The organism is Micromonospora eburnea, assembly GCF_900090225.1.
In the GTDB taxonomy this organism is placed as follows: Bacteria; Actinomycetota; Actinomycetes; order Mycobacteriales; family Micromonosporaceae; genus Micromonospora; species Micromonospora eburnea.
Map to the genome: position 1 here is coordinate 1481405 of NZ_FMHY01000002.1, position 57259 is coordinate 1538663.

50 protein-coding genes and 1 riboswitch (2 of these 51 cut by a window edge) are annotated in these 57259 nt (G+C 74.1%); of the genes, 34 read left to right on the forward strand and 16 right to left on the reverse strand.

The window, feature by feature from the left end:
- The 4 genes from GA0070604_RS07050 to GA0070604_RS07065 form a co-directional block, all read left to right on the forward strand.
- On the forward strand, positions 1-911 hold the 3' portion of the coding sequence (locus GA0070604_RS07050; RefSeq protein WP_091116066.1) for a LacI family DNA-binding transcriptional regulator. The gene continues 79 nt to the left of window position 1, outside the view; the window shows 911 of its 990 coding nt (coding positions 80-990); its start codon lies off the left edge, out of view; its stop codon occupies positions 909-911.
- Positions 912-936: 25 nt separating this feature from the next.
- Entirely contained in the window at positions 937-2184 is a 1248-nt protein-coding gene (locus GA0070604_RS07055) for a sugar ABC transporter substrate-binding protein (RefSeq protein WP_091116068.1), read from the forward strand.
- An 81-nt stretch (positions 2185-2265) separates the two neighbouring features.
- Positions 2266-3387 carry a carbohydrate ABC transporter permease gene (locus tag GA0070604_RS07060; protein WP_091116070.1) on the forward strand — a complete coding sequence of 374 codons (1122 nt, stop codon included), beginning with the start codon at positions 2266-2268 and terminating at the stop codon, positions 3385-3387.
- A gap of 1 nt (position 3388) precedes the next feature.
- Entirely contained in the window at positions 3389-4273 is an 885-nt protein-coding gene (locus GA0070604_RS07065; RefSeq protein WP_091116073.1) for a carbohydrate ABC transporter permease, read from the forward strand.
- Between the two features lie 49 nt (positions 4274-4322).
- Here GA0070604_RS07065 and GA0070604_RS07070 read toward each other — a convergent pair whose 3' ends face one another.
- Complete coding sequence (locus tag GA0070604_RS07070; protein WP_091116077.1) at positions 4323-4895, reverse strand: GNAT family N-acetyltransferase; 573 nt, start codon at positions 4893-4895, stop codon at positions 4323-4325.
- A gap of 35 nt (positions 4896-4930) precedes the next feature.
- Between GA0070604_RS07070 and GA0070604_RS07075 the strand changes: the two genes are divergently transcribed.
- On the forward strand, positions 4931-6232 hold the full coding sequence (locus GA0070604_RS07075; RefSeq protein ID WP_091116081.1) for a glycosyltransferase 87 family protein: 1302 nt from the start codon (positions 4931-4933) through the stop codon (positions 6230-6232).
- On the opposite strand, the gene GA0070604_RS07080 is transcribed toward GA0070604_RS07075, so the two are convergent.
- Positions 6131-6682, reverse strand: a complete 552-nt coding sequence (locus GA0070604_RS07080; protein ID WP_091116085.1) for a GNAT family N-acetyltransferase — start codon at positions 6680-6682, stop codon at positions 6131-6133. The two genes, GA0070604_RS07075 and GA0070604_RS07080, sit on opposite strands and share 102 nt — an antisense overlap.
- A gap of 113 nt (positions 6683-6795) precedes the next feature.
- Between GA0070604_RS07080 and GA0070604_RS07085 the strand changes: the two genes are divergently transcribed.
- From GA0070604_RS07085 to GA0070604_RS07105, 5 genes are all read left to right on the forward strand, one after another.
- Complete coding sequence (locus GA0070604_RS07085) at positions 6796-8025, forward strand: winged helix-turn-helix domain-containing protein (RefSeq protein ID WP_091116088.1); 1230 nt, start codon at positions 6796-6798, stop codon at positions 8023-8025.
- Positions 8026-8029: 4 nt separating this feature from the next.
- Complete coding sequence (locus GA0070604_RS07090) at positions 8030-8632, forward strand: DUF2752 domain-containing protein (protein ID WP_377592727.1); 603 nt, start codon at positions 8030-8032, stop codon at positions 8630-8632.
- 108 nt (positions 8633-8740) lie between these two features.
- The gene (thyX, locus tag GA0070604_RS07095) at positions 8741-9478 is read left to right on the forward strand and encodes an FAD-dependent thymidylate synthase (protein ID WP_091116096.1); all 738 of its coding nucleotides are present in this window, start codon (positions 8741-8743) and stop codon (positions 9476-9478) included.
- A gap of 53 nt (positions 9479-9531) precedes the next feature.
- On the forward strand, positions 9532-10458 hold the full coding sequence (gene dapA, locus GA0070604_RS07100; protein ID WP_091116099.1) for a 4-hydroxy-tetrahydrodipicolinate synthase: 927 nt from the start codon (positions 9532-9534) through the stop codon (positions 10456-10458).
- A gap of 52 nt (positions 10459-10510) precedes the next feature.
- Complete coding sequence (locus GA0070604_RS07105; protein ID WP_091116103.1) at positions 10511-12199, forward strand: ribonuclease J; 1689 nt, start codon at positions 10511-10513, stop codon at positions 12197-12199.
- Between the two features lie 72 nt (positions 12200-12271).
- Here GA0070604_RS07105 and GA0070604_RS07110 read toward each other — a convergent pair whose 3' ends face one another.
- Together GA0070604_RS07110 and GA0070604_RS07115 are read right to left on the reverse strand one after the other, a co-directional pair.
- Positions 12272-13972, reverse strand: a complete 1701-nt coding sequence (locus GA0070604_RS07110; protein ID WP_452312071.1) for a type III secretion system chaperone family protein — start codon at positions 13970-13972, stop codon at positions 12272-12274.
- An 80-nt stretch (positions 13973-14052) separates the two neighbouring features.
- Entirely contained in the window at positions 14053-14532 is a 480-nt protein-coding gene (locus tag GA0070604_RS07115) for a type III secretion system chaperone family protein (RefSeq protein ID WP_091116109.1), read from the reverse strand.
- 113 nt (positions 14533-14645) lie between these two features.
- On the opposite strand from GA0070604_RS07115, the gene GA0070604_RS07120 reads away from it, so the two are divergent.
- Complete coding sequence (locus tag GA0070604_RS07120) at positions 14646-17105, forward strand: FtsK/SpoIIIE family DNA translocase (protein ID WP_091116113.1); 2460 nt, start codon at positions 14646-14648, stop codon at positions 17103-17105.
- 24 nt (positions 17106-17129) lie between these two features.
- On the opposite strand, the gene GA0070604_RS07125 is transcribed toward GA0070604_RS07120, so the two are convergent.
- On the reverse strand, positions 17130-17726 hold the full coding sequence (locus tag GA0070604_RS07125) for a TetR/AcrR family transcriptional regulator (RefSeq protein ID WP_244161778.1): 597 nt from the start codon (positions 17724-17726) through the stop codon (positions 17130-17132).
- A 130-nt stretch (positions 17727-17856) separates the two neighbouring features.
- Between GA0070604_RS07125 and GA0070604_RS07130 the strand changes: the two genes are divergently transcribed.
- Positions 17857-19284, forward strand: a complete 1428-nt coding sequence (locus GA0070604_RS07130; protein ID WP_091116120.1) for an MFS transporter — start codon at positions 17857-17859, stop codon at positions 19282-19284.
- 98 nt (positions 19285-19382) lie between these two features.
- Here the strand turns inward: GA0070604_RS07130 and GA0070604_RS07135 are convergent, their stop codons facing one another.
- Both GA0070604_RS07135 and GA0070604_RS07140 read right to left on the reverse strand, forming a co-directional pair.
- Positions 19383-19625, reverse strand: a complete 243-nt coding sequence (locus tag GA0070604_RS07135) for a hypothetical protein (RefSeq protein ID WP_091116123.1) — start codon at positions 19623-19625, stop codon at positions 19383-19385.
- A gap of 257 nt (positions 19626-19882) precedes the next feature.
- Positions 19883-20197, reverse strand: a complete 315-nt coding sequence (locus tag GA0070604_RS07140) for a DMT family transporter (RefSeq protein ID WP_091116129.1) — start codon at positions 20195-20197, stop codon at positions 19883-19885.
- 58 nt (positions 20198-20255) lie between these two features.
- A riboswitch (guanidine-III (ykkC-III) riboswitch) is annotated at positions 20256-20320 on the reverse strand.
- Between the two features lie 90 nt (positions 20321-20410).
- Between GA0070604_RS07140 and GA0070604_RS07145 the strand changes: the two genes are divergently transcribed.
- The 7 genes from GA0070604_RS07145 to pspM all read left to right on the forward strand — a co-directional run bounded on the left by GA0070604_RS07145 (position 20411) and on the right by pspM (position 26926).
- Positions 20411-21331: an ornithine cyclodeaminase family protein gene (locus GA0070604_RS07145; protein WP_167363406.1), complete on the forward strand. Its 921-nt coding sequence runs from the start codon at positions 20411-20413 to the stop codon at positions 21329-21331.
- A 245-nt stretch (positions 21332-21576) separates the two neighbouring features.
- On the forward strand, positions 21577-23076 hold the full coding sequence (gene rimO / locus GA0070604_RS07150; RefSeq protein ID WP_091116136.1) for a 30S ribosomal protein S12 methylthiotransferase RimO: 1500 nt from the start codon (positions 21577-21579) through the stop codon (positions 23074-23076).
- Between the two features lie 77 nt (positions 23077-23153).
- Entirely contained in the window at positions 23154-23735 is a 582-nt protein-coding gene (gene pgsA / locus GA0070604_RS07155) for a CDP-diacylglycerol--glycerol-3-phosphate 3-phosphatidyltransferase (protein ID WP_091116139.1), read from the forward strand.
- Between the two features lie 74 nt (positions 23736-23809).
- On the forward strand, positions 23810-24415 hold the full coding sequence (locus tag GA0070604_RS07160) for a CinA family protein (RefSeq protein ID WP_091116142.1): 606 nt from the start codon (positions 23810-23812) through the stop codon (positions 24413-24415).
- 231 nt (positions 24416-24646) lie between these two features.
- Complete coding sequence (locus GA0070604_RS07165) at positions 24647-25096, forward strand: helix-turn-helix domain-containing protein (protein ID WP_091116146.1); 450 nt, start codon at positions 24647-24649, stop codon at positions 25094-25096.
- Between the two features lie 174 nt (positions 25097-25270).
- Entirely contained in the window at positions 25271-26131 is an 861-nt protein-coding gene (locus tag GA0070604_RS07170) for a PspA/IM30 family protein (protein ID WP_091116150.1), read from the forward strand.
- 15 nt (positions 26132-26146) lie between these two features.
- Complete coding sequence (pspM, locus tag GA0070604_RS07175) at positions 26147-26926, forward strand: phage shock envelope stress response protein PspM (RefSeq protein WP_091116155.1); 780 nt, start codon at positions 26147-26149, stop codon at positions 26924-26926.
- Between the two features lie 50 nt (positions 26927-26976).
- Here pspM and GA0070604_RS07180 read toward each other — a convergent pair whose 3' ends face one another.
- From GA0070604_RS07180 to GA0070604_RS07200, 5 genes are all read right to left on the reverse strand, one after another.
- Positions 26977-30744 carry a multicopper oxidase domain-containing protein gene (locus GA0070604_RS07180; RefSeq protein ID WP_091116160.1) on the reverse strand — a complete coding sequence of 1256 codons (3768 nt, stop codon included), beginning with the start codon at positions 30742-30744 and terminating at the stop codon, positions 26977-26979.
- Positions 30745-30929: 185 nt separating this feature from the next.
- On the reverse strand, positions 30930-31544 hold the full coding sequence (locus GA0070604_RS07185) for an OmpA family protein (RefSeq protein ID WP_091116163.1): 615 nt from the start codon (positions 31542-31544) through the stop codon (positions 30930-30932).
- The gene (locus GA0070604_RS07190; RefSeq protein WP_091116166.1) at positions 31528-32121 is read right to left on the reverse strand and encodes a hypothetical protein; all 594 of its coding nucleotides are present in this window, start codon (positions 32119-32121) and stop codon (positions 31528-31530) included. Before GA0070604_RS07190 ends, GA0070604_RS07185 begins: the two co-directional genes overlap by 17 nt.
- 220 nt (positions 32122-32341) lie before the next feature.
- The gene (locus tag GA0070604_RS07195) at positions 32342-33148 is read right to left on the reverse strand and encodes a zinc finger domain-containing protein (protein WP_091116170.1); all 807 of its coding nucleotides are present in this window, start codon (positions 33146-33148) and stop codon (positions 32342-32344) included.
- Between the two features lie 37 nt (positions 33149-33185).
- A complete protein-coding gene (locus GA0070604_RS07200) occupies positions 33186-34106 on the reverse strand; it encodes an SAM hydrolase/SAM-dependent halogenase family protein (RefSeq protein ID WP_091116172.1) in 921 nt (306 codons plus the stop codon).
- Positions 34107-34377: 271 nt separating this feature from the next.
- On the opposite strand from GA0070604_RS07200, the gene GA0070604_RS07205 reads away from it, so the two are divergent.
- Positions 34378-35475: a TIGR03118 family protein gene (locus tag GA0070604_RS07205; protein WP_167363407.1), complete on the forward strand. Its 1098-nt coding sequence runs from the start codon at positions 34378-34380 to the stop codon at positions 35473-35475.
- Positions 35476-35554: 79 nt separating this feature from the next.
- On the opposite strand, the gene GA0070604_RS07210 is transcribed toward GA0070604_RS07205, so the two are convergent.
- Together GA0070604_RS07210 and GA0070604_RS07215 are read right to left on the reverse strand one after the other, a co-directional pair.
- Positions 35555-36106, reverse strand: a complete 552-nt coding sequence (locus tag GA0070604_RS07210; RefSeq protein WP_208601982.1) for a GNAT family N-acetyltransferase — start codon at positions 36104-36106, stop codon at positions 35555-35557.
- A 163-nt stretch (positions 36107-36269) separates the two neighbouring features.
- On the reverse strand, positions 36270-40985 hold the full coding sequence (locus GA0070604_RS07215; protein ID WP_377592741.1) for an Lhr family helicase: 4716 nt from the start codon (positions 40983-40985) through the stop codon (positions 36270-36272).
- A gap of 149 nt (positions 40986-41134) precedes the next feature.
- On the opposite strand from GA0070604_RS07215, the gene GA0070604_RS07220 reads away from it, so the two are divergent.
- The 10 genes from GA0070604_RS07220 to GA0070604_RS07265 all read left to right on the forward strand — a co-directional run bounded on the left by GA0070604_RS07220 (position 41135) and on the right by GA0070604_RS07265 (position 51484).
- Positions 41135-41518 (forward strand): hypothetical protein, encoded by a 384-nt coding sequence (locus GA0070604_RS07220; protein ID WP_091116183.1) that lies wholly within the window; start codon positions 41135-41137, stop codon positions 41516-41518.
- Between the two features lie 224 nt (positions 41519-41742).
- On the forward strand, positions 41743-44568 hold the full coding sequence (locus GA0070604_RS07225; protein WP_091116185.1) for a Na+/H+ antiporter subunit A: 2826 nt from the start codon (positions 41743-41745) through the stop codon (positions 44566-44568).
- Positions 44565-45035, forward strand: a complete 471-nt coding sequence (locus tag GA0070604_RS07230; RefSeq protein WP_091116189.1) for a Na(+)/H(+) antiporter subunit C — start codon at positions 44565-44567, stop codon at positions 45033-45035. Before GA0070604_RS07225 ends, GA0070604_RS07230 begins: the two co-directional genes overlap by 4 nt.
- A complete protein-coding gene (locus GA0070604_RS07235) occupies positions 45032-46543 on the forward strand; it encodes a Na+/H+ antiporter subunit D (RefSeq protein WP_091116193.1) in 1512 nt (503 codons plus the stop codon). The genes GA0070604_RS07230 and GA0070604_RS07235 overlap by 4 nt, the downstream gene beginning before the upstream one ends.
- Entirely contained in the window at positions 46540-47163 is a 624-nt protein-coding gene (locus GA0070604_RS07240) for a Na+/H+ antiporter subunit E (RefSeq protein WP_091116198.1), read from the forward strand. The genes GA0070604_RS07235 and GA0070604_RS07240 overlap by 4 nt, the downstream gene beginning before the upstream one ends.
- Complete coding sequence (locus GA0070604_RS07245; protein ID WP_091116200.1) at positions 47160-47426, forward strand: MrpF/PhaF family protein; 267 nt, start codon at positions 47160-47162, stop codon at positions 47424-47426. Before GA0070604_RS07240 ends, GA0070604_RS07245 begins: the two co-directional genes overlap by 4 nt.
- The gene (mnhG, locus tag GA0070604_RS07250) at positions 47423-47752 is read left to right on the forward strand and encodes a monovalent cation/H(+) antiporter subunit G (RefSeq protein WP_091116203.1); all 330 of its coding nucleotides are present in this window, start codon (positions 47423-47425) and stop codon (positions 47750-47752) included. The genes GA0070604_RS07245 and mnhG overlap by 4 nt, the downstream gene beginning before the upstream one ends.
- Positions 47753-47914: 162 nt before the next feature.
- Positions 47915-49270 (forward strand): hemolysin family protein, encoded by a 1356-nt coding sequence (locus GA0070604_RS07255; RefSeq protein ID WP_091116206.1) that lies wholly within the window; start codon positions 47915-47917, stop codon positions 49268-49270.
- A gap of 67 nt (positions 49271-49337) precedes the next feature.
- Positions 49338-50402: a hemolysin family protein gene (locus GA0070604_RS07260; RefSeq protein WP_091116210.1), complete on the forward strand. Its 1065-nt coding sequence runs from the start codon at positions 49338-49340 to the stop codon at positions 50400-50402.
- A gap of 155 nt (positions 50403-50557) precedes the next feature.
- Positions 50558-51484, forward strand: coding sequence for a sporulation protein (locus GA0070604_RS07265; protein WP_091116214.1), 927 nt, complete (start codon positions 50558-50560; stop codon positions 51482-51484).
- A 109-nt stretch (positions 51485-51593) separates the two neighbouring features.
- Here GA0070604_RS07265 and leuE read toward each other — a convergent pair whose 3' ends face one another.
- Positions 51594-52262, reverse strand: a complete 669-nt coding sequence (gene leuE, locus GA0070604_RS07270; RefSeq protein ID WP_091116218.1) for a leucine efflux protein LeuE — start codon at positions 52260-52262, stop codon at positions 51594-51596.
- The gene (locus GA0070604_RS07275) at positions 52259-53506 is read right to left on the reverse strand and encodes a bifunctional pyridoxamine 5'-phosphate oxidase family protein/GNAT family N-acetyltransferase (RefSeq protein ID WP_091116222.1); all 1248 of its coding nucleotides are present in this window, start codon (positions 53504-53506) and stop codon (positions 52259-52261) included. Before GA0070604_RS07275 ends, leuE begins: the two co-directional genes overlap by 4 nt.
- Positions 53507-53544: 38 nt before the next feature.
- Between GA0070604_RS07275 and GA0070604_RS07280 the strand changes: the two genes are divergently transcribed.
- From GA0070604_RS07280 to GA0070604_RS07295, 4 genes are all read left to right on the forward strand, one after another.
- Complete coding sequence (locus tag GA0070604_RS07280; RefSeq protein ID WP_091116225.1) at positions 53545-54885, forward strand: aminotransferase class I/II-fold pyridoxal phosphate-dependent enzyme; 1341 nt, start codon at positions 53545-53547, stop codon at positions 54883-54885.
- Positions 54886-55108: 223 nt separating this feature from the next.
- The gene (locus tag GA0070604_RS07285) at positions 55109-55807 is read left to right on the forward strand and encodes a UdgX family uracil-DNA binding protein (RefSeq protein WP_091116228.1); all 699 of its coding nucleotides are present in this window, start codon (positions 55109-55111) and stop codon (positions 55805-55807) included.
- A gap of 117 nt (positions 55808-55924) precedes the next feature.
- Complete coding sequence (locus GA0070604_RS07290) at positions 55925-57067, forward strand: acyl-CoA dehydrogenase family protein (RefSeq protein WP_091116232.1); 1143 nt, start codon at positions 55925-55927, stop codon at positions 57065-57067.
- Between the two features lie 71 nt (positions 57068-57138).
- Positions 57139-57259, forward strand: partial view of an MFS transporter gene (locus tag GA0070604_RS07295; RefSeq protein ID WP_091116236.1) — the 5' end (the start) only. Its footprint extends 1178 nt past the window's final position; 121 of the gene's 1299 nt are visible here — the first part of the coding sequence; the start codon lies at positions 57139-57141; its stop codon lies beyond the right edge, outside the window.

Genomic DNA, 57259 nt, shown 5'->3' on the forward strand with positions numbered 1-57259 from the left:
CGCCGCACATCGTCCGCGAGGAGACCCGCCGGCGGGTGCAGGAGGCGATCGCCACCCTCGGCTACCGCGCGAACCAGGCCGCCCGGCAGATGCGGACCGGCCGCTCCCGACTCATCGCGGTCCGGATCGAGCCCACCCGGGACGGGATCAACGGCTCGGTGCTCGACCGGTTCCTGCACGGGCTCACCGAGACCGCCGACGCCGCCGGCTACCGGGTCCTGCTCTACTCCGCCACCGGCGACGACCACGAGATCGCCACCTACGACGACCTGCTCGGCGCGTACGACCTGGACGGGTTCGTGCTCACCGGCACCGACCACGGTGATCCGCGTACCGCCTGGCTGGCCGAACGGGGCGTGCCGTTCGTCACCTTCGGCCGGCCCTGGGACGCCCCGGACGCCCACCCCTGGGTCGACGTCGACGGCGCCGCCGGCACCGCGCAGGCCACCCGGCGGTTCCTCGACACCGGCCACCGCCGGGTTGCCTTCATCGGCTGGCCGGAAGGCTCCGGCGTCGGCGACGACCGGCGCGCCGGCTGGCGTACCGCGATGGCGGCGGCGGGCCTCGACGGCGCCGCGCCGCACCGCGCGACGGAGGACGGCATCGACCAGGGTGAGCGGGAGATGCGCGAGCTGCTCGCCGCCGACGCACCGCCGACGGCGGTGGTCTGCGTCAGCGACTCCCTCGCCCTCGGAGCCCTCCGGGCCGTCCGCGACACGCAGGTCCCGGTCGCGGTCACCGGATTCGACGACACCCCGGTGGCCGCCGCGGTCGGGCTGACCAGCGTCAGCCAGCCGCTCGCGGCCGCCGCCGCCCGCTGCGTCGAGCTGCTCACCGGCGTGCTCGACGGCCAGCCCACCGCCCCGCATGTGCTGCTCAGTCCCACGCTCGTGCTCCGGCACACCGCGTGACCACATCCCCCACCAGGAGAATCAGATGACACCTCGGATCCTCACCCGGGCAACGGTGGCCGGCCTCGCCGCCGTCGCCCTCCTGGGCTCCGCCGCCTGCGGCAGCGGCTTCGACGACTCCGGCAAGGACGCCAAGCAGTCCACCGGCCCGGCCAACCTCCAGATCATGATCGGCTCCTCGGGTGAGGCCGAGACCAAGGCGGTGCAGGACGCCGCCGCCAAGTGGGCCGCCGCCTCCGGCAACAGCGCGAGCGTCACCCCGGCCCAGGACCTCACCCAGCAGCTCGGCCAGGCGCTCGCCGGCGGCACCCCACCGGACGTCTTCTACGTCGACGCGACCCGGTTCGCCGACTACGCCAGCGTCGGCGCGCTGGAGCCGTACGGCGACCAGGTCAGTAACAAGGACGACTTCTACGAGAGCCTGCGCAGCACCTTCACCTACGACGGCAAGCTCTACTGCGCGCCGAAGGACTTCTCCACCCTCGCCCTGGAGATCAACACTGACCTGTGGGCGAAGGCCGGCCTGACCGACGCCGACGTGCCGACCACCTGGGACCAGCTCACCGCCGCCAGCCAGAAGATCAAGGCGAAGGGCATGGTGGCGCTCGCCCTCGGCGACACCCGGGACCGGATCGGCGCGTTCATGGTGCAGAACGGCGGCTGGCTGATGAGCAAGGACGGCAAGCAGCCCACCGCGGACACCCCGGAGAACGTCCAGGCGCTGGAGTACGTGAAGTCCCTGCTCGCAGGCGGCTACGCGAAGTTCCCGAAGCAGCTCGACGCCGGTTGGTCCGGTGAGGCGTTCGGCCGGGGCAAGGCCGTGATGACCATCGAGGGCAACTGGATCAAGGGCGCCCTGCAGAACGACTTCCCGAACGTGAAGTACAAGGTCGTCCCGCTGCCGGCCGGCCCGAAGGGACAGGGCACCCTCTCCTTCACCCAGTGCTGGGGCGTCGCGGCCAAGTCGAAGTACAAGGAGCAGGCGATCAAGTTCGTCGAGGCGATGACTGCCGGCGACCAGCAGATCGCCTTCGCCAAGGCGTTCGGCGTAATGCCGTCCCGGCAGTCCGTCCGGGACCAGTACACCAGCGAGTTCCCGGCGGACAAGCCGTTCATCGAGGGCGCCGCGTACGCCCAGGGCCCGGTGAACGCCCCGAAGATGGACAGCGTGCTGCGGGACCTTGAGGCCGGCCTGCAGGGCCTGGCCAACGGCGACCCAAAGACGATCCTCGGCAACTTCGACAAGAACGCCAAGGCGGCGCTCGGCGGCTGAGGTGTAAGGAGGGGTCCCTTGTTAACCCTATGCGTTAATAGGGGGCCCCTCCTTACACCTCCCCCCGAAGAGGGAGGGGAGATGGCAACGGAGGTGCTCGCCGCCCCGGCCACCACACCGGCCGGCCCGGCGCGCCGCCGTCCTGGCGGCGGCATCCGCGGTAACGAGAGCGTCGCCGGCTGGCTGTTCGTCGCGCCGGTGATCGTGATTCTCGGGCTCTTCCTGCTGCTGCCGATCCTGATGGCGCTCTGGGTGAGCCTCACCGACTGGAACGGCCAGGGCAGCCCGTTCACCGCCGACGTGCCGTTCGTCGGCACCGAGAACTACACCCGGCTGTTCGCCGAGGACGGGCTCGCCCGCCGGGACCTGATGACCAGCATCCGCAACAACATGTACTACGTCGGGATCGTGGTGCCGGTGCAGACCGCGCTCGCCCTCGGTCTCGCGTTGATCGTGAACAACCGGATGCTCAGGGGGAAGGGCTTCTTCCGCAGCGCCTTCTACTTCCCCTCGGTCACCAGTTCGGTGGCGATCAGCGTGGTGTTCCTGTTCCTGTTCGCCAACTCCGGCGCGGTCAACAACCTGCTCGGCCTGTTCGGCGTCGACGGGCCGGAGTGGTTCGCCGACTCCCGTGGCGTGCTGCACCTGCTGCTCGGCGCCGTCGGGGTGGACTCCCCGCCGGCCGCGCTCACCTCCGGCGGCCCGCTCGGGCTGACCTGGTGGGACTGGCTCTCCGGGCCGAGCGTCGCCATGACCTCGATCATCTGCCTGGTGATCTGGACCACCTCGGGCACCTTCATGCTGATGTTCCTTGCCGCGCTGCAGAACGTGCCGGTGGCGCTGGACGAGGCCAGCACCCTCGACGGGGCGGGTCGCTGGCAGCGGTTCCGCCACGTCACCCTGCCGATGATCAAGCCGACCACCTTCCTGGTGCTCACCCTCGGCCTGATCGGCTCCTGGCAGGTCTTCGACCAGGTGTACGTGATGAGCCAGGGCGACCCGGCCAAGACCACGCTCACCCCGGCGTACCTGTCGTACCGCACCGCCTTCGTGGACTTCAACTACGGGCCCGGCGCGGCGATCTCGTTCGTGCTGTTCCTGATCATCATCGTGCTCACCCTGTTCCAACGCCGGGTGCTGGCCGAGCGGGACGAACCCCGTCGCGGCCGGTGGTGGCGGCGACGCGTACCGGAGGGGTCCTGACATGGCCGTGCTGACCGACCGGCCGGCGCCCGTCGCGCGCCGCGCCGGCAGCGCGCCGCACGCCCTGGTCAACCGCATCCTGGGGTACGCGGTCCTGGTCTTCTTCGGGTTGGTCTTCCTCTACCCGTTCGTCATCCAGCTCGGCAACTCGTTGAAGACCGAGCCGGACGCGGCGGCCAACCCGCTCTCGCCGATCCCCGACCCGGTGACGCTGGCCGGCTTCGAGCGGATCTTCGCCGGCACCAACTTCCCGCTCTGGCTCGGCAACTCGCTGCTGGTCACCGTGCTGGTCACCCTCGGTCGGGTCTTCTTCGACTCGCTCGCCGGCTACGCGCTGGCCCGGCTGCGCTTCCGGGGCCGGGCCGGGCTCTTCGCCGCGGTCATCGCGGTGATGGCGGTGCCCGGCGTGGTGCTGCTGATCCCGAAGTTCCTGGTGCTCAAGCAGCTCGGCCTCTACGACAGCTACGCGGGCCTGGTGGTGCCGCTGCTCGCGGACGCGGCCGGGGTGTTCATCATGAAGCAGTTCTTCGAGTCGATCCCGGTCAGCGTCGAGGAGGCGGCCCGGATCGACGGGGCGGGCGTCTTCCGTACCTACTGGTCGGTGGTGCTGCCGATGGCGAAACCCGCGCTGATCACGCTGACCATCCTGTCCTTCCAGGGCTCCTGGAACGAGTTCCCGCACAGCCTGGTCTCGGTCCAGGACCCGCACCTGTTCACCCTGCCCCGAGGGCTGGCCGACCTGGTCAGCGGCTCGCTCGGCAAGGGCACCCAGTATCCGCTCAAGCTCGGCGCGGCGCTGCTGGCCACCATCCCGGTGGCCGTGCTGTTCGCGATCTTCCAGCGTTACTTCGTGCGGGGCGCGAACGAGGGCGCCGACAAGGGCTGACCCGACGGTGGCCGGTCCCGGACGCGGGACCGGCCGTGGGTGGGGTTCGTCAGGCCGGCTCGGCGGGCACGGCGACGTGCAGGCGAAGCTGGGGGACCAGCATGTCGTCGACGTCCAGCGCACGGGCCGCGCCGTCCGGCTCCCAGCCGGTCGAGGCGAGAAATTTCCGGGTCGCCGCGTCCCCGTCGAACGCCCACGCCACCGCGCGGCCGAAACCGTCGGTACGCCAGTGGTCGACGGCGGCCGCGAGCAGCCGGCTGCCGTGCCCGCGCCGGCCCCAACGCGGCTCGACCAGCAGGTCGGTGACCGCGGCCACCCCGTCGCCGAGCGCGTCGGCCGGCTCGCCCGGCGCGAGCGCCTCGGCGTCGGCTGGACCGGCCGCCATGAACCCCACCAGATACGATTGCTCGGCCTGTTCGACGGCGACCAGCACGCGGTGCGCGTCCGAGGGCGGCTCCTGCACCGCCGCGCTCCACCGCCGGGCGAGGTACACCTCGTCCAGGTTGTCGAGCACGTGTCGGGGCAGGATCCGGCGGTACGCGACACGCCAGGTCGCGAGCTGGATGCGTGCGATCTCGTCGGCGTCCTCCGGACGCGCTGGGCGGACGTACCCTGCAGCCATGGCACGTGAGCCTACGCAGGGCTGAGGAGGCGACGGTGGCGCAGGGTGCCAGACGGACAGCAGCACAGGTCATCGCCGTGGTCGTGCTCGCCGTGGCGGTGACCGCCTTCCTGTCGGTGGCGGCCGCGCGGCACGGCTTCTTCGACCTCAGGGTCTACTACGGCGCGCTGAACTGGTGGGTGCACGACGGCGGGGAGATCTACGACTACCTCAGGGCCGGCACCCAGTACGGCTTCACCTATCCGCCGTTCGCCGCGCTGCTCATGCTGCCGATGGCGTACCTGTCGTGGCACGCCGCGATCACGGTGAGCGTGGTCGCCACCGTGCTGGCCGGCACCGTGGTCATCTGGTGGCTGGTCGACCCGATCGCCCGCCGCTGCGGCTGGACCCGCTGGTTCGCCCTCGCGGTGGCGCTCTGCCTGGCCGCCGCGTACGAGCCGATGCGCGAGACGGTCAACTTCGGCCAGGTCAACATGCTGCTGCTCGTCCTGGTGGCGGCGGACCTGCTGCGGCTGCTGCCGGCGGGCAGCCGGTGGGCCGGGGTGGGCATCGGGCTGGCCACCGCGATCAAACTGACCCCGGGCATCTTCATCGTCCACCTGCTGGTCACCGGGCGCTGGCGGGCCGCGTTCACCGCGATGGGCGCGGCGGCCGGGGCCACCCTGCTCGCCGGGGCGCTCTTCCCGGACTCCTCCCGCGAGTTCTGGACCTCGGCGCTGTGGAACACCGACCGGGTGGGTGAGCTGGCGTTCATCTCCAACCAGTCGCTGCGTGGGGCGGTCGCCCGGCTGGACCCGGCGCATCCGAGCACCGGCGCCTGGCTGGTGCTGGTGCTCGCCACCCTGGCCGTCTGGGTCTGGCGCTCCCGCGCCGCGGCGGCCGCCGGCGACCAGACCGCCGGCCTGGCCCTGACCGGCGTCACCATGTGCCTGGTCAGCCCGGTGACCTGGGTGCACCACCTGGTCTGGCTGCTGCCCGCGCTGATCCTGCTGGTCGGTCACGGCCTGGCGGCTCCCGCGCGCGGTCGCCGGCGCGCCGTCCTGCTGGCCGCCGCGGCCATCGGGTACGCGTTCCTGAGCAGCCGGATCATCTGGTCCTGGGACGAGAACTTCGGCGGGATCGACGGGTTCCTCGGCAGCAACACGTACGTCTGGATCAGCGTGGCGCTGCTGCTCGGCGTGCCGATCCGCCGCCCGGCCGAGCCGATCGGTCACGCGCCCGCCCAGCGGCGCGGGTCAGCCGTCGAGGCGGGCGGTGTACCGCAGCTCCCGCAGCCGCACCGGGTCGCGCCCGCCGGAGAGCGGCACCGGATAGGTGGACTCCTCGCCGTCCGGTGACAGCCCGGCCCGCTCGTAGAAACGGCGGGCCCGGGCGTTGTCGGCGAGCACCCAGAGCCGGTACTCCGTCCAGCCCCGCTCGGCCAGGCCGGCCCGGGCCGCCGCGAGCAGCTCCCGGCCGGTGCCGGTGCCCCAGTACGCCGGCTCGACGTACACCGCCAGGATCTCGCCGTACCGGCCGTCGAGGTCGCCGCGGTCCTGGTTGTTCCGGTACGGCCCGAAGGTGGCGAACCCGGCGACCGCCCCGTCGGTCTCGGCGAGCAGGGTGGCGAACGGGTGCTCCGGGTCGGCGGTGCCGAGGTCCCGGCGGCGCTGCGCCCAGGCGGCCGGGTTCAGCCGGCACAGCACCTCGTCCGGCATGATCCCGGCGTAGCCGGCCTGCCAGCCGTGCACGTGCACCCGGGCGATCGCCTCGGCGTCGTCCGGTTCTTCCCGGCGGATGGTGAGCACCCGTCTGTTCTATGCCCCGGCGGCCGGCGGGTCCAGCGTCCGCTCCGGCGCGTCCGGAGCCGCGCCGTGACCCGGAGCCACCGTGTCGTACCCGTGGACTAGGGTGCGCGGCGATGGCCGTACCGGAATCGCTCTCACTCGCCCAGGCCCGACGGGTCGCCCTGGCCGCCCAGGGCTTCGCCGATCCGGCTCCCGCCGGGGTGCCCACCCGCCGGCACCTGCGCCGGGTGCTGGACCGGGTCGGGTTGATCCAGATGGACTCGGTGAACGTCCTGCAACGGGCCCACTACCTGCCCCTCTACAGCCGGCTCGGGCCCTACCCGACCGCGCTGCTCGACACCGCCGCCTACCGGCGTCCCCGGCGACTGTTCGAATACTGGGGGCACGAGGCGTCGCTGGTCCCGGTCGAGCTGCATCCGGCGCTGCGCTGGCGGATGGCCCGGGCCCGCGACGAGGCGTGGGGCGGGATGCGCCGGATCGTCCAGGAGCAGCCCGAACTGGTCGCCTGGGTCCGCGACGAGGTGGCCGCCCGGGGGCCGCTCACCGCGGCCGAGATCGAGCACGACGCGCCCCGGGAGACCGGCAACTGGGGCTGGAACTGGTCGGCCGTCAAGCGGGCGCTGGAGTTCCTGTTCTGGGCCGGCGAGGTGACCGCCGCCGAGCGCACCAGCTCCTTCGCCCGCCGCTACGACCTGCCCGAGCGGGTGCTGCCGGCCGGGGTGCTCGACGCCCCCACCCCGAGCGACGCCGACGCGTACCGCACGCTGGTGGCGGTCGCCGCGCGGTCGCTGGGTGTGGCGGCCGAGCCGGAGCTGCGCGACTACTTCCGGCTGCCGCTGGCCGGGGCGCGGCGGGCGATCGCCGAGCTGGTCGAGGCGGGGGAGCTGACCCCGGTCGAGGTGCAGGGCTGGCGGCAGCCGGCCTATCTGCACGCGCAGGCCCGGCTGCCCCGCTGGGTCCGCGGCAACACCCTGGTCAGCCCGTTCGACCCGCTGGTCTGGGAGCGGGCCCGCGCCGAGCGGCTCTTCGGCTTCACCTACCGCATCGAGATCTACGTGCCCGCTCCGCAGCGGGTCCACGGCTACTACGTGCTGCCGTTCCGCCAGGGCGAGCGGTTCACCGCCCGGGTCGACCTGAAAGCCGACCGGAAGGCCGGGGTGCTGCTGGTGCCGGCCGCCTGGGTGGAGCCCGGCGTCGACCCGGGGGAGACAGCGGTGGCGCTCGCCGCCGAGCTCTACCGGCTCGCCGGCTGGCTCGGCCTGGACGCGGTCGCCCCGCCGGTCGCCGGCGATCTGGCGCTCCCGCTGGCCGCCGCGCTGACGGGCCTGGCCGGTGTACGGTGAGCCGGTGACGAGCGTTGACCGGCCGGCCCCCGCGCCCGACCCACAGGCGGTCTCCGTCCCGCCCCCGCCTCCGCCCGCAGCCGCGCCGCACGTCGAAGGCGCGGCGGCCGACCCCGGGTCGGCGATCTGGCCCGCCGGGGCGGCGTACCAGCCCGTCGAACCGGACCGGCTCACCCGCTTCGTGCTGCGGGTGCACGCCCGTGCCCCGCGCTGGGCGGTGCCGCTGGCCGCCGTGGGCTGCGTCGGCCTGGGCATGGCGTACGCGCTGCTGAGCAACCCCACCCACAGCAGCCCGGACGCCCTGCCGACGTGCCTGCTCAAGCTCACCACCGGGCTGGACTGTCCGGGCTGCGGCGGCACCCGGGCCCTGTGGTACGTGCTGCACGCCGATCTGCCAGCCGCCGCCCGGCACCACTTCGTCTTCGTCTTCTCGCTGCCCTTCCTGGCCTACCTTTTCGTCGCCTGGGCCGGGAAGCAGGCGTTCGGCTGGCGGCTGCCGGAGCTGCGGCTCAGCCCGAAGGTGCTCGGCGGCTTCCTCGCCGCGTGGTTCGCCTTCTCGGTGGTGCGCAACCTGCCCTGGGCCCCGTTCACCTCGCTGTACGTCTGACCCGTTCCGGCCGCCGTGGCCGCGGTGCTGGTGGTGCCGCGTTTCACCTCCGCGTGCCCGAGTTTCGCCGCCGGCCCACCGGCCACTACAGTCGCAGGAATGCCGGACATGGTGCAGCCCCAGGTCAAGCTCATCGCGTGGACCCAGTTCCAGGCCCCGGACGACGTGCCGTGGTCGACCGACGCCGAGGGCGGTCAGGCGCTCGCCGAGTTCGCCGGTCGGGCCTGCTACCAGAGCTGGAAGAAGCCGAACCCGGCCACCGCGACCAACGCCGGCTACCTGGCGCACATCCTTGAGGTCGGGCACCTGAGCGTGCTGGAGCACGGCTCGGTGAGCTTCTACTTCAGCGGGGTCTCCCGCTCGTTCACCCACGAGCTGATCCGGCACCGGCACTTCTCGTACTCCCAGCTCTCCCAGCGGTACGTCCCGGAGCGGGACGCGGCCATGGTCGAGCCGGCGGTGATCGCCGACGACCCGGAGCTGCACAAGAAGTTCGTCGAGGCGAGCGAGGCGGCCGTGCGGGCGTACACCGAGCTGCTGGCGGGCCTGGAGGCCCGCTTCGTCGACGAGCCCAACCCGACGCTGCGCCGCAAGCAGGCCCGGCAGGCGGCCCGCGCGGTGCTGCCCAACGCCACCGAGACCCGGATCGTGGTCACCGGCAACTACCGGGCCTGGCGGCACTTCGTCAAGATGCGGGCCACCGAGCACGCCGACGTGGAGATCCGCGAGCTGGCCGTGGAGTGCCTGCGGCAGCTCCAGGGGGTCGCGCCGAACGTCTTCGCCGACTTCGTGATCTCCACGCTGCCCGACGGCACCGAGGTCGCGGCCAGCCCGCACGCCGAGTGACTCCTGCGCCCTTCGCCACCGAGGTTCCGGTGGTCGTCCGCTAGGTTGTGAACATGACGCACGACCACCCTGCCGCTCCCGACCGGAGCGCGTCGCGCCCGTTCGGGCGACTGATCACGGCCATGGTGACCCCGTTCGCCGCCGACGGGTCGCTCGACCTGGACGGCGCCGTACGGCTCGCCCAGCACCTCGTCGACGAGCAGGGCAACGACGCGCTGGTGCTCAACGGCACCACCGGGGAGTCCCCGACCACCAGCGACGCGGAGAAGGAGAACCTGATCCGGGCCGTGGTGGAGGCGGTCGGCGACCGGGCCCGGATCCTCGCCGGGGTCGGCACCAACGACACCCGGCACACCATCGAGCTGGCCGCGCAGGCGGAGAAGGCCGGCGCGCACGGCCTGCTGGTGGTCACGCCGTACTACAACAAGCCGCCGCAGAGCGGCCTGCTGCGGCACTTCACCGCGGTCGCCGACGGCACCGGCCTGCCGATCATGCTGTACGACATCCCGCACCGGGCCGGCACCGCGATCGCCACCGACACCCTGGTGCGGCTGGCCGAGCACGGCCGGATCGTCGCGGTCAAGGACGCCAAGGGCGATCTCACCGCGACCTCCGAGGTGCTCGCGCGCACCGACCTGGCCTACTACAGCGGCGAGGACGCGCTGACCCTGCCCGCCCTCGCGGTCGGCACGGTCGGCGTCGTCGGCACCTCGACGCACTTCACCGGCGTGCAGACCAAGCAGATGATCGAGGCGTACGAGGCGGGCGACCACGCCACCGCCCTCGCGCTGCACCGGCGGCTGCTGCCGCTGTACACCGGCATCTTCCGTACCCAGGGCGTGATCCTGGTGAAGGCGGGCCTGGCGGCCAAGGGCCTGCCGGCCGGCCCGGTGCGCCCGCCGCTGGTGGACGCCACCGCCGACGAACTGGCCCAGCTCCGCGCCGACTGCGCGGCGGCGGGCCTGGCACTTCCCGAATGATCAAACGACACGACGGACGCCGGGTGACGGCGTCGCAGAATGAGGTGGACGCGTGACCGAGGCGCACATCGAGGGTGAACTTCCCCCGCCACTGCCGGAAGGCGGCCTGCGGATCATTCCGCTCGGCGGACTCGGCGCCATCGGCCGGAACATGACCGTTTTCGAGTACGACGGCAAGCTGCTGATCGTCGACTGCGGGGTGCTCTTCCCCGACGTCGAGCAGCCGGGCGTGGACCTGATCCTGCCGGACTTCGGCCCGATCCTGGACCGGCTCGACGACGTCCAGGCGATCGTGCTCACCCACGGCCACGAGGACCACATCGGCGCGGTGCCGTACCTGCTCGCCCACAAGGCGGACATCCCGCTGGTCGGCTCGCAGTTCACGCTGGCCCTGGTCGAGGCGAAGCTGGCCGAGCGGCGCATCCAGCCGTACACGTTGACCGTGCGGGAGGGCGAGCGGGAGCGGCTCGGCCCCTTCGAGTGCGAGTTCTTCGCGGTCAACCACTCGATTCCGGACGCGCTCGCGGTGGCCATCCGGACCGGCGCCGGCCTGGTGCTGCACACCGGTGACTTCAAGATGGACCAGCTTCCGCTGGACGGCCGGATCACCGACCTGGCCGGCTTCGCCCGGCTCGGCGCCGAGGGCGTGGACCTACTCCTGTCGGACTCCACCAACGCGGAGATCCCCGGCTTCGTCACCCCGGAACGCGAGATCGGTCCGGTGCTCGACTCGATCTTCGCCAAGGCGCGCGGCCGGATCATCGTCGCCTCGTTCGCCTCGCACGTGCACCGGGTGCAGCAGGTCTTCGACTCGGCGATCGAGCATGGCCGCAAGGTCGCCCTGATCGGCCGGTCGATGGTCCGCAACATGGGCATCGCCCGCGACCTCGGCCTGCTGAACATCCCGCCCGGCCTGGTGGTCGGGCTGGAGGAGGCCACCGCCCTGCCGCCCGAGCAGATCGTGCTGATGTCCACCGGCTCCCAGGGCGAGCCGATGAGCGCGCTGGGCCGGATGGCCAGCGGCGACCACCGGCACATCACCATCGCCCCCGGCGACACGGTGGTGCTCGCGTCGTCCCTGGTGCCCGGCAACGAGACCTCGGTCTACCGGGTGATCAACCGGTTGGCCCGGGCCGGCGCGGTGGTCGTGCACAAGGACGTGGCCAAGGTGCACGTCTCCGGTCACGCCCCCGCCGGCGAGCTGCTGTACCTGCTCAACGTCACCCGCCCGAGCAACCTGATGCCGGTGCACGGCGAGTGGCGGCACCTGCGGGCGCACGCCCGGCTCGGCGTCGAGTCCGGCGTCGCCCCCGACCGGGTGGTGCTCTGCGAGGACGGCGACGTCGTCGACCTGGTGGACGGGCGGGCCAGCCTGGTCGGCCACGTGAAGAGCCGGTACGTCTACGTCGACGGTCTCGCCGTCGGGGACGTCAGCGAGTCGCTGCTCACCGAGCGGCGGATCCTCGGCGACGGCGGCTTCATCGCCGCCACCGTCGTGGTCGACTCGGTCACCGGCAAGGTGGTCGGCGGCCCGACCGTCTCCGCGAAGGGGTTCTCCGAGGACCCGGAGGCGTTCAGCCCGGTCGTCCCGCTGGTCACCGAGGCGCTCAACCGGGCCGCCGCGGACGGCATCACCGACCCGCACCAGCTCCAGCAGATCGTCCGGCGCACCGTCGGGCGCTGGGTCAACGACGCGTACCGCCGCCGGCCGATGATCGTCCCGACGGTCGTCGAGGTCTGACCCCACCGGCTCCCGACGCCGGTCCACCGTCCCCCGGTGGGCCGGCGTCCCCGTCTGCCGGGTACGCCCTGGTCAGGGCAGCGCGGCAACCGCCTCGGCGTACGCGGCGCCGGTGCTGACCGCCGCCGTCACCAGCACCGCGAGCTGCGCCGGGGCCACCCCGTACGCCAGGTCGGTGGTGACGTCGGCGGCCAGCACCAGCGTCCCGTCGCCGGGGTCGTGCACGTACGCCGCCGGCAGCAGCCGGTCGTGGTTCCAGGCGTTGCAGAACGCGTACGCCTCGGCGTGGCGGGCGGCCGGCAGCCGGCGGGTCGCCACCACCCGGGCGTGCAGGATCTCGCCCCGGCGGCCGAGCCGGCGGAACTGGATCACGGCCTCGCCCCAGCGCCCCACCACCGTGCCGTCCGGCTGCACCGCGTAGCCGTCGCCGCGTACGTCGAGGGCGGCGGTGAGCAGGGCCAGGCTGAGCGGGACCGGATCGTCCTCGCCCGGCGGGCCCGGTTCGGCCGGGTCGTCGTCCGGCCAGTCGTCGACGTCGTCCTCGGCGGGCAGCGGCACCGGGTCGGCGACCGGCCGTTCGGCCAGCCAGGAAGCGATCCGACCGGACTGGTGCCCGGTGCCGTTGCGGGCGTCGAAGCTGCCGGCCAGCTCGATGGCGAGCGCCTGGAGCTGGCCGCCCAGCGTGGCGACGTCCACCTCGGCCGCCGGCCGTGCCCCGTGCCCCGGGCGGTGCATCCGCCGCCCGCCGAGACCGGCCTCGACGGCCAACCCGCACAGCAGCGCGCCCGCCGCGGCGAACTCCATCGCGGACAGGTCGTCGGCGGGCCGGTCCAGCCGGGGCAGCTGCTCGGCCAGCAGGTCCAGCCCGTGGTCCAGGTGCCCGCCCAGCGCGCAGAATCGCAGGTGCGCGGCGAGCAGCGGGAATGCCGTCCGCTCGCGGCGGTGCCGGCGGTACGCCCGTACGTGCGCCCGGGCGGCGCGGGTGGCCGCGCCGGTGCGCAGCCACGGCAGCAGCGCCACGGCGAGGGCACGTTCCGGTTGGTCGGTGCAGCTCACCTCACCGTCGAACACCGGTCGCAGCGCCGCCAGGGCGGCCGCCGGCTCCCCCCAGCCGGCCAGCAGCTCGGCTCGCCGCGCCGGCGCGCACCCGGGGCAGCCGTGCCCCAGCCCCACCGTGGAGCTGATGTCGCTGGCGGACCGCCGGCCCGCTGAATCGTCTGCGACATCAGCTCCAGAGGCGGCAGCGACCCCATCGCCGCCCCGACGCGAACGCCGCCCGGCGGCGGCCGGGTCGCGTGCCGCCGACCCCGTCGGGCCGGAGCGGCCGTCCGGCTGTTCCGGATCGTGGCGCGGCGTCCGGCGCGCCGAGTCGGAACGGCCGTCGGGCCAGCGGGCGTACTCGCGGCGGGCGGTGGGCTCGTCGCCGAGGTGGTCGGCGAGCCGGCAGCGCAGCTCGGCCACCGGATCGGCGTCCGGTCCGAGCCGTTCGGCCAGGTCGTCCAGGAGGGAGCGGGCCTGGTCCAGGCTGATCCGCGGGGTGCCGAACAGCGCCTCCACCGCCTGCCGCTGGTGCCGGCGCAGCCGTTCGGCGTCGCCGGCGCGGCCGTCCAGCAGCCCGGGGTACCGGTCGAGCGCGGCCAGGCAGCGGCGCACCGGCTCGACCAGCCGCCACCGCTCCCCGAGATGCAGGTACGCCTCGATCAGCGCGAACCGCGCGGCCAGTCCGGTACGCGGGTCGCCGGTCGCGTCGGCCCGGGCGGCGATCCGCTCCAGCTCGGCGCAGCGGGCTTCGCCGTCGGGCAGGTCCCGGGCGTCGGCGAGGGCGTCGGCCAGCCCCCGGTCGCGGAAGGTGGTCACCGGACCGACCCGCCGGGCAGGCGGCCCACGGCGGCGGCGAGCTGGCAGCCGGTGGCGATGCCGCGGTCGAGGAACTGGTCGAGCTGGTGCGGGGTGACGCCGCGTTCCAGGTCGGTGGTGACCTCGCCGCAGACCTGGGCCAGCCCGTCGTCGGCCACGTGCACGAACGCCTTCGGCCAGAGCCGGTCGTGGTTCCAGGAGTTGCAGAACGCGTACAGGTCGGGAACCCGCTCGATGCCGAAGCGGTGCGCGGCGACCATGCGGACCTGCAACAGCTCCCCGGCGACGCCCCGGCGGTGGAACCAGATCAGGCCCTGTTCCCAGCGGCCCACCAGGTCGCCGTCGGCGTGTTCGGCCACCGCGTACCCCCGGTTGGCGAGCACGGCGGCGATCAGCTCGCCGGTCAGCGGCCGCAACGCCTGCGGGTGTCCGGCCAGGGGGCCGTCCGGACCGTCCTCGATCTCCGGCGACGCCATGGGGCATCCCTTCTGAGGCGAATAACACAGACTGCGGCGCGGTCGGTGCTGCGACGCGCGGACACGACCCGGAAAAGCGGCGATCCACCGGGTCCCGCCGTTACGGTGACTCTATGGCGGGCCGTACCTCTCAGGCGAGCCGGCGGCGCGGCGCGTCGCCGCGTGGCACCACGAACAGCCGTGCCCGTCAGCCGGCGAAGAAGGCCGCCAAGGCGGCTCCCCGGCGGCGGCCCGCGGCCCGGCCGAGTCCGGCCGCCTACGCCGGTCGTGCGGTGGGCGCACTGTGGATGGGGCTCGCGCACGGCCTGGGCTGGGCGGTACGGGCCGCCGGCCGGCACGCCGCCTCGGCCCGTGACCTCGACCCGGAGCACCGCCGCGACGGCGCCGGGCTGCTGCTGTTCGGCCTCGCCATCCTCAGCGCGGTGGCCATCTGGTTCGGCGGCGCCGGGCCGGTCGGCGCACGCCTGGCCGACACCGTCCGGCTCTTCCTCGGCGCGATCGCGATCGTGGTGCCGGTGCTGCTGATGGTCGGCGCCTGGCGGCTGCTGCGTACCCCGTCCGACCCCGCCCACCGGGGGCGCGGCCTGGTCGGCTGGGGTTCGATGCTGCTCGCCACCGCGGCGATGCTGCACATCGGACAGGACCCGGCCAACGGGGTGCAGCGGGACTACGCCGGCGGCCTGCTCGGCGCGGGCGTGGGCGACCTGCTGAAGGCCGCCGTCACCGCCTGGGTGGCCGTGCCGCTGCTCGTCCTGCTGCTGGTCTTCGGCCTGCTGGTGGTCACCGCGACCCCGATCAACAAGATCCCGGAACGGCTCGGGCTGCTCGCCGGCAATCTCATCGGGGCGCCGGCCACCGACGACGCCGAGGCCGAGGCGACGCCGAAGCCGGCCCGCAAGCGCCCGGCCAAGCGCGTCCCGCCGCCGGCGGACCTGGTGGACCCGGACGACCTCGACGACCTCGACGGCGCCGATCTGCAGGACACCCTGGTGCTGCCGCGCAAGCGGCCGGCGAAGGTGCCGGCGACCCGCAAACCGGTGGAGCCGCCGGAGCACTCGCCGATGCCCAGCCGGGCCGAGCAGCTCGCCCTGACCGGGCTGGCCGGCGACTACACCCTGCCGCCGGCCAACATGCTCGGCAGCGGCGCCGCGCCGAAGAGCCGGAGCAAGGCCAACGACGAGGTGATCGCCGCGCTGACCGGCGTCTTCGAACAGTTCGACGTGGACGCCGCGGTCACCGGCTTCACCCGCGGCCCGACGGTCACCCGGTACGAGGTCGAGCTGGGCCCGGGCGTCAAGGTGGAGCGGATCACGCAGCTCTCCCGCAACATCGCGTACGCGGTGAAGTCACCGGACGTGCGGATCCTGAGCCCGATCCCGGGCAAGAGCGCGGTCGGTGTGGAGATCCCGAACACCGACCCGGAGAACGTGGCTCTCGGCGACGTGCTCCGCTCGCGGGCCGCCACCGGCGACCACCATCCGATGGTGGTGGCGCTGGGCAAGGACATCGAGGGCGGTTACGTGGTGGCCAACCTCGCGAAGATGCCGCATATCCTGATCGCGGGCGCGACCGGCGCGGGTAAGTCGTCCTGCCTGAACTCGCTGCTCGTGTCGATCCTCACCCGGGCTACCCCGGACGAGGTGCGGCTGCTGCTGATCGACCCCAAGCGGGTCGAGATGACCGGCTACGAGGGCATCCCGCACCTGGTCACCCCGATCGTGACCAACCCGAAGAAGGCGGCCGACTCGCTGGAGTGGGTCGTCCGTGAGATGGACATGCGCTACGACGACCTCGCCGCCAACGGGGTCCGGCACATCGACGACTTCAACCGCAAGGTGCGTACCGGCGAGATCAAGGCCCCGCCGGGCAGCGAGCGCGAGCTGCGGCCGTACCCGTACCTGCTGGTGATCGTGGACGAGCTGGCCGACCTGATGATGGTCGCGCCGCGGGACGTGGAGGACTCCATCGTCCGGATCACGCAGCTCGCCCGGGCCGCCGGCATCCACCTGGTGCTGGCCACCCAGCGCCCCTCGGTCGACGTGGTGACCGGTCTGATCAAGGCGAACGTGCCGTCCCGGCTGGCGTTCGCCACCTCCTCGCTCGCCGACTCCCGGGTCATCCTCGACCAGCCGGGGGCGGAGAAGCTGCTCGGCCGGGGTGACGGCCTCTTCCTGCCGATGGGCGCGTCGAAGCCGCTCCGGATCCAGGGCGCCTGGGTGACCGAGCGCGAGATCGCCGACGTGGTGAAGTTCTGCAAGAACCAGCGCGAGCCGGAGTTCCGCTCGGACGTGCTGACCGTGGCCCAGGACAGCAAGAAGAAGATCGACGAGGACATCGGCGACGACCTGGACCTGCTGGTGCAGGCGGTGGAGCTGGTGGTCACCTCGCAGTTCGGCTCCACGTCGATGCTCCAACGCAAGCTGCGGGTCGGTTTCGCCAAGGCGGGCCGGCTGATGGACCTGATGGAGACCCGGGGCGTGGTCGGGCCGTCCGAGGGTTCCAAGGCCCGCGACGTGCTGGTCAAGCCGGACGAGCTGGAGGAGGTCCTGGCGGGCCTCCGCGGCGAGGAGTAGGGCGCCAAGAGTTGGCCGGTCGGGTCACCCGGCCGGTGGCGTGTACGCGGCCTGCAGGGTCGCGTCGATGACGCGGGCGGCGTCCTGTTCGGCGAGGCGCCCGTCGGCGATCTCGTCCGCCGCCGCGTGCACCACGGTGTGGACCAGCGCGACCATCCAGGTCGCGGGCAGGTCGGTGCGGAACACGCCCTCGGCCTGACCGCGCTCGATCAGGCCGGCGATGCGGCGCATCGGCCCCTCGTGCGCGGCTCGGATACGGGCGGGTGGCAGTGACCGCTGGGCGGCGTCGAGCAGGTGCCGGAACTGGTCGACGATCTGCCAGCTCGACGCGACGAGGCGGCTGAGGGCTGCCCGGGGATCGCCGGTCAGGTCCACCGAATCCAACGCCCGGTCCGCCCGGTCCAGGGTTCGGGTGAACAGCTGGCCGATGAGGTCCTCGCGGGACGAGAAGTGGCCGTAGAGAGTCACCCGGCCGACCCCGGCGCGCCGCGCGATCTCGGCGATGTTGGCGTCCGGGTTCCGGACCAGGCACTCCAGTGCCGCGTCGAGGATCGCGGCGATGTTCCGTTGCGCGTCCGCCCGCTTGCCCCGCGTCCCGACGGCGTCGGTGGTCCCGTCCACCACATCCTCCTTTGTCAAACACCCGTGTTCAGGTTACCGTGAGGCTCTAAGTCGTACATGAGTGTTCGACTTAGGGCGCCGGCTGGGACGGCCCGCCGGCCCGCCCACCGTCCGGTACGGGAGCCGCCACATGAACGCCCACGTCACATCGCCACCGCAGGCCGTCGCGTCGGCCGAGTCCCTGCCGCACCGCTGGCGAGCGCTGGCGCTGCTCAGCGTCGCCCAGTTCATGCTCATCCTCGACGTCACCGTGGTCACCATCGCGCTGCCGAGCATCGGTGCCGACCTCGGACTCGACCGCGCGGCACTGGCCTGGGTCGTCACCGCGTACACCCTGGTCTTCGGTGGTCTGATGCTCCTCGGCGGACGCGTCGCCGACCTGTTCGACGCCCGCCGGACCGTCCTCGCCGGCCTGGCGCTCTTCACCGCGTCGTCGTTGGTGGCGGGGCTGTCGGTCGACGCCACGATGCTCATCGGCGGTCGGATCGGCCAGGGCGTCGGCGCCGCGCTGCTCTCTCCCGCCGCGCTCTCCCTGGTCACCATGCTGTTCCAGGGCGCGGAACGGCACCGGGCACTGGGCGTCTGGGGCGCCCTGGGCGGCACCGGCGCGGCCGCCGGAGTGCTGCTCGGCGGCCTGCTCACCGCCGGCCCGGGCTGGAAATGGGTCTTCTACGTCAACGTCCCGATCGGGCTCGCCGTGCTCGCCCTGCTGCCGGTCGTCGTGCCGAGATCGACCCCACGCGGCGCAAGCCGGAGGCTGGACCTGCCCGGGGCGCTCACCGTCACGCTCGCCACCGCGGCGGCGCTCTACGCGCTGATCAACGCCGGAGACCACGGCTGGGCCGCGCTGTCCACCCTCGGACCGCTCGCGCTCGCCGCAGTGCTCTACGCGGCTTTCGTGGTGATCGAACGGGCCGTCCGGGCGCCACTGGTGGACCTCTCGATCCTCGCCCGCCGTCGGGTCGCCGCCGCCGGGTTCCTGATGCTGGTGGCGACCGGGCTGTTGATCGCGAGCTTCTTCCTCGGTTCGTTCTACCTGCAACAGGTACGCGGACACAGCGCGCTGACCACCGGGCTGCTCTTCCTGCCGGTCGCCGTCGGCACCATCGTCGGTGCCCATGCGGCCAGCCACGGGGTCGGACATCTCGGCGCCCGGACGACGGCCGCCGTGGGACTCGCCGTCGCCGCCCTGGGAGCCGCGTTCCCCGCCGCGGGGCCCGCGTCCGCGTCGGTGGTCATCGGAATCAGCGTTGCGGCGGCCGGACTGGGGATGACCCTGGTGGCGGCCACCACCAGCGCGCTCGCCGACGTGGCGCCCGAGGAGGCCGGAGTCACCTCGGGCATCGTCAACACGTTCCACGAACTCGGCGGTTCGGTCGGCGTGGCGGTCGTCTCCACGGTCGCCGCCGCGAGTCTGGCCTCGCATGGGGTGGTGACCACCGGCTTCACGCGCGCCTACGTCTTCAGCGCGGTCGTCGCCGCCGTGGCCGCGCTGGTGTCACTGGTCCTGGTGCCGCCCGGCCGGCCGCCGGCCGGGGCGTCGGTGCGCCTGCACTAGCCGCCCGGACTCGGGCGGGCCTCGGCCGTCCCGTTCCCCGGGGAGGACCGCGACGAGGGCCCGCCGGCCAGCCGGCGGGCCCTCGGGCGTACGGGGACTCAATGGTGCAGGAGCGCGTAACCGATGATCAGGCCGATCACCGCGCCGACGACGCTCGCGGCCGCGGCGTACCAGCCGAGCGGCTTGTCGCCCCGCAGCGCGCCGACGATGCCGAGCACCAGGCCGACCAGGCCGAACAGCGGTGGCAGGAAGAAGATCGCGATGAACGCGAAGACGAACGCGACGATCGTGTAGATGCGGGCCCCGCTGTGCTGGCCGGTGGTGGCGTGGGTGTGGGCCATGGTGTCCTCCGTGATGTCGATCCCTCGCGGATGGGTGCGGGGACCACAGCCCGCGGCACGCCGAGCGCCGAACCGGACGGCCGAGCCGTTTCCGGGCACCCGCCCGAGTGCCCGGGCGGGGCGAGACACCGGCGGCGTTCCGCACCCTGGGCGGCCCGCATACCCGGCGTTCGGCCTGCTTACCCGGCGTGCGGGCCGGGCGCCCCGGCACGCCTCGGAGGCGGCCGTGCGTTCCGGGTCGGCCCGCGTCGCGGGCGTCAGTGGAACAGCTTGAGCCCGACCACACCGGCGACCACCAGCAGCAGGCAGCCGATCCGGGGCAGGGTGGCCGGTTCGTTCAGCGCGAGCATGCCGACCAGCGAGGTGCCGACCGCGCCGATCCCGACCCAGACCGCGTAGCCGGTGCCGACCGGGATGTCGCGCAGCGCGTACGCCAGGCCGGCCATGCTCGCCGCCAGCGAGACGACGAAGACGAGGGAGGGGAGGGGGCGGCTGAAGCCGGCGCTGCGGTCGAGGGCGATCGCCCACGCGGTCTCCAGCAGCCCGGAGAACACCAACACGATCCAGGCCATGACGGTCACCTCTGCCGGGTGGGGCCCGGCCGCCGGGGCCGGGACGGGTGGTCACTCACTCGGGGCGTCTTGGCCTGACCGGGTACGCCCACCACTCGTCCGGGGCGGCAGTGCCGCCGCAGCCGACGTTAGCACCGCCACAGCCGACCACCGCGGTGAGAAGGGCCACCATCGCTGGAGTTGACGTCAACTTCAAGTTGCACCATGGTCGTCATGACCCTGCTCTTCTCCGACGAGGACGTCGCCGCACTGGACGCCCCGGTCACCGTCGCCGCCATGCGGGACGCGCTGCTGGCCGCGTACGAGGGTCGGTTGGTCGCCCCGCCCCGGGCGTCCGCCTCGCTGGGCGGGGGCCGGATGGTGCTCACCGCAGGTCACCTCACCGGCGAGTGGTACGGCTTCCGGTCCTACGACACCTTCGGCCTGCCGGAGAGCGGGCAACTCGTCGTGCTGCACGACGCCCGCAGCGGCGCGGTACGGGCGATCGCGGTCGGCGAGGAGCTGGGCTCCCGGCGTACCGGGGGACTGGGCGGGGCGGCCGTCGACGCCCTCGCCCGCCCCGACGCGGGCACCCTCGGCGTGGTCGGCTCCGGCCGCCAGGCGTGGACCCAGGTGTGGGCCGCCGCGGCGGTCCGCCGGCTGCGCGAGGTGACCGTGCACAGCCGCACGCCGGCCCGCCGGGAGGCGTTCGCCGCCCGGGTCCGCGTGGAGCTGGGCGTACCGGCCCGCGCGGTCGACTCGGCCGCCGAAGCGGTCCGCGACCGGGACATGGTGGTGCTCGCCACCACCAGCACCACCCCCGTGCTGGCCGCCGCCGACCTCGCCCCGGGCACCCACGTCAACACCGTCGGCTTCAAGCAGACCGACCGGCACGAGTTCGGCCCGGACCTGCTGGACGCCGCCGATGTGCTGGTCACCGACTCGCCCGCGCAGGCCGCCGCGTACGTCCCGCCGATGCTCGCCGCCGTCGAGCCGTACGCCGGGCGGCTGCGCGACCTGGGCGCGGTGCTGGCCGGGGCGGTCCCCGGCCGGACCGGTGCGGACCAGATCTCGGTCTTCTGCTCCACCGGCCTCGCCGGCACGGAGGTCTTCCTGCTCGACCGCCTGGCCCGGGTGGGTGCCGCGGCCCGCTGACCCGTGCTCCCCGCCGGCCACCCCACCGGCGGCCGGCCTCTCGCGCGGGTTGCGGCATGTTGCGGTTTCCTGGCTGGTGGAGACCACGATGTGCCGCAACTGGCGGGCGGGCACCCGGGCGCTGGCACCCGGGCGTGGGCACCCGGGCGCGGGGCGACCCAGGGCACCCCGGACGCGTGGCCGGCAGGGCGGTCGATGCGGCGGGCGGCCGTCGCCGGGTTTCCGGCGCGGCCCGGTACCCTCGGATGGTGTCTGCCACCTCCCCTTCCGGCCCCGACGGCCGTCGTGTCGCCCTGCTGACGCTGGGCTGTGCCCGTAACGAGGTCGACTCGGAGGAGTTGGCCGCCCGGCTGCACGCCGACGGCTGGCAGGTGACCACCGACGGCGAGGGTGCCGACGTGGTGGTCGTGAACACCTGCGGCTTCGTGGAGAAGGCCAAGCAGGACTCGATCCAGACGCTGCTGGCCGCCGCCGACACCGGCGCCAAGGTGGTCGCCGCCGGCTGCATGGCCGAGCGGTACGGCCGTGAGCTGGCCGACAGCCTGCCCGAAGCGCAGGCGGTGCTCAGCTTCGACGACTACCCGGACATCTCCGCCCGGCTGAACGCGGTCGTCGCGGGCGAGGCGCTGGACGCACACACCCCGCGGGACCGGCGGGAGCTGCTGCCGCTCACCCCGGTCAAGCGGCGTGGGGCGGCGGTGTCGCTGCCCGGCCACGGCACCCCGACCCGGGTGGCCGCGGAGACCGACGAGCACACCCCGGCCCACCTTCGGCAGGTGCTGCGGCACCGGCTCGACACCGGCCCGGTCGCCTCGCTCAAGCTGGCCAGCGGCTGCGACCGCCGCTGCGCGTTCTGCGCCATCCCGGCGTTCCGCGGCGCGTTCGTCTCGCGTACGCCGGACGAGTTGCTTGCCGAGGCGGAGTGGCTGGCCAAGACCGGCGTACGCGAACTGGTGCTGGTCAGCGAGAACTCCACCTCGTACGGCAAAGACCTGGGTGACCCCCGGGCGCTGGAGAAGCTGCTGCCGCAGCTCGCCGCGATCGACGGGATCGTCCGGGTGCGGGCCAGCTACCTCCAGCCCGCCGAGACCCGGCCCGGCCTGGTCGAGGTGATCGCCACCACGCCGGGTGTGGCGCCGTACTTCGACCTGTCGTTCCAGCACTCCAGCGAGCCGGTGCTGCGCCGGATGCGCCGCTTCGGCTCCACCGACCGCTTCCTGGAGCTGCTGGCCTCCGCCCGCGCGCTGGCCCCCGAGGCGGGTGCCCGGAGCAACTTCATCGTCGGCTTCCCGGGCGAGACCCGGCAGGACGTGACCGAGTTGGTCCGGTTCCTGACCGAGGCGCGGCTCGACGCGATCGGCGTGTTCGACTACAGCGACGAGGACGGCACCGAGGCGGCCGGCCTGCCCGGCAAGGTCTCCGCCGCCACGGTCAAGCGGCGGTACGACAAGCTCGCCGCGCTCGCCGACGAGCTCTGCTCGCAGCGGGCCGAGGAGCGGCTCGGGTCGACGGTCGAGGTGCTGGTCGACTCGATCGCCGACGGCGTGGTCGAGGGCCGGGCGGCCCACCAGGCGCCCGAGGTGGACGGTTCGACCACCCTGGTCGCTCCCGAGGCGGGCGGGGTCGACCTCGCCGCGCTGCGCCCCGGCGACCTGGTCCGGGCCACGGTCACCGCGACCGAGGGTGTCGACCTGGTCGCCGTACCGGATGAGATGATCTCGGCGGCGCCCGGCGCGGCACGGTGACGACGGGCCCGGACGGAGCGGGGGAGCCACGTGGTGCGGTACGAGGGATGCCACGGCGGCCGGAGCGGGGTGCGGGGATGACCGGGGCGGAGTCGACGGTGGCGCCGCGAGTTCCGCTGCTCAACGCGGCGAACGTGCTGACCGCGCTGCGACTGGCGTTGGTGCCGGTCTTCGCGGTCACCGTGGTCACCTCCGGGATGGCCCACGCCGGTTGGCGGATGACCGCCTGCCTGATCTTCGTGGTCGCCTCGGCGACCGACCTGGCGGACGGCTGGATCGCTCGCCGGTTCGGGCTGATCACCTCGCTCGGCAAGGTCGCCGACCCGATCGCCGACAAGGCGCTCACCGGTGCCGCCCTGGTGCTGCTGTCCTGGTACGACCGGCTGCCCTGGTGGGTGACCGCGGTGATCCTCCTGCGCGAGTTGGGGATCACCGGGCTGCGGTTCTGGGTGATCCGGCACGGGGTGATCGCGGCCAGCCGGGGCGGCAAGATCAAGACGGCCCTCCAGATCCTCGCCATCACCTGGTACCTCTGGCCGATGCCCGCCGCGGCGGCCGCCGTCGGCCCGTGGATCATGGGTGCCGCGGTCATCGTCACGGTGCTGACCGGCTTCGACTACATCGCCCAAGCCCTCCGCCTCCGCCGGCCCACCCCATAACCCCTCCCGCCTGGGCGGGCAGGGATCAGGGGCGCGTGGGTAGGGCCGGTGGCGGCGGGGTAGAGAGGATCGGCATGGGGACGGATGCGCGGGACCAGCGGCCCGTGGGGAACCCGGCGGCGGGAGTGGTGCACCGCCTGTCGCTGCGGCACGAGACCCTCGCGACCGTCGAGTCCCTCACCGGCGGGCTGGTCGCCGCCTCGATCGTGGAGATCGCCGGGGTGAGCAACGTGTACCGGGGGGGTCTGGTGGTCTACGCCACCGAGCTCAAGTCGGGGCTCGCCGGCGTACCGGAGGATCTGCTGGCGGAGCGCGGGCCGGTCGACCCGGACGTGGCCACCGCGCTCGCCGAGGGTGGCCGCCGCCGCTGCGGCGCCGACTGGGGCCTGGCCACCACCGGGGTGGCCGGGCCGGAGCCGCAGGACGGCAAGCCGGTCGGCCTGGTGTACGTCGCCGTGGCCGGTCCCGGCGGCACCCGGGTGCGCCGGCTCGACCTCGACGGCGGCCGCGACCACATCCGGTCGGCCGCGGTGATCGAGGCGCTGCGGTTGCTGGCCGAGCGGATCCACACCGCCGAGACGGGCGCCGATACCGACGCGGAGACGCACGCCGGGAGCGGCGACGAGACGGGCGACGCGGAGACGGGTGACGCCGACCGGGCCGGAGCGGGCCGGCGGTGAGGCGTGGCGCGACGCGCCCGAGCGCGGGCTCGCCCGGGGACGGCCTTCCGGGGTGTGGTCCGGATGGATCCGGGCAACTGGAGAGGCGGGGCGGGATGTCGCGCGGGCGGCCAACGGGTACGGTTGCGGGAAGGCTCCGACGGACGGCATCGGCGCCGGGAGCGGTCCGCCGCGCCCGGTGCGGCACGGCCGGCCGGCCCGGAGCAGGTGGTCCCGTCAGGAGGAGGTGCGATGGTCCTGCTACGCCGGGTGATCGGTGACGCACTGCGGGCGCGCCGGCAGGGGCAGCACCGTACCCTTCGCGAGGTTTCCTCCGCCGCCAACGTGAGCCTCGGCTATCTCTCCGAGATCGAGCGCGGCCAGAAGGAGCCCTCCAGCGAGCTGCTGGCGGCGATCTGTGACGCGCTCGGTGCCCGTCTCTCCGAGCTGCTGCGCGAGGTCAGCGACACGGTCGCGCTGGCCGAGCAGCTGCCGGGGGTGCTGGTTCCGGTGGCCGACCAGCCGGTCGAGTCGTCGCCGGTGGCCCCGTCGGCCGTCCGCAAGGCGACCAACCGGGCGGTTCGCCAGGTGGCCTCCGACGGGTCGGTGGCCGTCCAGGTCCGTCAGGACTCGCCGCTCAAGGCGACGCTGCGCAGCACCCGGGTCCGTCCTGCGGATCGGGACGTGGTCTGCGCCGCCTGACTCCGCGCGACCACGCCGTGGCTCCGGTGGCATCCGCCGCGTACTGTTGATCAGGGTCGTCCGGGTGCCGGGCTGGCGTACGCCTGGAACGATGGAGGCACACCGCGTGGCCCGCCGGTCGACTCGCCGGGCGCGGGCGAGGCGGCGCGACGCTACTGAGGGGACAACGCGGAGATGGCGAACCCGTTCGTCAAGGGTTGGAAATACCTGATGGCGCTCTTCGGCTCGAAGATCGACGAGCATGCCGACCCGAAGGTGCAGATCCAGCAGGCCGTCGAGGAGGCCCAGCGGCAGCACCAGGCGCTGGTCCAGCAGGCGGCCGCGGTGATCGGCAACCAGCGCCAGCTTGAGATGAAGCTGTCCCGGCAGATGTCCGAGGTCGAGCAGCTCCAGGCGAACGCCCGGCAGGCCCTGGTGCTGGCCGACCAGACCCGGGCGCGCGGCGACGAGGCCGAGGCCGGGCGGTACGAGCAGTCCGCGCAGCTCCTCGCCACCCAGCTGGTCTCCGCCGAGCAGGCCGCGGAGGACCTGAAGACCCTGCACGACCAGGCGCTCGCCGCGGCCGCCCAGGCCCGCAAGGCGGTCGAGAACAACTCCATGATCCTCCAGCAGAAGCTGGCCGAGCGCACCAAGCTGCTCAGCCAGCTCGAGCAGGCCAAGATGCAGGAGAGCGTGGCCCACTCGCTGGAGTCCATGTCCGCGCTCACCGCCCCCGGCACCACTCCCTCGCTGGACGAGGTCCGGGACCGGATCGAGCGCCGCTACGCCACCGCGATGGGCCGGGCCGAGCTGGCCGGCAACTCGGTCGAGGGCCGGATGCTGGAGATCCAGAAGGCGACGCTCGACTCGGCCGGGTCGGCGAGGCTGGAGCAGATCCGGTCGAGCATGGCCGGCGAGCGGCTGACCGGCCGGCAGGAGACGCCGGCCGTCGGGCAGCCGCAGCCCGCCGCCGACCCGGCCGCCGCCGCCCGGCTGGACGAGATCCGGGCCAGCATGAGCCGGGAGCGTGGCACCGGGGAGAGCACCACCAGCTAGGAACGGGGGAGAGCGATGGCGGACGAACGGGCTCGGCATTTCCGTCGACTGCGCCGGCTGCGGCGCTCCGCCCGCCGGTGGAGCGTGCTGGCCGGCGGGCTCGGCGGCGCCGCGGCGGTGCTGACCCCGTATGCCGGAATCGGCCTGCCGGACGCGATCTGGGCCGGCGCCGCGGGCAGCACGATCGCGGTCGCCGCCTGGCGCTGGGCCGACCTGCGGGCCCTCGCGGCCACGCCGGCGCCGCCGGCTCTCGACCCGGCCGAGGCCGCCGCCCGCTCGCGCGCCCGGCTGGCCGCCGCCGTCGAGCGGCTGCCCGCCGGGCCGGGCGTCCTGGCCGAGGTACGCCGGGTCCGGTCCCGCCTGGCGCTGCGTGGCACCACGGCCGCGCGGGCGTGGGCCCGGCTCGACCGGGCGGCATCGACGCTGGACGGGTTGTCCGGCCGGCTCACCGGGCTGGCCGAGCCGGCGGTCCGCGAGGCGGCCGAGGCCGACCGCTCGCTGCGTGATCTGGCCGCCCGGGTGGCCGGCGTGGAGCGGGCGCTCAAGCTCGCGCCGCACGGGCCGCTGGCCGAGGTGCACGGCACCCTCACCGCCCAGTTGGAGAGCGGGGTGTCGGCTTACGAGCGGCTGGTCGTGGCCGCCGCCGGCTACGTGGCCGAGGACGCCCGCCCCACCACCGAGCACCCGGCGGCAGCCCGCCTGACCGAGGCCACCGATCTCCTGCACGGCGTGGCCTCCGCCCTGGCCGAACTCCGCACCCCCACCCCCACCCCCACCCCCACCCCGCACGGTTGATCAAGGAGTTCGCGTCGGGATCGCGCGAATTCTTGACGCAAACTCCTTGATCAAGAGGGCTGGCCGGGGGTGGTGACCGGGACGGGGCCGGTCCAGGCGGAAGTGCCGACGACGTTGAACGACCGGATCCGGTAGTGGTAGGTGACGCCCCGGGCCAGCCCGGTGTTGGTGAACCCCCGGCCGGTGACGGTGAAGGTGGTCAGCTCGTCGACGAACGCCGGGTCGGCGGCCCGCTGCACCACGAACCCCGAGCCCGGTCCGGCGGGCGTGCTGGCGGACCAGCTCAGGATCACCGTGGCGGTGTCCGGTGCGGTCGCGGTCGCGGTGGCGCTCACCCCGGTCGGCAGCCCGGGTCGGGGCGGGGTGGTCACCGTGGCGACCGTCGACCAGGCCGACGCCGCCCCGAGGTAGGTGGTGCGGACCCGGTAGTAGTACGTGGTGTCCGGGGCGACCGCCGGATCGACGTGGGCGTCGCCGACCGCGATGGCGGTGGTGCCCGGCCCGCTGGTGAACGTCGGGTTGGTGGCCCGCTGCACGTCCACGCCGGTGGCGAACGAGCGGTTGGCCCAGCGCAGCGCGACCCGCAGCGGCGCGGCCGGTGGCACCGCCGCGACCAGCTTCTGCGGCGAGGCGAGCTGCACCGAGGCCGGGGCGCTGTTCGACCAGGCCGAGCAGCTCACCGCGTTCTCCGCCCGGATCCGGTAGTGGTAGGTGACCCCGGGCGTGACCGTCGCGTCCGTGTACCGGGTGGCGGTGGCGGCCACGGTGAGCTCGGTGACGCCGCTGGTGAAGGCGGCATCGGTGGCCCGTTGCAGCAGGTGACTCGTGGCCTGGGGGCGGCTGCCGTTGCCGGTCCAGGCCAGCGTGATGGCCGGTAGCGCGGTGGCCGAGCCGGGCGCCGGGGTGGCGGTCAGCCCGGTCGGGGCCGCGGGCGCGACCCGCAGCACCAGGGGCCGGCTCATGCCCTGGTCGCGTAGCCCCGCCGCGCGGGTCTGCCAGCGGTACTCCCAGCCCAGGTTCACCAGCTGGTTGGCCACCGTGGCCGGCCGCCCGTCGGCCGGGCTGACCGGGCTGCCGTCGAGCCGGGCGCCGGCCGGCCGGGTCGGGTCGAGCAGCCGTACGCTGTCGCCGATCTTGAACGGGAGGCTGGGTGGGACCGGGCGCAGCGCCACGATCACGTCCTCCCGTGGGTTGACCCGGACGGTCTCCTTCCAGCCCAACTCGTCGGGGTCCGGCGGGCGCACCGTGCCGTCCCAGCCCACCCGGTTGATTAGCTGCACGTCGCAGCCCTCCAGGTGCACCGGGTGGGTACGCGGGGCGTCCCCGACGATCCGCCAGAGCTGGGTGCCGTCGGTCGGCCCGCCGACCGGCGCGGTGGGGTCGGTCGCGTACAGCACCTCGGTGGCCGGGTCGACCGGCCCGAGCGGCAGGGTGGCCGAGTCGAGCGGCCCGGCGTTCGGGTGGCCGACGCCGAGGCGCCCCACCGCCCGGCCGTGCCGGGCCTCGAAGACCTGCCCGACCGACTTCACCAACAGCGGCAGCGTCACCGGGGCGACCGCGCCGGCCGGGGTGAAGGTGACCGACGTGGCGGGGGCGGAGACGAGCGTCTCCCGGGCCGTGCGGGTGCCGAAGGCCGCGTCGTACGCCGGTTGCGGCACGATCGGCGGTCGCTGGCTCTCCGCGTACGCGGCCGGGAGGCGGGCGGCGAGCCGAGCCCGGTCGTACGGCGTCGCCGGGGCGCCCGCCACCCGGAACTGGAGCAGGGTCCGGGTGTTCGGGCCGTAGCCGGGCCGGGCGGCGGGCGGCCCGCCCGTCGGGGTGCGGTCGGCGGCGCCGGTGTGGTGGTCGTACCGGGGGTCGAACCGGGGCACCGGGGCGGGGCAGTCGTTGTAGAGGATCAGGGTGCTGCCCGGCGGGACCGTGGCGAAGTCGACCACCACGTCGGCCCGCTCCCCGGGGGCGAGCAGCAGGGCGTGCCCGTCCACGTTGAGCACGGTCGGGTCCTGCCGGTCGTACCGGTAGCCGATCGGCCGGTTCGCCAGCACCACCGGGGCGGGCAACAGCCCGGACTCGTTGCCGATCCGGATCAGCTCCGGGCCGGCTGCGGCGGGATCGGGCACCCCGCCGTCGCGCCCGTCGGTGGGCCAGCACGCCGGCCGGCCGGCCGCCCGTACCGCCTCGACCATCGGCACCTCCCCGGCGTCCGGGTCGGCCAGGCTGCCGTCCTCGGCCCACATCGGCCCGTCCGAGCCGGCCCGGTAGAGCTGGAGGTTGAGGCTGCGGTCCGCGCAGGCGTTGAGGATCCGGAACCGGTACGCCCGCGGCGCCACCTCCAGGTACGGATACGCCACCCCGTTGACCAGCGGCGTGTCCCCGTACGCCTCGGGGACGGCCGACGGGTGCGGCACGTTGGGCGCCAGCGGCGGCTCGTCCGGCTCGGCGACCGGGTCGTGGTGCGGGTTCGGCACCGGGGCGACCCACGGGCTGCCTCCGCCGTCCGGGTCGTGCGTCCACGGCCCGTAGTCCCAGCGGCCGGTCGGGTTGGTGCCGGTGCCGCCGTACGGGTTCTGCCGGGGCTGATAGACGTGCGGGTGCCAGAGGCTGCCCTTGGCGCCCCAGCGGTCCCGGTCCCAGGTCGGGTCCTGCGCGGCGAGCTGGGCGTCGTCCGGCACGAAGGTCTTGTCCTGGATCACCAGCGGCACCTGGTCGGCGGGGAGCACCCCGTCGTCGACCAGCCGTTCCTCGGCCGGGTCGGTGAGCAGATAGAGGGCGAGCTGCCCGGAGTAGACGGTGAGCCGGGACAGGCCGAGCGTGTTGTCGTGCAGCCACATCAGCCGGCCGCTCTGGTCGTTCGGGAAGTAGAGGGTGGTGGCGCCGGCGCCCGGCGGCGGCATGTCCGGCACCGGGACCACCCCCACCCCGACCGGATACGGGGTGATCTCGCCCGCCGGGGTGACCCACTGCCAGGGGTTGCCGGCGCTGATCCATGCCGTCTGCGCCCCGGCCAGGTGCGGCACCGCCCGGTTCTGCGGGTACGGCGCCGGCCCGCCCAGCGGCCCGGTACCGGCCCCGTCGACGGTCTCGTCGACCGGCAGGAAGAGTTCGCCGGCCCGGCCGGTGGGTAGCTGGTTGATGAACTTGATCCGGACCGGCCGGCCGCGGCGGGCCATGATCACCGGGCCGAGGTGCCAGGGACGGTCGGGCGGACTGACCGTGTTGTGCCCGGACGGGTCGGTGCCCAGGTTGAGTTGGCGGTAGCCGCGCAGCCGGGTGGCCGGCAGGTCCCGGTGCAGGCGCTGGGCGTACTCCTGCAGCCCGATCTCGTAGTAGTCGCAGCCCGGCCAGGTGATGGTGTCCGGCACCGCCACCGGCAGCCGGGCGCCCAGCCCGGCGGTGGCCGGCGACGCCTCCAGCGGCTGCTTCGGACCGGCCCTCATCCGGTCCGGCGTGCCGCCCGGCGGCGCGGAGGCCGAATCATGGCCGCCAGCCGAGCCGGCGTTGCCGAACGCCGGCTCCTGGTCGTGGCGCGGCGAGCTGGCGGTGTCGAAGCTGACGGGCAGCGGCAGCGCGTCCACGAACTTGCGGATGCCGGTGCCGGGCACCGGCCGGCCGTCCCGGTCGAGCACGGGCAGCGGGCTGCCGGCGAAGTTCGGGACCGGGCCGAAGCAGCGCGGCACGGCGGCCGGGTCGAGGCTGGCCGGCCCCGGCCCGGTCACCTCCTCGGCGACGCGGGTGGCGGGCACGGTCGGCGCATGGTCCTCGTCGGTCCGGACGGCGCGGTCCGCCCAGCCTGCCCGGAGTCTGCGGAACAGGGCCATGGCTCTCCCCGGGATCAAGGCGCGTCCGCCGCCACCCCGGCGTGTCGGGCGTGCGCGCTGCTGACGATCGGCGAGCGGTCAATCGCAGCATGCGACGTCGGAGGCGGGGGAGGGAAGTACCCAATCGTCCGTATCTCGGGCGGATCTTGCCGGTTCGTGGAACTTCCACGGATCGACGCCCGGTCTCACCGGTCGAAACGGATCTCCACCCGTCGGTTCCGGGCCCGCCCCTCGGGGTTGTCCCGGCCGTCCACCTGGTTCGGCGCCACCGGTCGCGCCTCGCCGAAGCCCTGCACCTGGAAGCTGACCGGCGCGGTGCCGAGCAGCCGGGCCAGCTCGGTCCGGACCGCCTCCGCCCGCCGCCGGGACAGCGCCAGGTTGCTCTGCTCGTCGCCGACCGAGTCGGTGTGGCCCTCGATCCGGACGTCGCCCCGGGCCTCGGCGCGCAGCTGCTCGGCGATCCCGGCCAGCCGGCCCCGGGCGGCCGGGGTCAGCTCGGCCTTGCCGAAGGCGAAGAGCACGTCGGCGGCCAGCGTCAACTCGACCCGGGAGGGGGACTCGGCGGTGATACTCCGGTCGGTCAGGTCCTCCACCGGGACGAGGATGTCGAGCGCGGGGGCGGTGATGTCCAGCGCGGGGCGGAGCACCTCCGTGCCGGCGGCGACGCTCGGCCCGGGCACCACAATCGGCCCGGGCGCCGGGGAGGCGGTCCCCGCCGTGGCGGCCGGCGCGACGAGCAGCACGCCGAGGACGAGAGCGGTGGCGGTCAGCGCCGCCACCCGCTCAGCCGAGCGGGACATTCTCGAACACCGGCACCTGGGGGATGACCACGTCGACGGCGGTCACGTCGTCCGGCGGGGCGCCGAACGTGGCGTACAGCGCGATGGACTGGCCGGGCTTCACGAACACCTTGGAGAGCCCCGAGGAGGCGAGATACTGACTGTCCCTCCCGTCCAGGGTGGTGTTCGGGTCCACTCTCGCGACCAGGTACCGCTTGCGGTTCTTCCGGTCCACCAGGGTCACCCCGGCGAAGGTGAGCGAGATGGTGTCGCCCTCGAAGGTGTCGCCGACCTGCCAGTCGTTGTTCCCCGTGCCCTGGTCGGTGCGGGTCATCCTGACGTTGACCGTGACGAACCCGTCCCGGCGCCGCAGTTCGTACAGCTCCACCCGCACCGAGTACAGGTTCCTGCTCTTGGTGATCTGGACGTCGCGGGTGGCGACGACCGCACCGAGGTCCGCGACGGTCTCGGCAGCGGCCGCCACCGAGGCGCGGCGGTCACCCGATCCGCCGGTGCCGCCGAGAACTCCGCACCCGCTCAGTGTCAACGCCGCGGTCAGCGCGTACGCACCGAGCCGGGCCCCGCTGGTGAACCGCAAGACATCCCTCCCCGTGTCCGGACGCTCGCGCCGGCCTGCGGAGGCGTCCGTGGCGCGGTGTGCGGGCGGCTCGGGCGGACGAGCACCCAGCCTACAAAGTGGACGCGGGCGGACCGGACGTCGGGCGGTGCGGGAGGCCGTCGTGGGGACCATGGGCCGTCAGCGGTCGAGGCCCAGGTGCCCGGTACCGACGCCGGTTGCCGCAACCGCAACACCCGGGTCACGAGCGGTCCGGCTGGCAGGTCGGGCACCAGTAGGTGACCCGTTCGCCCAGTTCCTCCTTGCGGATGGCGGTGCCGCAGCGCCGGCAGGGCTGGGCTCGTCGGCCGTACACGTAGCTGGTCTGCCCCCGGTGCAGCGAGCCGGTGGTGCTCTGCGTCCAGCGTCCCCGGTTCGCGGCCAGCAGCCGCTGCGCCAGGGCGACCGTGCCGGCCAGGTCGGGCACCGCGCGGACGGGCGCCCACGGCGAGACGCCGCGCAGGAACAGCACCTCGCACTTGTAGAAGTTGCCCACCCCGGCCAGGTTGCGCTGGTCCAGCAGCGCCTCGCCGATGGTCTCGTCCGGGTGGGCGGCCAGCCGGCGGACCGCCTCGTCCGGGTCCCAGCCCGGGCCGAGCAGGTCCGGCCCGAGGTGGCCGACCAGCGCCTCCTCCTCGGCGGCCGGGATCAGGGCCAGCTCGTGCAGGTGGTAGCCGACCGCGACCGCGCCGGGCGAGCGGAGCACCACCCGGATCAGGTACGCCGGCCGGGCCGACCACCGTTCCCCCGGGGCGTACGTCCGCCAGACGCCGTCCATCCGCAGGTGCGAGTGCAGGGTCCAGTCCCGCCGGCCGTCGGCGTGCCCGTCCGGGGCGGTGAGCCGGAGCAGCAGGTGCTTGCCCCGGCTGGCCGACTCCCGAACGGTCCAGCCGGTCAGGTCGGTCGCGGCGAGCTGCGGCACCCGGAATTCGGAACCGGTGAGCCGGGCACCGGCCAGCGCCCGCTGCAGGACGCGAGCGGTGTTCCAGACGGTGTCACCCTCGGGCACCCGTCCATCCTCCCTCGCCTGGACCGGGCCGTACGGCTCAGCTCGCTGTCACCGTCACCACGTCCCCGGCGCGTACGCCGAGCAGGTCGACCGCCCGGCCGGTGTTCACCGCCAGCGCGACCAGGCCGGCGGAGTCCGCGTACACGACCAGGTCGCCGGCCGGGGCGTCGCCGAAGGTGCGCCCGTGCACTGCACCGACTCCAGCGCCGACCTCGGGTCGGGCCGCGGCTCCGGTGGCGGCCTCGGGCCGCGGTGCGGTGCCGGAGTCGTCGAGCTGGGGCCGGGATGGCGGCACGCTGTCAGGCGCGCCGAGCTGGTCTCCTCGGTCGGCCGGCCCGGCCACCCGGACCCGCGCGGGCAGCCCGTCGAGGAGGCCGGCGGGGGCGGCGAGCTGGACGTTGCCGAAGTGGTCGACGGTGAGCACCTCGGCGGCGAACCCGCCCGGCTCGGCGCGGACCACCGGCACGGGCAGCCGGACCAGCGCCGCCGGCTCCACCGCCGGGCCGGCCTCGGCGAGCGGCGCGCCGAGCGCCAGTCGGGCGGCGACCGGCGCGAACACGTCCCGACCGTGGAAGGTGCGGGAGACCGCCGGCGCCAGCCACGCCGGGTTGGTCAGCTCCACCGCTTCGGTGATTCCGCCCAGGGACTCGGCGGCGTCCAGCAGCAGCCCGTTGTCCGGCCCGACGAGCAACCCGCCGGGGGTGGCCAGGCCGATCCCCCGTCGGGCGGTGCCGACACCCGGATCGACGACCGCGACGTGCACCCCCACCGGCAGGTACGGCACGGTCTGCGCGAGCACCGCCGCGCCCCGGCGGACGTCCGCCGGCGGGATCAGGTGGGTCACGTCGATCACCCGGGCGGTCGGGGCGAGCCGGGCGAGGACGCCGTGACAGGCCGCCACGAACCCGTCCGCGAGGCCGTAGTCGGTGGTCAACGAGATCCAGGCGGTCCGGGCCATGCGGGAAGGCTATCTGGCGGGCCGGTGGCAGCAGGACGGCTGGTCGGCAGGGCGTCCCCACCGGGTGAAATGTGACAATCTTTCATCAAGTCGGCGTCGAGCCCCGGATTGCCGTGGAAGGGTCGCTATGGGCGACCCGGCCGAATCGGAACGGCCGCGGGCTCCAGGAACTCCCACGCACCGAGCCGCCGGCGCCCACGCCTGCCCCCGCGACGGTCACCCGACCCGTCTCGCGGACGCGGGTCCCTGTCAGTCGATCGAGAGGAGCAGCATGGCGACGAAGATGGCCCGGCTGGTGACCATCGGAGCGGTGGCCGCGGCCACCGCCGTCGGTAGTCCGGCGTGGGCCCACGACGGCGGTCACGAGCGGCACCGGACGCCACGCTTCGACGTGATCAACCAGGTCTCCGACCAGGCGCTGAAGCAGGATTCCCGAAGACCGGCGCTCGTGGATCCGAACGCGGTCAACACCTGGGGCCTCGCCCTGGGGCCGGACACGCCGTTGTGGGTGGCCAACAACGGCACCGACACGGCCACCGTCTACAGCGGCGGGGTGGACGGCGAGCGCGTCGACAAGGTCAACATCACGGTCAGTGTGCCCGGCGGGCCGACCGGCGCGGTGTTCAACGACACGGCGGGCTTCGCGGTCCCGGACGCGGGTGGCGGTGCGCCGGCCAGATTCATCTTCGTCACCGAGAGCGGCGACGTGATCGCGTGGAACCAGAACGCCGGTGCCAATGGAGTCGCCGTCGCCCACGGTGCGGAGGGCGCGGTCTACAAGGGAGCGGCCCTGCTGCGTACGCGCTCCGGCAACTTCCTCCTCGCCGCCGACTTCCACAACGCGCGGATCGACGTGTTCGACGAGGACTTCGACAAGGTCGACCTTTCGGACCGCAGCTTCCAGGACCGGGATCTGCCGGAGGGCTTCGCGCCGTTCAACGTGTTCGCGGTCGGCGAGCAGGTCTACGTCAGCTACGCGAAGCAGGACGCGGCGGCCCACGACGACGTGCCCGGCGTGGGTCTCGGCTTCGTGGACCTCTTCAGCGACTTCGGCCGGCAGGTGTGCCGGGTCGCCAGCAGGGGGACGCTCAACGCGCCGTGGGGCATGGCCATCGCGCCGAAGAGTTTCGGCAGGTTCGCCGGTGACCTGCTGGTGGGCAACTTCGGCGACGGCAAGATCAACGTGTTCGACGGGGACGAGTTCCAGGGCCTGCTGCGGGACGACGACGGCGACGTCATCACGATCGACGGCCTGTGGGCGCTGCTGCCGGGGACCGAGCGGACCGGCGGCGAGGGCACGCTCTGGTTCAGCTCCGGGCCGAACGACGAGCAGCACGGCCTGGTGGGCCAGTTGATCCGGGCGAACTGACGGCTGGTTGCCGCCTGCCGCGCCTCCGGGGGCCACCCCGGGGGCGCGGCGTCGTTTCTGTCGCGAGCCCCCGGACCGGTTACCGCGGTCGCGGCATCGGCTCCAACCGGCGTTCCAGCCGCAGCTCGTCGTGCAGCGGGATGTCGTCCTCGCCGACGTACGGGATGGTCGGCTTCAGCCGTCGGGCCCGGTCGACCGCGCCCACGTCGACCGCCACGATTCGCAGCCCCCGGCGCTGATAGAAGCGCAGCGCCGAGAGGTTGTCGTTGGTGGTGACCAGCCAGAGCCGGTCCACCTCGGCGGCCCGCGCGACCGCCTCCGCGGCGACGAGCAGGGCGCTGCCGGCGCCGAGTTCCGGGCTGCTCGCGGCGAGGCTGACCACCTCCAGCCCGTCGGCGGCGAGCCGGTACACCAGCGCCCCCGCGAACTCGCCCGCGCCGTCCACCGCCACCAGCGTCGGCAGCTCCCGCAGGTCGTAGCGGGTGTCGTGGACCACCACGTACGGGCCGCCCCACGCGCGGTGGTGCAGGACCGCCACGTCGGCCTCGTCGCGCGGTTCCGCAGGTCGTACCTGGATCGGGGCCACCCGGCCGCCTCCCTCGTCGTCCGCCGGCCACACCCTATCGCCCACGAACCGCCTCCCCGGGCACCTCGCGCCCGCCGCGACGACGGCGGTTCGCAAGATTGCGCTCGATCGGGGAAGTAGTGGTCTCGTCCACCTTCCGACACCACTCGTTCCTGAATGGAGCACGATCTTGACGGGACGGGACGGGACGGGACGGGACGTGGCGGGGTCAGCCGCGTAGGCGCAGGCCGCGCGGGGTGGCCCGGAAGCCGGCGGCGGTCAGGGCGTCGCGCAGCGGGGAGGAGTGCACCGCCTCACCGTCGGCGCGCTCCACCGAGACCGCGCCGAGGGCGCCGGAGTGCACCGCGTCCGCGAGCGCCTTGCCGGCCCCGGCGAGCGCGTCGGCGTCGTCGGTGAACGACAGCAGGGTCCGTCCGCCCCGTTCCACGTAAAGCACCAGGTCGCCGCCGACCAGCACGATCAGCGCGCCGGCCCTGCGTCCGGCCCGGTGCCCGGTGGCCGGGGCCCCGCCGTCACCCGAGTCGACGACCCGCTCCGGCCACGGCAGCGCCGCGCCGTACGGGTTGGCCGGGTCGGTGGCGGCGAGCACCACGGCCGGCCCGCCCGGGCCACGGGCGTCGTCGGCCAGGGCGCGGATCCGGTCCACCGCCCCGGGCACCGCGAACTGGGCCGCGCCGAGCCCTTCGACGAAGTAGCCCCGGCGGGCCGCCCCGCGCTCCTCCAGCGCGGACAGCACCGGGTAGACCGCGGCGAAGCCACCGGTGACCTGCTCGGCCAGGACCGCGCCCCGGGTGACCACGCCGTGCCGTTCGAGCAGCAGGTCGGCGAGGGCGGCGGCCCGGCGGGTCGGGTCGAGGTCGCGTTCGGGCAGCCGGGACCAGCGCCCGGCCACGGTGGGTGGGCCACCCCGGCTGGGCAGCGCCACCCGGCCCGGGCGGCGGTAGCGGGTGCGCGGCGCGGACGGCCGGGACCGGTGCGCCCCGCCCCCGCCGAGCACCGCCCGCAGCGGGGCGAGCGTGTCGTTGGTGAGGTGCCCGGCCCAGACCAGGTCCCAGATCACGACCGCGAGCGCGGCGTCGTCGGTCGAGCCGACCCGATCGGAGAGCTGGCGGAAGAAGAGCGCCTGCCCGTCGCCGAGCGCGTCCAGCACGGCCTCGTGCAGCGGGGTCAGCGCTAGCGCCTCGCCCGGCGGCGGGAGCAGCAGCGGCGCGACGTCGGCGTACGCCAGGGTGATCCAGCCGTCGCCGCCGGAGATGGCCCCGGACCCGGCCCAGACCACCTCGCCGCTGGCGCACAGCTCGTCGAGCTGGGCGGGGGAGTAGTCGGCCACCCGGGCGGGCAGCACCAGCCGTTCCAGCGCGGACGCCGGCACCGCCGCGCCCTGCAACTGCTCGACGGTGGCGGCGACCGCCTCCACGCCCCGGGCCGGCGAGCCGACCTGCTGCCACCGGGGCAGGAACGCGGCGAGTGCCCGCGGCGGCACCGGCTCGATCTCGCGGCGCAGCGCGGCGAGGGAACGGCGGCGCAGCAGCCGCAGCACCTCGGCGTCGCACCACTGGGTGCCGACGCTGTCCGGGGCGAACTCGCCGGAGACCACCCGCCCGGTGGCGGCGAGCCGGCGCAGCGCCTGCTCGACCACGAACACCCCGAGCCCGAACCGGGCGGCGCAGGTGGCCGCCGCGAACGGGCCGTGGGTGCGCGCGTACCGGGCGACCAGGTCGCCGAGCGGATCGCCCACCGGCGCCAGGTACGCCTCGGCCACCCCGACCGGCAGCGCCACGCCGAGCGCGTCGCGCAGCCGGGCCGCGTCCTCCACGCCCACCCAGCGGTCCTCGCCGGCGATCCGGACCCGCAGCACCCGGCGGGCCGCCGCCAGCTCGGCCAGCCACCCGGCCGGTACGCCCCGGTCGGCCAGCTCGGCGTCGCTCAGGTCGCCGACGACGCGGAGCAGCTCGACCACGTCCTCGGCGTCGCGGGGGCGGCGCTGCTCGGTGCGCCAGCGCAGTTGCCGTTCGGTCTCGGCGAGCACCGCCGGGTCGAGCAGTTCCCGCAGGTCGACGCGGCCGAGCAGCTCGCCGAGCAGCCCGGAGTCGAGGGCGAGCGCGGCGGCCCGGCGTTCGGCCAGCGGCGCGTCGCCCTCGTAGAGGAACGCGCCGACGTAACCGAACAGCAGCGAGCGGGCGAACGGGGACGGGCGCTCGGACTCCACCTCGACGAGACGGATCTTGCGGGCGGCCAGGTCGCGCATCAGCTCGGCCAGCGCCGGCTGGTCGAAGACGTCCTGAAGGCACTCCCGGGCCGCCTCCAGGGTGACCGGGAAGTCGGCGTACTCCCGGGCGACGTCGAGGAGCTGGGCGGCCCGCTGCCGCTGCTGCCAGAGCGGCTGCCGGCGACGCGGGTCGCGGCGGGGCAGCAGCAGCGACCGGGCCGCGCACTCCCGGAACCGGGACGCGAAGAGCGCCGAGGTGCCGACGGACTCCTCGACGAGCTGGGCGATCTCGTCGGGCTCGAAGATCACCACATCGGCGCCGGGCGGGGAGTCGGCGGTGTCCGGCAGCCGTACCACGATGCCGTCGTCGGCGGGCAGCACCTGGGCGTCCACCCCGTAGCGCTCGGCGAGGCGGCGGCCGATGGCCAGCGCCCACGGGCCGTTGACCCGGGCGCCGAGCACCGAGTGCACGGCGAGCCGCCAGTCGCCCAGCTCGTCGCGGAACCGTTCGACCACCACCGTCCGGTCGTCGGGCAGGGCGCGGGTGGCCTCCCGCTGCTCCCGCAGGTAGGCCATCAGGTTGCCGGCGGCCCAGTCGTCCAGCCCGCCGGCCCGCAGCGCGGCGACGGCGTCGGAGTCGCCGGACCGCAGCAGCGCCCTGAGCCGGGCGCCGATGGCCCGGCCCAACTCGACCGGGCGGCCGGGCTGGTCGCCCTTCCAGAACGGCATCCGGGCGGCCTGCCCCGGGGCGGGGGAGACCAGCACCCGGTCGGGGGTGATCTCCTCGATCCGCCAGGACGACGAGCCGAGCAGGAAGACGTCGCCGACCCGGGACTCGTAGACCATCTCCTCGTCCAGCTCGCCCACCCGGGCGGCGCGCTCCGCGCCGGCCAGGAAGACGCCGAACAGCCCCCGGTCGGGGATGGTGCCGCCGCTGGTCACCGCGAGCCGCTGCGCGCCGGGCCGGCCGGTGAGCAGGTCGGTGGCCCGGTCCCAGACCAGCCGGGGCCGCAGCTCGGCGAAGGCGGTCGACGGGTAGCGCCCGGAGAGCATGTCGAGCACCGCGTGCAGGGCCGAGTCGGGCAGCTCGGCGAAGGGCGCCGCCCGGCGGACCAGCACGGCCAGGTCGCCGAGCCGCCACGGCTCCAGGGCCACCATCGCCACGATCTGCTGGGCCAGCACGTCGAGTGGGTTGCGCGGGTAGCGCAGCTCCTCGATCGCGCCCTGCGCCATCCGCTCGGCGACCACCGTGCAGGAGAGCAGGTCGCCGCGGTGCTTGGGGAAGACCACGCCCCGGGACACCGCGCCCACCTGGTGCCCGGCCCGGCCGACGCGTTGCAGCCCGGCGGCGACGCTCGGCGGGGCCTCGATCTGCACCACCAGGTCGACGGCGCCCATGTCGATGCCCAGCTCCAGGCTGGAGGTGGCGACCACGGCCGGGAGCTGTCCGGCCTTCAGCGCCTCCTCGATGTGCTTGCGCTCCTCCCGGGAGACGCTGCCGTGGTGGGCGCGGGCGATCACCGGCGCCGCGCCGACCGCAGCCCCGGACTGCGCCATCACCTCGGCCGGCTGCCGGGGGGCCCGCGGCGAGCCCGCCGGGCCACTCCACGCGCCGGCTCCGCGCCCGGGCCCGCCGTCGGCGGCCGCCGGGACGTCGTCCCGCCCAGGCGGATCGGATACGCCCACCGGCCCGCCGCCCGGCGCCACGCGACCGCCGCCCGGGGTGCCCGCCGACTCCAGTTCCTCGGCGGCCAGCTCGTTGAGGCGCGCGCAGAGCCGCTCGGCGCTGCGCCGGGAGTTGGTGAAGACGATGGTCGACCGGTGTGACCGGATCAGCGCGAAGACGCGTTCCTCGACGGCCGGCCAGATCGACGCCCGGCGCGGGCCGGGGCCGCCGAGATCGTCCTCCGGCGGCTCCTGCTCGTCGAGGCGGGTCATGTCCTCCACCGGCACCTGGACGCTGATCTCGATGGTCTTGCCGCTGGCCGGCTGCACCACGTCGACCGGGTGGGCGCCGCCGAGGAACCGGGCGCAGCCGTCGACGGGGCGTACGGTGGCGGACAGGCCGATCCGCTGGGCGGGCGCCTCCAGCAGCGCGTCGAGGCGCTCCAGGGAGAGCGCCAGGTGGGCCCCGCGCTTGGTGCCGGCGACGGCGTGCACCTCGTCGACGATGACCGTCCGTACGCCGCGCAGCGAGTCCCGGGCGGCGGAGGTGAGCAGCAGGAACAGCGACTCCGGCGTGGTGATGAGGATGTCCGGCGGGGTGCGCGCGAACGCCCGTCGCTCGTCGGCCGGCGTGTCGCCGGTGCGCATGCCGACGGTGATCTCCGGCGGGGCGAGCCCGAGCCGGGTGGCCGCCTGCCGGATGCCGGCGAGCGGGGCGCGCAGGTTGCGCTCCACGTCGACGGCGAGGGCCTTGAGCGGGCTGACGTAGAGCACCCGGCAGCGCTGCCGTGCCTCGGCCGGCGGGGGCGCCTTGGCCAGCTGGTCCAGCGACCAGAGGAACGCGGCCAGCGTCTTGCCGGAGCCGGTCGGGGCGACGACCAGGGCGTTGCGCCCGGCGGCGACCGACCGCCACGCGCCGGCCTGGGCGGCGGTGGGCGCCGCGAAGGCGGCGGTGAACCACTCCCGGGTCGCCGGGCCGAACTCCGCCAACGCGTTCCCGCCGGTCACCTCGTCCGCCACGCCGTCCATCCTGCCTCGGCGATGTGACATTCGGCCCGTGCCGGACGCTGTTCTGTCCGGGTAGGGCGGCTTGCGTCATGGATGAGGCGTTGCAGCTATTAAGTCTTACTTAACTGCTTGCTTGTGCCGCACAACATAAAGTAACTTCACTCGCAACGCAGCGTGGGTGGAGGGCGTGGATGACCGTCGAGGGGCGAGGCTCCGGGCCCGGGACCGACGTGCTCATCCGTAAGGTCGACAGCCATCTCGCCGCGCTGCGCGCCGGCCTGCACGGTCCCGAGCTGGAGCTCGCCGAGGAACTGGCCCGCTGCCTGCGGGAGTTGGTCATCGCCACCGCCCACTCCAGCGCCGCCGACCGCGGGTTGGTCCGCGCCGCCGTGCACTACTTCGTCCTGCGTCGGGAGAGCCGGGGCAAGCTGCTGCCGGTGCGCTCCCTCGCCGCCGCGCAGCGGGTGGTCAACAAGGCCGTCCGTCAGCTCGGCCGCCCCGACCTGCTGGTGGAGGCCCCGTGGGAGCGCCCGGTAGTCGAGCCGGCCGCGATCATTCCGGCTCGGCACGTCTGACGCCGCGCGGCGGCCCGGACCTTCCTCGGCCGGCCCGCGCGGGGTGCCACCGGCGGCCAGGGCCGCAGTGAGAGTTGATGGCCAGCCGGACATCCGGGGATACGCCCAACGGGCCCCTCGGCGGGGCAATTTTCGCAAACCTGCCCACAGGTCGGGTGATCTGACGTCTGATCGGTCGTGGCGCGGCGTGGCGACGCGCGCTGCCACCTCGACCTGGAGTCCGCGTGCTCGTCCTGCTGATCCTGCACCTGGTGGCGGCCCTGCTCGCGCCGCTGCTGGTGCGAAGGTGGGGACCGCGGGCCTGCTACCCGCTCGCGCTGGCTCCGGCCGCCACGTTCGGCTGGGCCGTCGCCCACACCGGGGCGGTTCGCGGCGGTGGTGCGGTGGTCGAGACGTACCCCTGGATTCCGGACCTCAGGCTCGACGTGGCGCTGCGGGTCACCACCCTGTCCTGGCTGATGCTGCTGCTGGTCGGCGGCGTCGGCGCGCTGGTGCTGGTCTACTCCGCCCGCTACTTCCACGCCGGCTCGGCCGGGCTGGCCCGGTTCGCGGCCGTCATGGTCGCCTTCGCCGGGGCGATGCTCGGCCTGGTCGTCTCCGACGACCTGCTGCTGCTCTACGTCTTCTGGGAGCTGACCACGGTCTTCTCCTACCTGCTGATCGGGCACAGCACGGAACGGCGGTCCAGCCGGCTGGCCGCCGCCCAGTCGCTGATGCTCACCACGCTCGGCGGGCTGGCCATGCTGGTCGGCTTCCTCCTGCTCGGCCACCACGCCGGCGGCTACCGCTGGTCCCTGATCACCGCCGTGCCGCCGCCGGGTGGCGGGTACCTCGTCGCTGCCGTGCTGCTGATCCTGGCCGGGGCGCTCACCAAGTCGGCGGTGTTCCCGTTCAACTCTTGGCTGCCGGTGGCGATGGCGGCGCCGACGCCGGTCAGCGCGTACCTGCACGCGGCGGCGATGGTGAAGGCCGGCGTCTTCCTGATCGCGCTGCTCGCCCCGGCGCTCGCCCCGGCCGGCCCGTGGCGGCCGGTCACCGTGGTCGCCGGGTCGGTCAGCCTGGTCATCGGGGGCTGGGCGGCGCTCCGGCAGACCGACCTCAAGCTGCTGCTGGCGTACGGGACGGTGAGCCAGCTCGGCCTGCTGACCATCGTGCTCGGCGCGGGCACCTCGCAGGCGGCCCTCGCCGGCATCGCGATGCTGCTGGCGCACGCGCTGTTCAAGGCGGCGCTCTTCCTCGTCGTCGGCATCCTTGACCACAGCGCCGGCAGCCGGGACCTGCGCGACCTGTCCGGCGTGTGGCGGACCGCGCCCGGGCTCGCCGTGGTCGCCGCGCTCGCCGCCGCCTCGATGGCCGGGGTGCCGCCGTTGCTCGGCTTCGTCGCCAAGGAGGCGGACCTCGCCGCGTTCACCGGGCAGCCGCTCGTGCTGGCGGTGATCGTGGTGGGCAGCGCGCTGACCGTGGCGTACAGCATCCGCTTCGTGTGGGGTGCCTTCGCCACCCGGCCGGGAGTAGCCGCCACCGACGTCGAGCCGCCGCCGGCCGTGATGCTCGCACCCGCGGCCCTGCTCGCCGTGGCCGGGCTCGCCGCCGGCCTGGCCGCCGGCTGGCTCGGCGGCCTGCTCCGCCCGTACGCCGAGCTGCTCGGCCCGGTCGAGGAGGGCCTGGCGCTCTGGCACGGACCGACCGTGGCGCTGGGCCTCTCCGCCGCCGCGATCACCGGCGGCGTGGCGTTGCACCTGGTCCGTGGCCCGCTCGCCCCGGCGCTGGCCAGGCTGCGCGCCCCGGTCAGCGGCAACCAGGGGTACGAGTGGGTGACCCACCAGTTCGACCGGTTCGCCATCAAGGTCACCGGCACCACCCAGCGCGGCGCCCTGCCGCAGTACCTCGGCACCATGCTGCTCGTGCTGGTCCTGGCGCCCGGCACGGCGATGCTGACCAGCCGGCCCTGGCAGACCAGCGTCGTCGCCTGGGACACCCCGGCGCAGGTCGTGGTCTGCGTGGTGATCGTGGGGGCGGCGGTGCTCGCGGTCGGTGCCCGGCGCCGGCTCACCGCGATGCTGTTGGTCGGGGTGACCGGCTACGGCACGGCGATGATGTTCGTGCTCTACGGCGCACCCGACCTGGCGCTCACCCAGTTCCTGGTGGAGACGGCCACCATCGCGGTGTTCGTGCTGGTGCTGCGCCGGCTGCCGGACCGCTTCTCGGCCCGTCCGCTGCGTCGCAGCCGCTGGGTACGCCGGGGGATCGGGATCGCGGTCGGACTGGTGCTGGCCGGGCTCGCCATCGTCGCGACCGGTGCCCGGCGTGCCCCGTCGATCTCGCTGGCCTTCCCCGACCTGGCGTTATCCGAGGGCCACGGCCGCAACGTGGTCAACGTGACCCTGGTCGACATCCGGGCCTGGGACACCATGGGTGAGATCTCGGTGCTGGTGGCGGCCGCGACCGGGGTGGCCAGCCTGATCTACGAGCGGTCCCGCACCGGCCCCCGCCCACGCCGCCTGCACCCGTCGCAGGACCGGCGCACCGTGTGGCTGCGCGGCGGGAGCACCCTGCAGAAGCACCGCCGCTCGATCGTCTTCGAGGTGGTCACCCGGCTGATCTTCCACACCGTGGTGATCTTCTCGCTGTTCCTCCTCGTCTCCGGGCACAACGCTCCCGGGGGCGGGTTCGCCGGCGGGCTGGTCGCCAGCCTCGCCCTGGCGGTCCGCTACCTGGCCGGTGGCCGCTACGAGCTGGCCGAGGCCGTCCCGGTCGGGGCCGGCACGGTGCTCGGCGCCGGGCTGGCGCTCTCGGTCGGCAGCGGCGTGGTCGGGCTGCTGACCACCGGCGCCGTGCTGCAGAGCGTGCAGGTGTCCCTGTGGCTCCCCCTGGTCGGCCACTTCCACCTGGTCACGTCGGTCTTCTTCGACGTCGGCGTCTATCTGATCGTGGTCGGGCTGGTGCTGGACGTCCTGCGCAGCCTCGGCGCCGAGGTGGACCGGCACGTCGAGGCGGCCGGCGAGCCGGCCCGGGGACTCGCCGTCGAGCGGGAGGGGGAACGGGGGTGAGGCAGCCGAGCCTGGTCCTGGTGATCGCCGTCGGGGTGCTCGTCGCCACCGGCGTCACGCTCCTGCTGGAGCGGAGCCTGTCCCGCATCCTGCTCGGCGTCATCCTGCTGGGCAACGGGGTGAACCTGCTGATCCTGGTCGGTGGCCGGCCCGGTGGCGCGCCGCTGGTCGGCACCGGGCCGGCGGACCGGATGAGCGACGCGCTGCCACAGGCCATGGTGCTCACCGCAGTGGTGATCACCTTCGGGCTGACCGCGTTCCTGCTCGCCGTCGCCTACCGGAGTTGGTATCTCAGCGGCGACGACGAGGTGCAGGACGACCTGGAGGACCGGCAGATCGCCCGGCTCGCCGAGCGCAACGAGGTGTCCGCGGCGGACCTCGGCGGTGAGGGGCCGGACGAGGACCCGGAGCAGGTGGACCCGGAGCCGGAGCTGCGCCGGCTCCGCCGCCGCGGGGAGCAACCGTGACGGCCTCGGCGCTGGTGCCGTTGCCGGTGGTGGTGCCGCTGCTCGGTGCCGCGCTGACCCTGGTCCTGGGCAACCGGCCCAGGTTGCAGCGCTCGATCAGTGTGCTCGGCCTCTCCGCCACCCTGCTCGTCGCGGTGCTGCTGCTGGTCGAGGCGTACCGGCACGGGCCGGTGGTGGTCCAGGTGGGCGGCTGGCCCGCGCCGGTCGGCATCGTGCTGATCGCCGACCAGTTGGCGGCGCTGCTGCTGGTGGTCTCCTCCGCGGTGACCCTCTGCGTGCTGGTCTACTCGGTCGGCCAGGGCCGGTGGGAGGTCGGCGAGCGCACGCCGGTGAGCATCTTCCACCCCACCTATCTGGTGCTCACCGCCGGCGTGACCAACGCCTTCCTGGCCGGTGACCTGTTCAACCTGTACGTCGGCTTCGAGATCCTGCTGTCCGCGAGCTTCGTGCTGATCACGCTCGGCGGCACCGAGACCCGGATCCGCACCGGCCCGACGTACGTGGTGGTCAACGTCCTCTCCTCGATGATCTTCCTGACCGGGCTGGGCCTGGTGTACGCGGCCACCGGCACCCTGAACATGGCCCAGCTCGCCGGCCGGCTGGACGCCCTGCCGGGCGGCGTACGCCTGGGGTTGCAGCTCATGCTGCTGCTCGCCTTCGCCATCAAGGCGGCGGTCTTCCCGGTCTCGGCCTGGCTGCCGGACAGCTACCCGACCGCGCCCGCCCCGGTCACCGCGGTCTTCGCCGGCCTGCTCACCAAGGTCGGCGTGTACGCGATCATCCGCACCGAGACCCTGCTCTTCCCCGGCGGGCAGGTCGCCGGCCTGCTCCTGGTGGTGGCCGGGCTGACCATGCTGGTCGGCATCCTCGGCGCGGTCGCCCAGTCCGACATGAAGCGGCTCTTCTCCTTCACCCTGGTCAGCCACATCGGCTACATGATCTTCGGGGTGGGGTTGGGCAGCGTCGCCGGCCTGGCCGGGGCGATCTTCTACGTGGTCCACCACATCACCATCCAGACCACCCTCTTCCTGGTCGCGGGCCTGGTCGAGGAGCGGGCCGGCAGCACCGACCTGCGGCGGCTGGGCGGGCTGTCCCGGCTCGCCCCGATGCTCGCCGTGCTCTTCTTCGTGCCGGCGATGAACCTGGCCGGCATCCCGCCGTTCTCCGGATTCCTCGGCAAGCTCGGTCTGCTCCAGGCCGGCGTGGCGGCCGGCGGGGTGCTGCCTGCCGTACTGGTCGCCGCCGGGACACTGACCAGCCTGCTGACCCTCTACACCGCCTCCCGGGTGTGGAGCCTCGCGTTCTGGCGGGCGCCCCAGCAGGCCACCCCGCACCCCGCCGTACGGCTGCCCGGGCTGATGGTCGGCGCCACCACCGCCCTGGTGGCGCTCGGCGTGGCGCTGACCCTGGTCGCCGGGCCGCTGTTCCGGGTCAGCGTGGACGCCGCCACCGACCTGCGTGACCGCACCCCGTACGTGCGGGCCGTCCTGCCGGCGGGCGCGCCGTGACCGGCGACCTGCCCGGCCGCCCGGTCGGCGACGGACCGCCGCCGGAGCCCCGCCCGCCCGCCATCGTCGGGCGGGGCGGGCGGTGGCGGGACCAGGCCGTGGCGCTCGGCTGGCTGGTGGTGGTCTGGCTGCTGCTGTGGGGCGATCTCTCCTGGGGCAACCTGGTCGGCGGACTCGTCGTCGGCGCCGCCGTGCTGATCTTCTTTCCGCTCCCGCCGGTCACCTTCGGCGGCCGGCTCCGCGCCGGCGCGTTGCTGGTCCTCGCGGTCACCTTCGTCCGGGAGCTGGTCAGCGCCAGCGTGCACGTCGCGGCCATCGCGGTCCGTCCCGGCTACCGGCCGCGCGGCGCGGTCATCGCGGTGCCGCTGCGGATCCGCACCGACCTCAACCTGGCCCTCACCGCCGAGCTGATCTCCCTGGTCCCCGGCACCCTGATCCTCGATGTGGACCGCGACCTGGGCGTTCTCTACGTGCATGTCCTAGAGGTCCTTCGCCCCGAGGACCTGACCGACAGCCGCAACCGCGTCCTCACCGCCGAACGGCGCATCGTCCGCGCCATCGGCTCCCCCGAAGAGGTACGCCAGCTCGGCGTCGAACCCGACAGGAGGAATTCCACGTGACCACCGTCCTCGCCGTCGCGCTGACCGTGCTCCTCTCGGTCACCGCGCTGCTCGCCCTGACCCGTATCTACCGGGGGCCGTCGCTGCTCGACCGCGTCGTCGCCGCCGACCTGCTGCTCGCCACCATGCTCAGCGCGGTCGGCGCGGAGGCGGCGGTCAACCGGCACGCCACCACGCTGCCCGTGCTGGTGGTGCTCTCCCTGCTCGGCTTCGTCGGATCGGTCTCCCTGGTCCGCTTCGCCGTACGCGAGGAGACCCAATGAGCCTCCTCGCCGACTGGCTGGGCGCGGCCTGCCTGCTGGCCGGGGCGCTGCTCGCCCTGGCCGCCGGGATCGGCGTGCTGCGTTTCCCCGACGCGCTGGGCCGGATGCACGCGGCCACCAAGCCGCAGGTGCTGGGCGTGCTGGTGCTCCTGGTCGGGCTGGCGCTGCGCCTGCGTACGCCCGCGGACCTGGGCATGATCGCGTTGGTGGCGATCTTCCAGCTGGCCACCGCTCCGGTCGCGGCCCAGATGATCGGCCGGGCCGCCTACCGGTCCGGGCGCATCGACCGCGACCTGCTGGAAGTCGACGAGTTGGCCGGGCGGTGAACCGGACGGCGGGGAGGCTTCCCGGCACCCTCAGCGGACGTCCAGCCAACGCCGATAGAATGGCCGCATGATCGACTCTTCTGCCCAGGAGGGCAGCAGTAGCCAGCCGGGTCCGGCCCGGCAACCCCTCACCCCGACGACCCCGGGAGCCCTGAACCTCCCGTGCTGATCCTCGTCGGTCTCGTTCTCATCATCGTGCTCACCGCCGCCACCGGCTACTTCGTGGCCCAGGAGTTCGGTTACGTCGCCGTGGACCGGGGCAAGCTCAAGCAGCTCGCCGACGGGGGCGACCGGGCCGCAGCCCGGGCCCTGGAGGTGACCGGCCGGCTCTCGTTCATGCTCTCCGGCGCCCAGCTCGGCATCACCGTGACCGCGCTGCTGGTCGGTTACGCCGCCGAGCCGTACCTGGGCGCCGGGCTGGCCGACCTGCTCGGCGTCGCCGGGGTCTCCTCCGGCGTCGCGCTGCCGCTGTCGGTGGCCCTCGCCCTGATCATCGCCACCGTGGTGCAGATGGTGCTGGGCGAGTTGGCCCCGAAGAACCTGGCCATCGCCCGCGCCGAGCCCATCGCTCGGGCGTTGGCCCGGTCCACCCTCGGCTACCTGCGGATCGCCGGGCCGTTGATCACCCTCTTCGACCGGGCCGCCGTCCGGCTGCTGCGTCGGGTCGGCATCGAGCCGATCGAGGAGTTGCCCAGCGGTGCCACCCCGAAGGACCTGGAACAGATCATCGCCGAGTCCCGGGAGGAGGGGCACCTCGACGCCACGATGTCCGACCTACTCGACCGGGGCCTCGACTTCCGCGAGCTGACCGCCGGGGAGGCCATGGTCCCCCGGGTCGACGTGCACACCGTACGGGCCGACGAACCGGTCAGCCGGGTCGTCGAACTGCTCGACACCGGCCACTCCCGGTTCCCCGTCCGGGGCGCCGAGGGGGTCGACGACCTGGTCGGTGTGGTCGGCATCGCCGACGTGCTCGGGGTGCCACCCGCCGAGCGGGCCACCACCCGGGTCGCGGCGGTGGCCGTACCGCCGCTGCTGGTGCCGGAGACGCTGCCGTTGCCGACGGTGCTGGACCGGCTCCGGGTCGGGCACCGGCAGCTCGCCTGCGTGGTTGACGAGTACGGCGGCTTCGCCGGCGTGATCACGCTGGAGGACATCGCCGAGGAACTGGTCGGGCCGATCCGGGACGAGGACGACCCGCCCGAGCGGGCCCCGGCGCGGCAGGAGGACGGTTCCTGGGTGGTGCCCGCCCGCTGGCGGATCGACGAGGTCGCCGACAGCACCGGCATCGCGCTGCCCGAGGCCCCCGAGTACGACACCCTCTCCGGGCTGGTCATGCGGGAGCTGGGCCGGGTGCCCGAGGTGGGTGACCGGCTGGAGATCAGCCTCGGCGTCGACGGTGACGAGTCCGACGTCGAGCCGCGTGCGCTGGTCGAGGTGCTGGCCGTGGACCGGCACGTGGCCGACTCCGTCCGGCTCCGGATGGCCGCCGCCGAACACGGGGAGGAGGCGGCATGAGTGAGCGTCCGCGAACGAATCATCGGTGCGGTGCCCATGCCGGCGCCGACCGGAGCGAGGTGGCGGCATGACGCCCGGTTTCGCGTTGTTCTTCTCGGTCGTGCTGCTGGCGCTCAACGGCTTCTTCGTGGCGGCCGAGTTCGCCCTGGTGGCGGCCAAGCGGTACCGCCTGGAACAGCTGGCGGTCGGCGGCGGCCGGGCGGCCCGCGCGGCGCTGGACGGCGTCCGTGAGCTGTCCCTGATGCTGGCCGGGGCGCAGCTCGGCATCACCCTGTGCACGCTGGGGCTGGGCGCCCTGGCCGAGCCGGCGATCGAGCGCCTGCTCCGCCCCTTGCTGCACGCCGTCGGGCTGCCCGCGGCGGCGAGCCACGCGGTGGGGCTGCTGATCGCCCTGGCCCTGGTGACCTTCCTGCACCTGGTGGTCGGCGAGATGGCCCCGAAGTCGTGGGCGATCACCGACGCGGAGCGCTCGGCGATGCTGCTGGCGCTGCCGTTCCGGGCCTTCGCCCGGGTCGCCCGTCCGGTGCTGTCCGCGCTGAACGCGTTGGCCAACGCGGTCCTGCGGCTGGTCGGCGTACGCCAGCAGGACCAGCTCGCCCAGGTGCACGGCCCGGACGAGCTGCGCATCCTGCTGGAGCAGTCCCGCGAGCACGGGCTGCTCGGCGCCGAGCAGCACCAGATGCTGACCAGCATGCTGGAGTTGCAGGGCACCACGGTGGCGCAGGTGATGGAGCCGTTCGACCGGATCGTCACGGTCCGGCGGGACGACGACGCCGAGCGGATCGAGCACGTGTCCCGCGACAGCGGCCGTTCCCGGCTGGCCGTCGTCGACGCCGGTGGCGAGGTCTGCGGCCTGGTCCACGTACGGGAGGCGGTCCGCGCGGTCACCAACGGCCGTGCGGCGACCGCGGGCGAGCTGATGACCCCGGCGTTCGTCCTGCCCGCCGGGGCCTCGGTCACCGAGGCGGTGGCGGCGATGCGCGGTCGGCAGGCCCAGTTGGCGCTGGTCCGCAACGGCGGCGGCCCCACGCGGCCGATCGGCTTCGTGGCCCTGGAGGACCTGCTGGAGGAGGTCATCGGCGAGTTCGACGACGAGACCGATCCGGTGCCCCGGGGCCGCCGGATGCGCTGACGTCCCGTCCCTTCCGTCCCTGGTGGCGGCACCGGTCGCGCGACCGTTGCCGCCACCGCGCGACCGGTGTCGGCAACGGACGCCCGGAGGCGTGTCCGGGCGCTGGCCGGGAAAGCGTGGCGCGCGGGTCGGCAACCGGGACGGGAGGACGCGGGGTGCCGCTGACCGGGGTGTCGTCGGAGTCCGTCTGGACCGGGCTCTCGGTGAGCACCACCCTGCCCAATCCCAGCACCCGGCCGGGCCTGCGGCTGCCCGGCCGGGTGACCCTCACCGCGGCGGGTGAGGACGTGCCGGTCCGGCACGTTCGGCTCGGGCTGGTCGCCCAGGTCGAGCCGGAGGAACCCGACTCGCCCCGCCGGCTGGTGCAGTACCACCAGGTGCCGGTCGCCGGCCGGTTCGTGGTGCCGGCCGGGCGGCGGCGCGCGGTCGACTTCGCCTTCCCGCTGCCCTGGGAGACCCCGGTGACCATCTTCGGCGGGGTGCCGCTGATGAGCCTGCGCACCGGGCTGCGTACCGAGGTGTCGGTGGATCCCGATCTGGACCAGGGCGCGATGGTGCCGGTCTTCGTGCACCCGCTCCCCGTCCAGCAACACGTGCTCGCCGCGCTGGACACCCTCGGCTTCGTCATGCGCCAGGCGGGCCTGCAGCAGGGCCGGCTGCCCGGGGTGGAGCAGGAACTACCGTTCCACGAGCGGCTCGGCTACTGGGTGGCGCCGCTGTACGCCGGTCCGATCACCGAGCTGGAAGTGATCTTCGTGACCAACGCGGCGGGACTGGAGGTGCTGCTCTGGCTGGACCGCCGGCTCGCGCTGGCCGGGGTCACCCACCAGAGCATCAGCCGGTTCCGGGTCTGGCACACCGGGGTCGGGCAGCGGGACTGGGTCGCCACCGTGGACGGCTGGCTGCGGCACGCGATCAACCGGCACGCGGCGGCCGCCGCGCACGCCGACTGGTCCGCCGCGATCCGGGAGTCGGCACACGTCAGCCGCCGCCCGGACGAGCCGGTCGCCCCCGGCTACGGCCTGGGCGGCACAGCCGGCGGCCCGGGCATCGGCGGCGGCGGTGCCGGCGACGGCACCTGAGTGCCGCCCGCCGCTGCGTCAACCGTCACGCTGGCCGCCGCGCATGCCGCCTGCCTCGTGTTAACAGGGGCCCCTTGCTCTACCGCAGGCGTTAACAGGGGGCCCCTGCTTACACCGAGGCGGTGGCGAGCTTGAGGCTGAAGCCGAGGAAGAGCATTCCGATGCTGGTCGTGGCGCCGGCGGCCAGGCGGCGCCGGCGGTGGAACTGGGCAGCCAGGAAGGTGCCCGTGAAGATCAGCGCGGTGAGGTAGAGCGCGCTGGTCACCTGGGCGATCAGTCCGAGCACCACGAACGACAGCGCCGGCCAGGCGTACCCGGGGTCGACGAACTGGATGAAGAACGAGATGAAGAAGAGGATCGCCTTCGGGTTGAGCAGGCTGATCACCAGCGCCCGCCGGAACGGGCTGCCCGGCGCCGCCGGCTCCGCCGCGTCGATCAGCCGTGGCGTCGCCGGGTCGTTGCGGTCGCGCCAGCGCCGCCAGGCCCCGCGCAGCATGGTCAACCCCACGTAGCCGAGGTACGCGGCACCGGCGTACTTGATCACCAGGAAGAGCGGCGGGTACGCCTTGAGCACCGACGCCACCCCGGCGGCGGAGAGGAACATCAGCACCGAGTCGCCGACGAACACGCCGCCGGCGGCCCGGTAGCCCGTCCGTACGCCGCGCTTGGCGGCCGTGGAGAGCACGAAGAGTGAGTTCGGCCCGGGCAGCAGCACGATCGCCACGGTCCCCAGCACGTATGTCCAGATGTCGGTGATGCCCAGCACGCCGGACATCATGACGCCAGGGGTGCCGTCGGGCGAAGCCTTTCCCGCAGCCGAACCTGTGCATTGGGCCACTCGGTGGCGAGCATCGAGTAGAGCGCGGAGTCCCGCCAGGAGCCGTCGGGCCGTCGCCGGTTGGACCGCAGCGTCCCCTCCCGGGTCGCGCCGAGCCGCTCGATGGCCCGCTGCGAGCGCTCGTTGAGCGTGCTGGTCTGCCAGGTCACCCGGATCGCGTCCAGCTCCTCGAAGGCCCTGGTGAGCAGCAGCAGCTTCGCCTCGGTGTTGATTCCGGTACGCCACCACGGCCGGCCGAGCTGGGTGAAGCCGATCTCCAACGTCCGGAGGTCGGGATCGGGCTGGTAGTACGAGGTGGTGCCGACCACCACCCCGGTGGCCGCGCAGCGCTGCACCCAGGGTGTCCGGGCGCCGCGCAGGTTCGCGTCCAGGGCAGCTCGCACGTAGCGGGCCGTGTCGGCCACCGTGGCGGGTCGGGGAGTGCCGACGTACCGCCATACCTCCTCGTCGTCGAGGGCGGCGTACAGCTCCTCGACGTGGGACTCGTCGAGCGGTTCCAGCACCACGTGCTCGCCCCGCAGCACCACCGGCTCCAACCACGGCGAGCGGGCCGGCCGCAGGTACGCCGGCACCGGCACGGTCACCCCGGCGTCCGGCTCCGGCGCCCCGGCGGTGAGCCGCAGCGGCACCACCCCGGCCCAGTGCGGCAGGTCGAGGTCGCCGGGCTCGTCGCCCACCCCCTTGGCGCGGATCCGGACCGACACCTCGCGCAGCGGCAGTGCCAGCACCGCCGTCTCGGCCAACTCCCGGCGGTTCGGCGGGCGGCTGTCGGTGCTGCGCCCGGCGGCCACCTTCTCCACCAGCGCGGTGAGCACCTCGGCCTTCTCCCGCTCGTCGGTGACCAGGCGGGCGGTGCCGTGGACGACCACGGACCGGTAGTTGGCGCTGTGGTTGAACTGGGTGCGGGCGAGGACCAGGCCGTCGAGGTGGGTCACCGCGACGCAGACCGGTAGCCCGTCCCCGCCCCGGGCGGCGAGCAGCGGCCGGCTGCCGGTGGAGCCGTGCAGGTAGAGGGTGTCGCCGACGCGGACGTGCAGGGTGGGCAGCACGCGCGGCTCACCGTCGGAGACGAACGACAGCGCGCAGTGGTACGCCTCGTCCAGGACGGCGTGCGCGGCGGCCTCGTCGTAGTGCATCCGGTTGCGCATCCGGGTGGCGGTGGTGCGTTCGGTCCGGGGGTACATGCGGCAGTCACCTTTTGTTCTAGTACAATCTCCGAACTGTGGCAGCACATTATCAGATCGCCGGCTCGTCCTCGGCCGCCATTTCGGCCAGCGTGGAAACCGGCATCCGCACCGGCGCCCTCGCCCCCGGCGACGCCCTGCCGGCCGTCCGCGCCCTCGCCACCGAGCTGGCCGTCAGCCCGGCCACCGTCGCCAAGGCGTACCAGGAGCTGCGGCAGCGGGGCCTGGTCGTCACCGCCGGCCGGCACGGCACCCGGGTCCGGCCCCGCCCGCCGGTGGCCACCCGCCGTGCCATGCTGATGCCGCCTCCGCTGCCGGGCGACCGCAACCTCTCCTCGGGGCAGCCCGACGGCCGGCTGCTGCCGCCGCTCGGCCCGCACCTGGCCGCGCTCGCCGCCGAGGTCGACCCGTCCAGCGGGTACGCGGCCGGCGGCGTCCTGCCCGAGCTGGCCACCGCGGCGCGGGAGCGGCTCGCCGCCGACGGGGTGCCGGCCGGGGAGATCACCGTGACCGGGGGCGCGCTGGACGGCATCGAGCGCCTGCTCGCCGCCCACCTGCGCCCCGGTGACGCGGTCGCGGTGGAGGACCCCGGCTGGACCAACCTGCTCGACCTGGTCGCCGCGCTCGGGCTGCGCGCCATCGGGGTGCCGATCGACGACGACGGCCCCACCGAGCCGGGTGTCCGGGCCGCACTCGCCGCCGGGGCCCGCGCGCTGGTCGTCACCAGCCGCGCCCAGAACCCGACCGGCGCCGCCGTCTCCGCCGGCCGGGCCGAGGAACTGCGTACGCTGCTCGCCGGCCGGCCCGACCTGCTGCTGATCGAGGACGACCACGCCGCCGAGCTGGCCCGCGTACCCCTGCACCCGCTGGCCGGGGCGACCCCGAGCTGGGCCTTCGTCCGGTCGGTGAGCAAGCCCTACGGCCCCGATCTGCGACTCGCCGTGCTCGCCGGCGACGAGGCCACCGTGGCCCGCGTGGCCGGCCGGGTCCGGGTCGGCGCCGGCTGGGTCTCCACCGTGCTGCAACGCCTGGTCCTGGCGCTCTGGCGCGACCCGGCCACCGCGGACCTGGTGGGCCGGGCGGCGGAGAGCTACGAGCGACGGCGGTCCGGGCTGGTCGACGCGCTGGCCGCCCGTGGGCTGACCGCCCGGGGGCGGACCGGGATCAACGTCTGGGTGCCCGTGCCGGACGAGACGGTGGTGGTCACCGCGCTGCGCGACGCCGGCTGGTCGGTCGCTCCCGGCGCGCTGAACCGGATCGCCGCGGCCCCCGGCGTACGCGTCACCGTCAGCTCCCTCGACGAGGCCGATCTGGCGCCGTTCGCCGATGCGGTGGCGCGGGCCGTCCGTCCCGTGGCGCCGGCCGGCTACACCGCCTGAACCGGGCGGCGGCATGGCCCGGCCCCGGACGGGTACCCCGGGCCGGGAGGTGGCCGACCGTGGCTTCGCGCAGATCGAGGACCGGGCTCTGGATCGTCGTGGCGGTGATCATCTTGGTGATCATCGGCATCGTGCTGGCCATGCGGCACGGTGGCGGCGGCTACTGACGCGGGACCGCACCCCGGAGCGGGCGGCGCGGCCGAAACCGGTATATAAAGTCGGCATGGCCGAGACCGAGAGCGCCCCCGGAGCCCAGGAGTTCATCCCGCCGCAGGCGGACACCATCGACCAGCTGCGCACCGCCGCAGCCGGCTGCCAGGGCTGCGAGCTCTACCGGGACGCCTCGCAGACCGTCTTCGGCCGGGGCGACGAGAGCGCCCGGGTGGTCTTCGTCGGCGAGCAGCCCGGTGACATGGAGGACCAGAAGGGGCTGCCCTTCGTCGGCCCGGCCGGCCGGGTGCTGCGCCGCGCGGTCGACGACGCCGGCATCGAGCCCGGTCACATCTACCTCACCAACGCGGTCAAGCACTTCCGGTTCGAGCTGCGCGGGAAGCGGCGCATCCACCAGACCCCGGACCGGGTGCACATCACCGCCTGCCGGCCGTGGCTGGTCGCCGAGTTCGCCCGGCTCCGCCCGGAGGTCGTGGTGGTGCTCGGCGCCACCGCCGCCAAGGCCCTGCTCGGTCCGACGTTCCGGGTGACGAGGCAGCGCGGGGAGCTGATGCCCTGGCCGGCGGCCGCCCAGCGCCCCGAGGACTTCACCCGGGTGCCGGTGGACAACACCGGCAAGGTGGCCGACGCCCCCGACGCCCAACTGCTGGCCACCATCCACCCGTCGGCGGTGCTGCGCGCCGACAACCAGGACGTGGCGTACGACGGCCTCGTCGCCGACCTCAAGATCGCCGCCCGCGCCCTGCGGTGAAAGGAAGGGCCCCTTCTTAACGCCCACGGTAGAGAAGGGTTCCCTTCTCACGGGAGGCGGCGCGGTGGCGGGTAGGCGGGCTTCCTGACTGTGGGTTCGGCGGGCACACTCGTGGACATGGAGCAGCATCTCTATGATCCGGTGCACGAGGAGTTCCGGGACCTGTGCCGTGCGTTCCTGGCCCGGGAGGCGGTGCCGCACCACGAGCGCTGGGAGGCCGACGGGATCGTCGACCGGGCGGTGTGGCGCGGGGCCGGCGCCGCCGGGCTGCTGGGCATGGACGTCGACGAGGCGTACGGCGGCGGCGGGCAGCGTGACTTCCGGTTCAACGCGGTGCTCGACGAGGAGATCGTCGCGGCGGGCTGCTCCGGTCTCGGCTTCGGCCTGCACAACGACGTGGTGGCCCCGTACCTCACCGAGCTGACCACCGGCGACCAGCGCAAGCGCTGGCTGCCGGGCTTCTGCTCCGGCGACCTGGTCACCGCCATCGCGATGAGCGAGCCGGCGGCCGGTTCCGATCTGGCCGGGGTCCGCACCAGCGCGGTCCGTGACGGCGACTCGTACGTCCTCAACGGGCAGAAGACGTTCATCACCAACGGGGAACTGGCCGACCTCGTGGTGGTGGTCGCCAGGACGGCGCCGGACCGGGGCGCGCACGGGCTGAGTCTGATCGCGGTGGAGACCGGCACCCCCGGATTCAGTCGCGGCCGGCGGCTGGCCAAGGTCGGCCTGAGGGCCAACGACACCGCCGAGCTGTTCTTCGACGACTGCCGGGTGCCGGCGGAGAACCTGATCGGCACCGAAAACCACGGGTTCTACCACCTGATGGCCAACCTGCCCCGGGAGCGGCTGAGCATCGCCGTCGCGGCGGTGGCGGCGGCGGAGCGTCTGCTGGCCCTCACCCTCGACCACGTCCGCTCCCGGGAGGCGTTCGGTCGGCCGATCGGGTCGTTCCAGCACAACCGCTTCCTCCTGGCCGAGCTGGACACCGAGGTCACCATCGCGCGGACCTTCGTCAACCACTGCGTCGCCGAGTTCAACGCCGGCCGGCTCTCGGCGACCGACGCGGCCAAGGCCAAGTGGTGGACCACGGAACTCCAGAACCGGGTCGCCGACCGGTGCCTCCAACTGCACGGCGGCTACGGCTTCATGCTGGAGTACCCGGTGGCGCGGGCCTGGCTGGACGGCCGGGTGCAGACCATCTACGGCGGCACCACCGAGATCATGAAGGAGATCATCGGCCGCGGCCTCGGCTTGTAGCAGAAACCCGGTGCCGGCGGCCCGGTCGGGTGCGGGAGGATGGGTCACCCCTTACCGAGGAGCATGCACGAATGGCCACCGACCTGACCGCCCCGGCACCGACCCGGCTCGATGTCGCCCCGATCCAACGTCGGACGCTGCGGCTGCTCTTCGTCACCCAGACCATCGGCGGGATCGGCGTCACCATCGGCG

Coding starts and splice junctions, on each gene's coding strand:
- GA0070604_RS07055 (WP_091116068.1), top strand. CDS start 937: ATGACACCTCGGATCCTCACCCGGGCAACGGTGGCCGGCCTCGCCGCC.
- GA0070604_RS07060 (WP_091116070.1), top strand. CDS start 2,266: ATGGCAACGGAGGTGCTCGCCGCCCCGGCCACCACACCGGCCGGCCCG.
- GA0070604_RS07065 (WP_091116073.1), top strand. CDS start 3,389: ATGGCCGTGCTGACCGACCGGCCGGCGCCCGTCGCGCGCCGCGCCGGC.
- GA0070604_RS07070 (WP_091116077.1), bottom strand. CDS start 4,895: ATGGCTGCAGGGTACGTCCGCCCAGCGCGTCCGGAGGACGCCGACGAG.
- GA0070604_RS07085 (WP_091116088.1), top strand. CDS start 6,796: ATGGCCGTACCGGAATCGCTCTCACTCGCCCAGGCCCGACGGGTCGCC.
- thyX (WP_091116096.1), top strand. CDS start 8,741: ATGGTGCAGCCCCAGGTCAAGCTCATCGCGTGGACCCAGTTCCAGGCC.
- dapA (WP_091116099.1), top strand. CDS start 9,532: ATGACGCACGACCACCCTGCCGCTCCCGACCGGAGCGCGTCGCGCCCG.
- GA0070604_RS07115 (WP_091116109.1), bottom strand. CDS start 14,532: ATGGCGTCGCCGGAGATCGAGGACGGTCCGGACGGCCCCCTGGCCGGA.
- GA0070604_RS07120 (WP_091116113.1), top strand. CDS start 14,646: ATGGCGGGCCGTACCTCTCAGGCGAGCCGGCGGCGCGGCGCGTCGCCG.
- GA0070604_RS07130 (WP_091116120.1), top strand. CDS start 17,857: ATGAACGCCCACGTCACATCGCCACCGCAGGCCGTCGCGTCGGCCGAG.
- GA0070604_RS07135 (WP_091116123.1), bottom strand. CDS start 19,625: ATGGCCCACACCCACGCCACCACCGGCCAGCACAGCGGGGCCCGCATC.
- GA0070604_RS07140 (WP_091116129.1), bottom strand. CDS start 20,197: ATGGCCTGGATCGTGTTGGTGTTCTCCGGGCTGCTGGAGACCGCGTGG.
- GA0070604_RS07145 (WP_167363406.1), top strand. CDS start 20,411: ATGACCCTGCTCTTCTCCGACGAGGACGTCGCCGCACTGGACGCCCCG.
- rimO (WP_091116136.1), top strand. CDS start 21,577: ATGGTGTCTGCCACCTCCCCTTCCGGCCCCGACGGCCGTCGTGTCGCC.
- pgsA (WP_091116139.1), top strand. CDS start 23,154: ATGACCGGGGCGGAGTCGACGGTGGCGCCGCGAGTTCCGCTGCTCAAC.
- GA0070604_RS07160 (WP_091116142.1), top strand. CDS start 23,810: ATGGGGACGGATGCGCGGGACCAGCGGCCCGTGGGGAACCCGGCGGCG.
- GA0070604_RS07165 (WP_091116146.1), top strand. CDS start 24,647: ATGGTCCTGCTACGCCGGGTGATCGGTGACGCACTGCGGGCGCGCCGG.
- GA0070604_RS07170 (WP_091116150.1), top strand. CDS start 25,271: ATGGCGAACCCGTTCGTCAAGGGTTGGAAATACCTGATGGCGCTCTTC.
- pspM (WP_091116155.1), top strand. CDS start 26,147: ATGGCGGACGAACGGGCTCGGCATTTCCGTCGACTGCGCCGGCTGCGG.
- GA0070604_RS07180 (WP_091116160.1), bottom strand. CDS start 30,744: ATGGCCCTGTTCCGCAGACTCCGGGCAGGCTGGGCGGACCGCGCCGTC.
- GA0070604_RS07185 (WP_091116163.1), bottom strand. CDS start 31,544: ATGTCCCGCTCGGCTGAGCGGGTGGCGGCGCTGACCGCCACCGCTCTC.
- GA0070604_RS07200 (WP_091116172.1), bottom strand. CDS start 34,106: ATGGCCCGGACCGCCTGGATCTCGTTGACCACCGACTACGGCCTCGCG.
- GA0070604_RS07205 (WP_167363407.1), top strand. CDS start 34,378: ATGGCGACGAAGATGGCCCGGCTGGTGACCATCGGAGCGGTGGCCGCG.
- GA0070604_RS07215 (WP_377592741.1), bottom strand. CDS start 40,985: ATGTCACATCGCCGAGGCAGGATGGACGGCGTGGCGGACGAGGTGACC.
- GA0070604_RS07220 (WP_091116183.1), top strand. CDS start 41,135: ATGACCGTCGAGGGGCGAGGCTCCGGGCCCGGGACCGACGTGCTCATC.
- mnhG (WP_091116203.1), top strand. CDS start 47,423: ATGAGCCTCCTCGCCGACTGGCTGGGCGCGGCCTGCCTGCTGGCCGGG.
- GA0070604_RS07260 (WP_091116210.1), top strand. CDS start 49,338: ATGACGCCCGGTTTCGCGTTGTTCTTCTCGGTCGTGCTGCTGGCGCTC.
- leuE (WP_091116218.1), bottom strand. CDS start 52,262: ATGATGTCCGGCGTGCTGGGCATCACCGACATCTGGACATACGTGCTG.
- GA0070604_RS07275 (WP_091116222.1), bottom strand. CDS start 53,506: ATGTACCCCCGGACCGAACGCACCACCGCCACCCGGATGCGCAACCGG.
- GA0070604_RS07285 (WP_091116228.1), top strand. CDS start 55,109: ATGGCCGAGACCGAGAGCGCCCCCGGAGCCCAGGAGTTCATCCCGCCG.
- GA0070604_RS07290 (WP_091116232.1), top strand. CDS start 55,925: ATGGAGCAGCATCTCTATGATCCGGTGCACGAGGAGTTCCGGGACCTG.